Source organism: Micromonospora sp. NPDC050695, assembly GCF_040654415.1.
GTDB lineage: Bacteria > Actinomycetota > Actinomycetes > Mycobacteriales > Micromonosporaceae > Micromonospora.
Genome location: NZ_JBFAHZ010000003.1, coordinates 155413 through 212736, shown reverse-complemented (window position 1 = coordinate 212736; position 57324 = coordinate 155413). Strand labels below are relative to the sequence as shown.

Genomic DNA, 57324 nt, shown 5'->3' with positions numbered 1-57324 from the left:
CGTGCCGGCCGACCCCGGACTGGTCGAGCTGGCACCGGATCAGCGGCTGCGTCGCCTGGAGTTGACCGTCACCCGCCGGCTGAACGGCCTCCTGCACGGCCAGTACCGCGGTCTGCTGCCCGGCCCGGGCAGCGAACCGGCCGGCAGCCGGGAGTACCGGCCCGGCGAGGACGAGGTTCGCCGGATGGACTGGGCGGTGACCGCCCGGACCGCGGTGCCGCACGTCCGGCAGGTCGACGCCGACCGGGAACTGACCACCTGGCTGCTGGTCGACGCCAGCGCCAGCATGGAGTTCGGCACCGCCGAGCTGGACAAGCGCGAACTGGCCGTGGCCGCGGTCGCGGCGATCGGTTTCCTGACGGCCGGTGTCGGCAACCGCCTCGGCGCGCAGGTGTTGAGCGCCGACGGGGTACGCCGATTTCCGGCGCGCAGCGGGCGTACCCATCTGCTGGGCCTGCTGCGCGCGTTGCTGGCGGCCCCGCGTGCCACCGCGCCCGCCGACCGGTCGGGGCGCGGGCGGTCGGCGCAGCCGGAACTGGTGGACGGGCTCGACGCGCTGCACCGGACCGCCAACCGGCGGGGGCTGGTCGTGGTGGTCTCCGATTTCCTCGACGGTCTGCCCGACGACCCGGGCCAGCCGCCTCCGTGGGAGCGGACCCTGCGCCGGCTCGCCGTGCGGCACCAGGTGCTGGCGATCGAGGTGACCGACCCGCGCGAGTTGGAGCTGCCGGACGTCGGCATCATCACGCTGGTCGACCCGGAGACCGGCCGGCACCGCGAGGTGTGCACATCGGACCGTGGGCTGCGGGAACGGTACGCGGAGGCGGCCGTCGCCCAACGCGACCAGGTGCACCAGGCGCTGCGTCGCAGCGGGGCCGGCCACCTGGCGTTGCGCACCGACCGGGACTGGAGCGCGGACATCGTCCGGCACGTGCACGCCCAGCGCCGGATGGCCGCCGCGCCCGCCGGGGCGGCCCGGGGAGGTGCCGCGTGATCTGGCAGTCGCCGCTGCGTCTCTGGCTGCTCCTCGGGGTTCTCGCCCTGGTCGTCGCGTACCTGGTCGTGCAGCGGCGACGCGGCCGCTACGCGGTCCGCTTCACCAACCTGCGGCTGCTGGACCGGGTGGCGCCGCAGCGACCGGCCTGGCGCCGGCACGTCCCGGCCGGCCTGTTCCTGGCCATGCTGGCCCTTCTCGTGGTCGGCTTCGCCCGGCCCACCGCCGAGGTCCGGGTGCCCCGGGAACGTGCCACCGTGATGGTGGCCGTCGACGTGTCCACCTCCATGCTCGCCACCGATGTGGATCCGGACCGGCTGGCCGCGGCCAAGCAGGCGGCCCGCCGCTTCGTCGAGGGGCTGCCCGACGAGTTCAACGTGGGCCTTGTCGCGTTCGCCGGCAGCGCCGCGGTCCTGGTGCCCCCGGGGACCGACCGGGACGCCCTGGACGAGGGGATCGACCGGCTCGCCGAAGGGGTCACCGGGGTGCAGGGCACCGCGATCGGCGAGGCCATCAACACCTCGCTGGGCGCAGTGAAGGGGTTGGACAGCCAGGCGGCGAAGGAGCCGCCGCCGGCCCGGATCATCCTGCTCTCCGACGGGGCCAACACGTCCGGGATGGACCCGATGGAGGCGGCCGCGGACGCGGTCGCGGCGAAGGTGCCGGTGCACGCGATCTCCTTCGGCACCCCGTCCGGGTTCGTGGACCGGGGCGGGCGGCCGATCCAGGTGCCGGTCGACGGGCAGACCCTCAGGGCGGTCGCCGACGAGACCGGCGGGATGTTCCACGAGGCCAGCACCACCGACGAACTGCGCGCCGTCTACGACGACATCGGCAGCTCGGTCGGCTACCGCACCGAACGGCAGGACGTGTCGGCGCGGTTCATCGGCCTCGGACTGGTGTTCGCGATGGGTGCCGCCGCCGGCTCGATGCGGTGGTTCTCCCGACTGCCCTGACCGCCGCGCTCAACCGACGTCGACCGTGAGGAGTACGCATGGCAGTGCAGACCGGACTGGGCGAACCGCGCGGTCCCTGGTTCATCTCGCCGGAACTCGACCCGGACGGGCGCGGGTGGTGGGACGCGCCCGGGGCCGGTCGGGATCCGGGCGGGCGGCGACCGCGCCGACTCCTCGCCGCGCTGGCGGTGGTGGCGCTGTCCGCCGTGTCGGGTGCCGTGGCCGGTGGCGTGGTGGCCGGCCGGGACGGCGGCGCTGGCCCGGCCGCCGCATCCGCGGCACCGGTGCCGGCGGAACTGGTCACCGCCGCCGAGCGGACCGTGCCCGGCGTGGTGTCGGTGCTCGCCGGTGGTGGGAACGGCGCCTCCGCCACGGGTTCCGGGTTCGCCGTGGACGACCAGCAACACCTCATCACCAACGACCACATCCTGGCCAAGGGCGGTGGCGGGCCGGTGACGGTGGAGCTGCCCGACGGCCGCCGGTTCGCCGCCCAGGTCGTCGGCCGGGAACCGCGCAGCGACCTGGCGGTGCTGAAGGTGCCACCGTCGGCCGGGCTCAGCCCGCTGCCGCTGGCCAAGCCGGGCGCCACCCGCGTCGGTGAGCCGGTGCTGGCGGTGGGTTCGCCGCTCGGCCTGTCCGGGACGGTCACCGCCGGCATCGTCAGCGCGTTGGACCGCGAGGTGCGGCTGGGCAACAACCGGCACAGCGCCGTGCAGACCGACGCGTCCATCAACCCCGGCAACTCGGGCGGCCCGCTGGTGAACGCGCGCGGTGAGGTGGTCGGGGTGAACACCGCGATCGCCACGATCGACGGCAACGGCTCGATCGGCATCGGTTTCGCCATTCCCATCGAGCAGGTGCAGCAGACCGCCGACACGATCATCGGCAAGGGCGGCTGAGCTGCCCGGACGCCCGATGGGGCGGGCGCGACTGTCGGATATCCGGCCCGGCGGTATCGGGCCATGGAAATATTACGCTCGGTGTGAATACTGGCGGAGGTGGAGAGTCCCCTTCTTGCGGTCCTCCTGCTGGTGGGCCTGGTCATCGGATGTGCGGTGGGGTCGGCGTACGCCCGGGCGCGACGCGGGTGGGCCGATTACCAGACGGTGAAGAAGACGGTGCCCACGGCACGCCGTGGCGCCTGGTTGCTGATCCGTGGCGTCGCCGTGAAGGCGGCGGTGATCGGGCTGCTGCTCTTCGGTGCCGTGGCGTACGCCGCGGTGGGCGCCGACGACGAGACCGCCGGCCCGGCGCCCAGCCCGTCGACGACGCAGAGTGAGTCTGCGCACCGCTGACCTCCGGCGGGTCGTGGGGCGTTAGCCTCGGGGCGTGGACGACGGACTGCGGGTGACCGACCGGTGGGTCGTCCCCGCCGGCGAGCTGCGGGAGCGTTTCTCCCGCTCGTCCGGGCCGGGTGGGCAGGGTGTGAACACCGCCGACTCCCGGGTCGAGCTGAGCTACGACCTCGCCAACTCTCCGGCCGTGCCGGAGTCGGTCCGGTCACGGGCGCTGGCCCGACTGGCGAACCGTCTGGTGGACGGTGTGTTGACGATCGCTGCCAGCGAGCACCGGGCGCAGCTGGCCAACCGGGAGGCGGCCCGGGAGCGGATGGCCGCGCTGTTGCGGGAGGCCGCCGCGCCGCCACCGCCGCCTCGTCGGGCCACCCGCCCGTCGCGGGGCGCGAAGGAGCGCCGGCTGGCCGAGAAGAAGCGCCAGTCCCAGCGCAAGCGCGACCGTCGCGTCGACGGCGAGTAGCTCAATCGGTGCTCGGGCGGGGAGATCGCCATCTCACCGATGACAGAATCTGGAATCTGTCAGCCGAAGGATGTACGGTGAGTGGGTCACCCCAGGTGAGAGGAAGACCCATGGACATCCGCACCCTCGGCACGACCGGTCCCGCCGTCTCCGCGCTCGGGCTCGGCCTGATGGGCATGTCCGACCTCTACGGCGCCGCCGACGAGGCCGAGAGCATCGCCACCATCCACGCCGCCCTGGACGCCGGCATCACCCTGCTGGACACCGGCGACTTCTACGGCATGGGCCACAACGAGCTGCTGCTGCGCGACGCGCTCCGCGGCCGGGACCGGGACCGGGCCCTGATCAGCGTCAAGTTCGGCGCGCTGCGCGACGTCGACGGCGGGTGGAACGGCAACGACGTCCGACCCGTCGCGATCAAGAACTTCCTGGCGTACACCCTGCGTCGGCTCGGCACCGACCACGTCGACATCTACCGCCCCGCCCGCATCACCCCGGACGTCCCGGTGGAGGAGGTGGTGGGCACCCTGGCCGAGCTGGTCAAGGCCGGTCACGTCCGGCACATCGGCCTGTCCGAGGTGAACGCGGAGACGCTGCGCCGGGCACACGCGGTGCACCCGATCAGCGACCTCCAGATCGAATACTCGCTGATCTCCCGCGACCCGGAGGCCGAGATCCTGCCGACGGCCCGCGAGCTGGGCGTCGGGATCACCGCGTACGGGGTGCTCTCCCGCGGCCTGATCAGCGGCCACTGGACGCCCGGTCGGCAGACCGCGGGCACCGACTTCCGCAGCCACCTGCCCCGGTTCGCCGGCGCGAACCTGGACCGCAACCTCGCCCTGGTGGACGCGCTGCGCGCCATCGCCGAGGCGCGCGGCGTCACCGTGGCACAGATCGCCATCGCCTGGGTGCTCTCCCGCGGCGCGACCATCGTGCCGCTGATCGGCGCCCGCACCCGGGAGCGGCTCACCGAGGCGCTGGGCGCCTCGACGGTCACCCTGACCGAGGCGGACCTGGCCGCCATCGAGGCCGCCGTCCCCGTCGGTGCGGCTGCCGGCACCCGATACGACGAGGCGCACATGGCGCACCTGGACAGCGAGCGCGCATGACCACCCGGCCGGGGCACGACCACCGGCCGGGGGTCGTGCCACGGCCGTCCCGGCGGTCAGGGAGGCTGGGCTCATGAGCGACGCCACCGCGCTGACCGCCGACCGCATCCTCGACACCGCCGAGGAGGTGCTGCGCCGGTACGGGCCGGCCAAGGCCACCGTCCTGGACGTCGCCCGCGCGTTGGGCGTCAGCCACGGCAGCGTCTACCGGCACTTCGCCAGCAAGGCCGCGCTCCGCGAGGCGGTGGCCGAACGCTGGCTGGCCCGGGTCTCCACACCGCTGATCGAGGTGGCCACCAGCCCCGACGCCGCCCCGCAGCGGCTGCGTCGGTGGCTGGCCGAGCTGAGCGGCACCAAACGGAGGATGGCCCGGGAGGACCCGGAGCTGTTCGACAACTTCCACCAGCTCGCCACGCTCTCCGAGGGTGCGGTCGCGAACCACCTGGAGGTGCTCGCCGGTCAGCTCAGCATGATCGTCGCGGACGGGGTGGCGGCCGGTGACTTCGCCGTGCCCGACGCGGCGGTGGCCGGGCGGGCGCTGTTGCAGGCCACCGCTCGCTTCCACCATCCGTCGCACCGCAGCGAGTGGAGCGAACCCGGCCTCGACGACGATCTGGAGGCCGTGGTCGCGCTGCTCCTCGACGGGTTGCGGTCCCGCACCGCCTAGGCGCCGGCCACCCGTCGCAGCCCGGACCGGAGCCCGATCGCGACGGCTCTACGCCGGCAGGAGTCGTTCGCACTCCGCGATCAGGCGCGCTCGCAGGGGTTCGGCGCGTTCCGCGAAGGACCGCTGGGCCTGGACGTACTCGTGCCTGCCGTCGACGGTCTCCACCCGGACCGGCGGGTAGCCGAGGCCGGACAGGTCGTACGGGCTGGCCCGCATGTCCAGCGTGCGGATGTCCCGGGCCAGCTCGAAGCAGTCCGCGACCAGCTCGGACGGCACCAGCGGGGACATCTTGTACGCCCACTTGTAGAGATCCATGTTGGCGTGCAGACAGCCCGGCTGCTCGTGCGCGTGCTGCGTCTCCCGGGTCGGGGTGAGCAGGTTCAACGGCCGGGCCGGCGGAGTGAAGAACCGGTACGCGTCGAAGTGGCTGCACCGCACGCCCCGCTCCTCGACGATCGCGGCGGTCCGCTCCGGGGTCAGTCGCAGCGGCCACGCGTTGTGTCGCAGCTCCTCGCGGGTCTGCCGGTAGACCATCGCCCACTCGTGCATCCCGAAGCAGCCGAAGTGCGGCGTCCGCCCGGCGGTGGCCGACAGCAGGCCGCGGATCCAGGCGATCGACTCACCGCGCCGCGCGCGTACCCCATCGGTGTCGACGGTGACCCCGGCGGCGGTGGCGCGGTAGTCCCGGCCGAACTCGGCCGGATCGGCATCGTGCAGCTCGACCCCCGCGCCCGGATGCCACCGGCGCAGCTGGGCCGGGCGGTGCGAATAGTAGGTGAACAGGAAGTCGGCCACCGGATGCCGCTCACCCCGCCGACGGCGGGCCAGGTGTGGGGTCAGCCACACGTCGACCCGCTGCTCGTGGGCCCGGCGGCGGGCCTGCCAGGCCGCCACGTCGAGCACGGCGGGGGAGAGGGCGGCGGTCACGGACCCCAGGGTACGACCGCTGCCCACCCGCCGGTCAGGGCATGTCCACCCGCACGCCGGCGGAGAACACCCCGCTGCGCAGCTCCAGCTGCCGGGGCGGGTCGCGCCCGTCGACGGTGAAGACCAGCGGCAGCACCACCCTGCTGCCGGCGGCCACCGGATCGGCGAAGACGTCCCGACCCAGGTTCGCCGACCGGGTGGCCGACTCGTCGGTGCTCACCCAGCGCCCGCCCGGCAGGTAGGCCCGTTGCAGCTGGCCGTGCCAGGGCTGCTGGGCACCGGTGATGTTGCGCACCCCCACGGTGGCCTGACAACGCTGACCGGACGCGGGAGCCGCACCGCCGCCGTCGGCCGACCGGGCCGTGCCGGGCGCGCCGCAGGACATCCGGTACACGGTGAACTCGAACGCCGACTCCCGCAGCGGCACCCCCATCGGCCCGGAGACACCCGTGCCCCGCCACGCGCCGCTGGTCGGCTGCTTCTGGGTGTCGATCGCCGCGACCCGCCGGGTCGCCGTCCAGCCCGCCGTGCCGACCACACCGGCCAGCACCGCCACGGCCGCACCGACCAGCAACCAGACCGGCGGGGTACGCCGACGCCTCGGCGGGGTCGGGGTGGCCGGGCGCGGGTAGATCGTCCCGCGTCCGCCGTCAGATCCCGCACCACCGGCCAGGGCTGCGGCGGTCAGCCTGCGCCGCCCGCGGCGCCACCGCCACAACCCGACCGCGCCGGCGGCGATCAGCAGCAGGACGGCCAGCCCGGCGAGCAGCACCGGGTACCGCCGCCACGCCGGCGCCTCGGAGACCTCGGCCGGGGCCGCGGCGCCGTGCCAGGTGGCGGTGGCGCAGTCGTACGGGCGGCTGCCGTCGCTGGTGAACGCGCAGGCCGGCGCGGTGAGTGGTTGGCCGGGCGCGGTCGCGGCGAGCGCGGTGCCCAACGTCGTGCTGCTGTGCGCGGGCAGCCGCAACCGCCAGGTCACCTCGTTGGCGGAGCCGCCCCCGGTGGGCCGACCGCCGGCCGTGATCGCGGTGGCCGAGGCGCCGGGCGGCAGCTCCTGGCGGACGGTCGTGTCGATGGGTGAGTTACCCACGTTGCGGACGTGGATCCGGTATCTCGGCGCCGGACTGCTCTCCGGGGCGACCGCCACCGTGACCGGCTGCGGGAGCCTCGCCGCCGGCGTGGGCGAGGGCGGTGCCACCGCCGGCGGCGCCGAGGGTGGGGTGGGTTCCGCGCTCGCCCGTGCGGCCACCGCCACCGGTGACGCAGCGCCGGGGACCGGTGGCGTGGCCGCTGCCGGTGGTCGTGGCGTGGCCGCCGCCGGTCGTGGCGTGGCCGCCGGTGGTCGTGGTGCGGCTGCCGCCTCCTCCGGTGCCGCCGATGGCAGCGCCGGCAGTGCGGCGAGGATGCCGAGGCAGTGCACGAACACTGCGAGGGCTCTGTGGTGTCGTGTCGATGCAGGCATACGAACGAACCTCCGGAGCCGACGCTAGGGGCGCGTCACCTCCGTGCGGGTACGAAGTGCGGAAGTCGGCCCCGGTCGCCACCGCCTCGGGTAGGGTGCGCGCCCTGACGGGTTGCGCACACCCGGCGGCCCGTCCTGGCCGCTGAGCGGGTCGGCGGGGCTAGATTGGCCGGGTGCGTATCGCTCGTTTCGCTCATGCCAAGGGAATGTCGTTCGGTGCCGTCGAAGGCGAGCCGGAGGCCGGGCCGCAGGGCCTGACCATCGCCGAGATCGAGGGCCACCCGTTCGGCAATCTCTCCTTCAGCGGGGCCCGCTGGGCCCTCTCCGACGTCCGGCTGCTCTCGCCGATCCTGCCCAGCAAGGTGGTCTGCGTCGGTCGCAACTACGCCGACCACGCCGCCGAGCTCGGCAACGAGGTGCCCAAGGAGCCGTTGCTCTTCCTCAAGCCGTCCACCTCGGTGATCGGCCCCCGGGACGCCATCCGGCTGCCGATCTTCTCCAAGCAGGTCGAGCACGAGGCGGAGTTGGCGGTCGTGATCGGCGCGCCCGGCGCGCGCCGCGCCGACCGGGCCGCCGCCGAACGCGCCATCTTCGGCTACACCTGCGCCAACGACGTCACCGCTCGGGATCTCCAACGGTCCGACGGGCAGTGGACCCGGGCCAAGGGCTTCGACTCGTTCTGCCCGATCGGCCCGTGGATCACCACCGGGCTGGACGTCTCCGATCTGGAGATCCGCTGTGAGGTGGGTCGCAACCCGGAGGAGATGGAGGTACGCCAGCTCGGCCGGACGAAGGACATGGTCTTCGACGTGCCGGGTCTGGTGTCGTACATCTCGCACGTGATGACGCTGCTGCCCGGCGACGTGGTGCTCACCGGCACGCCAGCGGGGGTTAGCCCACTTGTTGAGGGGGATACGGTCACCGTGCGGATCGAGGGCATCGGGGAGCTCAGCAACCCGGTGGTCCCCGTCGCCTGATCCGTCGGATGCCCCTGTTTCCGCAGCTCAAGGGCGGTTCGGGGGGATCGGATTTGGCCTGTCGGCACCGGGAGGGTAAAGTTCACTCCCGGCGCCGCAAGGGGCCGATGGGGTATGGGGTAATTGGCAGCCCGACTGATTCTGGTTCAGTTAGTCTAGGTTCGAGTCCTGGTACCCCAGCGCAGCTGGAATTCGCGAGAATTCCGGACGCTGGATTCTGACGGAGTTCGACTCCGCCCCTCCGGGGGTGGAGAGCGGTCTCTGGTAGAGTGCAGCTCCTCCGCCCGCAAGGGTGGGGGAGCAGAAGTGGTTCTGGCCCCGTCGTCTAGCGGCCCAGGACGCCGCCCTCTCAAGGCGGTAGCGCCGGTTCGAATCCGGTCGGGGCTACATCGTGCACGGCCCGTCTCACCGGGTGAGGCGGGCTGTTTCGTGTCCGGGATCCGGCCCCCTGTGCGGCCCGCACCCCGTGCAAAGCACCCGACGATGGTGCCGCTAGACTACAGCGGCACCGCTCGTGAGGGCGGTGAACAGGAAGTTCTGGCCCCGTCGTCTAGCGGCCCAGGACGCCGCCCTCTCAAGGCGGTAGCGCCGGTTCGAATCCGGTCGGGGCTACAAACCAAAGGCTCACCTCGCTCCGCGAGGTGAGCCTTTCCCGTCCCATCCCCCGCCGACCCTCGGTGATCATGAGGTTAGCGGGCGCGACACTCCGTCGCTCGTCACGCTAACCCCATGATCACCGAGGGCCAGGGTGGGTCGGGGTCAGGGTGGGCAGGGTGGGGGTTAGAGGCCGGAGAGGCGTTGGCCGGCTCTTACCACCGCCATGGCGTGGCGTTCGCCGGGGCGGCGGCCCAGGCGTTCGATGGGGCCGGAGATGCTCACCGAGGCGATGACTCTGCCGGTGCGGTCGCGGATCGGAGCGGAGACGCTCGCCACACCGGCCTCTCGTTCGGCGACGCTCTGCGCCCAGCCCCGGCGGCGGACCTCGGCCAACGTGCGGCCGGTGAACTTGCTGCGCGGCAGCAGGGGCATGACCGCCTCCGGCGGCTCCCAGGCCAGCAGGATCTGGGCCGCGGAACCGGCGGTCATGGGCAGCACCGAGCCGACCGGGACGGTGTCCCGCAGGCCGCTGGCGCGTTCCGCCGCCGCCACGCAGATGCGCTCGTCGGCGCGGCGCAGGTAGAGCTGGGCGCTCTCCCCGGTGGCGTCGCGCAGCGCGGCGAGCAGCGGCTCGGCGGCGGTCAGCAGGACGTCCGGGGCGGCGTTGGCCAGCTCGCCGAGCCGGGGGCCGGGGCGCCATCGGCCCTGGGTGTCCCGGACCAGCATCCGGTGGATCTCCAGTGCCTGCGCGAGCCGGTGCGCGGTGGCCCGGGGCAGCTTCGTGCGCTCAACGAGTTCGGCCAGGCTGGCGCCGTCGACGCAGGCGGCCAGGATGACCACCGCCTTGTCGAGAACGCCGACACCGCTCATACTGTGTCCCACAAGCCGAAACTTACCTCCCAGAATTTAGGATGTCCAGATGGTGGGAGTCACTCAACCGAGGACCCTGGCCGAGAAGGTCTGGGACGCGCACGTCGTACGGTCCGCCGCCGGTGAGCCGGACCTGCTCTTCATCGACCTGCACCTGCTGCACGAGGTGACCAGCCCGCAGGCGTTCGACGGGCTGCGGCTCGCCGGGCGCCGAGTGCGCCGGACCGACCTGACCCTCGCGACCGAGGACCACAACACCCCGACCGGGTACGACGACCCGGCGTTCCGCCTCCGCCGTGGTGACCTGCTCACCATCGCGGACCCCACGTCCCGGACGCAGATCGAGACGTTGCGCCGCAACTGCGCCGAGTTCGGCGTGCGGCTGCACCCGCTCGGTGACGACAACCAGGGCATCGTGCACGTGATCGGCCCGCAGCTCGGGCTCACCCAGCCCGGCATGACGATCGTCTGCGGCGACTCGCACACCGCCACCCACGGCGCGTTCGGCGCGCTCGCCTTCGGCATCGGCACCAGCGAGGTGGAGCACGTGCTGGCCACCCAGACGCTGCCGCAGAGCCGGCCGAAGACCATGGCCGTGACCGTCACCGGCCAGCTCGCCCCCGGCGTCACCGCCAAGGATCTGGTGCTCGCGCTGATCGCGCAGGTCGGCACCGGCGGCGGTCGCGGACACATCGTCGAGTACCGCGGCGAGGCGATCCGCGCCCTCTCCATGGAGGGGCGGATGACGATCGCCAACATGTCCATCGAGTGGGGCGCCAAGGCCGGCATGATCGCGCCGGACGAGACCACCTTCGCGTACCTCAAGGGTCGGCCGAACGCGCCGCGGGGCGCGGACTGGGACGCGGCGCTCGCGTGGTGGCGGACGCTGCCCACCGACGAGGGCGCGCGCTTCGACGCCGAGGTGACCCTGGACGCCAGCCGGATCACGCCGTTCGTCACCTGGGGCACCAACCCGGGGCAGGGTGCGCCGCTGAGCGCGCCGGTGCCCGACCCGGAGGAGTTCACCACCGACTCGGAGCGCACCGCGGCCCGCCGCGCACTGGAGTACATGGATCTGCGCCCCGGCACGCCGCTGCGGGAGCTGCCCATCGACGTGGTCTTCGTGGGCTCCTGCACCAACGGGCGACTGGAGGACCTGCGGGCCGCCGCCGATGTGCTGCGGGGCCACCGGGTCGCCGACGGGGTCCGGATGCTCGTGGTGCCCGGCTCCGCCGCCGTACGTGAGGCGGCCGAGGCCGAGGGACTGGACAAGGTCTTCGCCGACGCGGGCGCCGAGTGGCGGTTCGCCGGCTGCTCCATGTGTCTGGGCATGAACCCCGACACGCTCAAGCCGGGCGAGCGTTCCGCCTCCACCTCCAACCGCAACTTCGAGGGCCGGCAGGGCCGGGGCGGGCGTACCCATCTGGTCTCCCCGCCGGTCGCCGCCGCCACCGCCGTGGTCGGCCGGCTGGCCGCCCCCGCCGACCTGTAGAAGGGACTCCAGGAGATGGACAGGTTCACCACCCACACCGGTACGGCCGTGCCACTGCGGCGATCCAACGTGGACACCGACCAGATCATCCCGGCCGTGTACCTCAAGAGGGTGACCCGGACCGGTTTCGCTGACGGGCTCTTCAGCGCGTGGCGGGAAGACCCGGCATTCGTGCTCAACGATGAATCCTATTCCGGGGCGTCGATCCTCATCGCCGGCCCGGAGTTCGGCACCGGCTCATCTCGGGAGCACGCCGTCTGGGCACTGCGGGACTGGGGCTTCCGTGCCGTCGTGGCTCCCCGCTTCGGCGACATCTTCCGCGGCAACGCCCTCAAGGAAGGTCTGCTGCCGGTCGAGTTGGAATTGAAAGCCGTCGAGGAGTTGTGGGACCTCGTGGAGGCCGATCCGACCACCCCGGTGACCGTCGACCTGACCGCCCGTCAGCTCCGGGCGGGCGACGCGAACTGGTCCTTCCCGCTGGACGACTTCAGCCGCTGGCGGCTGCTGGAGGGCCTGGACGACATTGGACTCACCCTCCGCAACGCCGCCGACATCGACTCGTACGAGGCGCGTCGACTGCCGTTCCTGCCCTCGGTGGCATAGCCGTACGTCCGACCGCACAGCCGATTTCACCCCTACCGGCCCGACCGGTAGGGGTGAATCCGTTACGACACAAGGGCTTTTTTCCACCGAATGTTTGTGTCCCGGCAGCACAGGGCATACCGTGCGCGCAGAATGGCTCGCGTCGAGTCAGTTGCACAATCGGGAGGAAGTCGTGAACAAGGCCGAGCTCATCGAGGCGCTCGCTGTTCGCCTGGGGGACCGGAAGATGGCGACGGCCGCGCTCGACGCGGTCCTCACCGAGGTCCAGGCGGCGGTCACCAAGGGCGAGAAGGTGGCGATCACCGGATTCGGAGCATTCGAAAAGCGTGTGCGTGGCGCGCGAACAGCGCGCAACCCGCGTACCGGCGAGGCGGTGAAGGTCAAGAAGACGTCCGTGCCGACCTTCCGCCCCGGCGCCGGCTTCAAGGAGATGGTGGCCAGCGGCAAGGTGCCGAAGGCCACGGCGGCGGTGAAGAAGACCGCCACCGCGACGGCCAAGACCACCGGCACGAAGGCGGCCGGCACGAAGGCCACCACCGCCAAGGCGGCCAGCAAGAAGACCGCCCCGGCCAAGGCGAGCAAGAGCACGACGGCGACCAAGACGGCCGCCAGCAAGAAGACCGCCCCGGCCAAGGCGAGCAAGAGCACGACGGCGACCAAGACGGCCGCCAGCAAGAAGACCACGGCGGCGAAGAAGACCACCGCGGCGACCAAGTCCACCACGGCGAAGAAGACCACCGCGGCGGCGAGCAAGAGCACGGCGGCCAAGAAGGCGCCCGCGAAGAAGGCTCCGGCCAAGAAGGCGGCCAGCAAGCGCTGACCAACCCTGTCGAAAGGGCGTCCACCCGTGCGGTGGGCGCCCTTTCGGCGTACCGGAACCGTTGACCGGGTCGGTCCGCGCGCGCAGAATCGCCGTGCCGGTCCCCCTCCGCCGGCCCGCCGACGGGAAATGGGGCGCCGGTGCGCTACCGCCAACTCGCCAGCGCGTCGCTCGCGCTGGGCGTACTCCTGCTCATCGACGTGCTGCGGGTATGGCTGCCCGGCATCATCACCATCTTCGGTCAGGCGGCGTCTACGCCCGCCGAGCTGATGGGCGCCTTCGCCCTCGGCTGGTTCGTCCTCGCGCTGGGAGCACCGGCGGTGGTCCGCCGGGTGGGCGCCCGTCCGGTCACCGTCGCCGCGGCCGTCGTGCTGGCCGGTGCCCGCCTCGCCCTCACCGCCACTCCCGGCGGACGTGCGCAGCTCTGGTTGGCCACTGCCGGCCTGCTGGCCGGGCTGGTGTGGCTGGTCGGTGTCGCCGCCGGCACCGACCGGCCGGTGCCGGGCCTGGCGCTGGGCCTGGCGGTCAACGCGGCCGTACACGCGGTGCTCGACACCGTCGACCTGGTCTGGCGGGGCGACTGGGTGGCCTGGCTGCTCAGCGCCGTCGCGGTGACGCTGTTCCTGCTCGCTACGACGGTGCCCGCCCCGCCGGCCAGCCGCAGCGGGGCGGGGGCCTGGCTGTTGGCCGGGCCGGCGTTGCTGCTGGCCGGCATGGTGGCGCTCGCGCCGGCGCTGGCCCAGACCGGGATGTCGTACCTGGTCGGCGGCGGCGGCGTGGCCCGCTCTCCGCTGTTCGGGATGGCACCGGTGCCGGTCGCCGTCGCCGGATTCCTGCTCGCCGCGTTGACCGCGCCACCCCGCCGGTGGGGTCGGGTGCTCGGCCCGGTGGCGATGCTGGCCGGCGCGGTGCTCTTCGCCCTCGACCGGGGTGACCTGCTGCTCCCGGCCGTCGGTCTGGCGGCCGTCGGTCTCGGTGCCTGCCTGGCCCTGACCGACGACGCCGGCGCCACGGGCACCAAGCCCGCGGGCGCGGCCGGCAGCGCCGACGTCGCGGGCACGGCCGCCGACGAGGCGGGCGGCGCGCGGTGGGCGGCCCGTCGGGGGTACGCGGCCGCCGCCGGGATGCTCGTCTTCGCGCTCGGAGCGGTCCCGCCTACGACCTCGGTTACCCCAACGCGGCGGTGCCGGTGCTGGTCGCCGCTCTGGTGGCCGTGGTGGCGTTCATTGCCCGCCCCGCCGTACCCCGGGTCGCCGGGCCGTTTTCGCCGTTGCGGGTCACCGCGTCGGTCACCGCGCTGGCCCTGCTGGCGCCGCTGCTCGCCGACGAACTGCCGGTGGCCAGCAACCGGGACGGCCCGCCGCAGCGGCTGACCGTGGTGGCGTACAACATCCGGATGGGTTTCGGGCTGGACGGCCGCTTCGACCTGGCCGGGCTGACCGGCGCGATCGAGCGGCAGCGGCCCGACGTGGTGCTGCTCAGCGAGGTGGACCGGGCCTGGCTGCTCAACGGCGGCCACGACACCCTGGACCTGCTGTCCGATCGGCTGGGCATGCCGTACGTCTTCGGGCCGGCTGCGGACCCGGTCTGGGGCGATGCGGTGCTCAGCCGGTGGCCGGTGCGCGATCCGCGGACGCTGCCGCTGGCCGCCGTCGGCGCGCCCACCGGAGCGCAGGCCCTCGCCGTCACCCTGGACCTCGGTGACGGCGTCCGTACCGCCGTGGTCAGCACCCACCTGCAACCGCCGCCCGGCCGGGGCCCGGTGGTCCAGGCCCGCGCGGTCGCCGACTTCGCCATCGGGTACGCCGACGGCCGGCCGCTGGTGGTGGCCGGTGACCTGAACACGCAGCCGGGCGACGAGGCGTTCGCCAAGTTCACCGGCGTCGGCCTGATCGACGCGTTGGCGGCGGCCCGACCGTTGGCGACGAGTCCCGCCGACGACCCGCGGGAGCAGATCGACCACGTGTTCGTCTCGCCCGGCCTGAGCGCGACCGGCCCGGTCGCGCCGCGCGGCACGGCCAGCGACCACCTGCCGGTCGCGGTGACCCTCACCCTGCCACCGCGCTGAGGTCGGCTACAGGCGGTCGGTGGCGAGCAGCCGGTCGGCGGTGAAGGCGAGCAGCCAGCCGCCGCCCTTGGGCGTGGTGAAGTCCTCGTCGGCGCGACCGGACAACCGCTCCAACGCGCCCGGCAGCACCTTGCCCTGGCTGCACACCGCCGCCTGCCCCCCGGCGCGGGCCAACTCCAGCACCCGGGCGGCGGTGGCGAGCACCTGTTCGTCGGCCTGCTGGCCCGGCTGGGGCTCGTCCAGGTCGCCGCAGATCTCGATGGGCAGGTCGAGCAGCGCGGCGGCCGGATCGAGGGTCTGCACGCAGCGCCGCGGTGACGCGGACACGAGTCGGTCCGGCCGGACCAGGGCGATCAGGCCGGCCAGGGCGGACGCCTGGGCCCAGCCCTCGGCGTCCAGGGGGCGCGCCGTGTCGGGGCCGGACCAGGTGGCGCGCTTGCCGGCATGGGCGTGCCGGACCAGCGCGACCGTCGCGGTCACCGGTGGCAGCGCCGCGAACGCGGCCAACACCTCGGCGTCGTGCGGGTAGCTGACCAGCCGGATCGCGTCGTCCACGGCGAGCCACCGCATGTCGTCCACCTCGGTGCCCGGCTGGAAGCCCCCGGTGGCCACGGCGAGCATCGACCAGTAGTCGACAAGCTTGGCCTGGCCCTCACTGCGGTAGCGCACCGAGGGCAGCCGTACCTGCGGCACGCCCCGTACGTCGGCCTCCTCGGCCACCTCGCGGACCGCCGCGGCCAGGGGGTGCTCGCCGGGCTCCAGCTTGCCCTTCGGCAGCGTCCAGTCGCCGTAGCGGGGGCGGTGCACGACGCAGACCCGTACGCCGTCGTCGGACGGCCGCCAGGCCACCCCGCCGGCCGCCCGGATGCCGGTCACGGCAGCCAACGGGTCCGCCGCCGTCGGGTCGCCCGGTGCCACGCGGCCGGGAAGCGGGCCCGCATCCGGCGCACCGACTCCCGTTCCCGTTCGGCCAGCCGCCCGGCGGTGACCGCCAGCTCGTGGTCGTCCGGCCGCTCGGCGGCGAGCTCCAACCAGGTCTCCGCCGCCACGGCGGCGTCCTGGTGTTCGCCGAGCACGTCCTGCACGCCGGCCAGCGCGCGGGACAGCTTCCGTGCGGCCGTGTCGACCGCCGGGGACACCGCGTTGACCGCGTACCGGGCCTGCTTGCCCTGCTTACGGACGGCGTGCCAGCGCTCGTCGGGCGAGGACGGGCCGAGCCCGTCGACGCCCCCCGGCCCGCTCAGCCGCCGCCAGGGGCGGGCCACCAGCTTGGGCAGCGCCCGCGCGGCCGGTTTCGCCGCCCGGCCGGTGAGCCGGGGCGCGCGTGCCGCCAGCACCAGCGCGTCGACCAGGGCCAGGTAACGCGGGGAGCGCAACGCCTCGTCGATCGCGGTGTGCGCCACCCGTTGTCGCGCGGCGAGCGCCTCGTCCAGCCGGTCCACGGCGGCCGGGTCGAGCGGGTCGGCGCCAGCGGTACGCCGTAACCGCGCCCGCAGGACCTCGGCGTCGCGGGCCGCGCCGAGCACCCCGGCGATCCAACGCAGCTCGTCGCGCAGCGGCCGGGCCCAGCTCCTGCGCACCAGCGGCTTGAAGGTGCGCAGGTCGCTGCGCAACCGCCGACAGGCCACCCGCATCTGGTGCACGGCGGTGTCGCCGCCGGCGGCGGGAGCGCGCAGCCGCACCAGCGGATCGTGCGCCAGCAGCCGGCGTACCTCCTTGCGAACCGCCTCGGTCACCACGTCGCCGGCGCTCGGGTCGGACGGCAGCCCGGCCGGCCCGACCAGGTCCGGTTCGGCCTGTGCCGCCGCGCCCAGTGCGCGGACGTGCTTCGGGACGAACGAACCGCCCCGGGCGCCGGCCTCCCGCAGCACCGCGCCGGCCCGGTCCAGCAGTTCCCGGTCACCGGCCTTGAGTTCCACCTCCAGCTCGCGGAAGCCGCCGGTGGTGGTGCCGGCGTCGTCGAGCACGGTCACCCGGTCGTCCACCACCTCGGCGAGCACCGTGCCGGCCCGGTCGCACACCTCGTGAGCGTGCCGCACGGTGCGGACGACCGTCACCGGTGCCAGCGGCGCGCCCCGGTGCAGGGCGGTGACCAGCTCCACCAGTTCCGGCGGCGGTTGCCCTTTCGGCCCGGGGCGGGACACCTCGTGCCGGACGCCGGGCGTGCCGGTGGGCAGCTTCACCGTCCAGGGCAGCTCGTCGCCCCTGCGGTGCCGCAACGACGCGCCCGCCCGGGCCAGCCGCAGGTCGACCGTGTCGAGTAAGCGGGCGACCAGCGTCACCGAGGGCAGCGACCGGACCCGACCGCTGGCGGGGGCCACTGCGGACAGGTCCGGCAGTACGAAGGTGTCGTCCACCTCGTACTTCTGCTCCTTCTCCACCATCAGCTCACCCTATGCCGCGATCGGTCAGCCGGCCGTGCCACCGACGCGGCGCAGCAGCAGTTCCTGCAGGTGCGCCCGGGCCGCCTCGTCGCCGCTGGTACGCCGGGTCCAGGTGCCGTCGCCGGCCAGCTCGAACGCGTCCACGTCGGGGCTCATCGCGGCGGTCAGCACGTGATCCAACTCGGCTCGGGCGATCGGGTCGCTCACCTGCACCAGCGCCTCCACCCGGCGGTCCAGGTTGCGGTGCATGAGATCCGCCGAGCCCATCCAGAACTCGGCCTCGCCGTTGTTGCCGAACCGGAAGATCCGGGAGTGCTCCAGGAACCGGCCCAGGATCGAGCGGACCCGGATGTTCTCCGACAGCCCCGGCACCCCCGGGCGCAGCGTGCACATGCCCCGGATGAGCAGGTCGACGTGCACACCGGCCTGGGACGCCCGGTACAGCGCGTCGGTCACGCCCTCGTCGACCAGCGAGTTGACCTTGAACTGGACCAGGCCGGGCATGCCGAGGCGGACGTGTGAGATCTCCCGCTCGATGCGCTCGATGAGGCCGCTGCGGATGCCCTGCGGCGCGACCAGCAGCCGACGGTACGCGGTCTGCCGGCTGTAGCCGGTGAGGACGTTGAACAGGTCGGTGAGGTCGGCGCCGATCTCCGGGTCGGCGGTGAGCATGCCGAAGTCCTCGTACAACCGGGCGGTCTTGGGGTGGTAGTTGCCGGTGCCGATGTGGCAGTACCGGCGGATCTGGTTGCCCTCCTGCCGCACCACCAGCGCGGTCTTGCAGTGCGTCTTGAGCCCCACCAGGCCGTACACCACGTGGCAGCCGGCGCGTTCCAACGTACGGGCCCAGCCGATGTTGGCCACCTCGTCGAAGCGGGCCTTCACCTCCACCAGCACCACCACCTGCTTGCCGGCGGCGGCCGCGTCGACGAGCGCGTCCACGATCGGCGAGTCACCGCTGGTCCGGTACAGGGTCTGCTTGATGGCCAGCACGTTCGGGTCGGCGGCGGCCTGCTCGATGAAGCGCTGCACGCTCGTCGCGAACGAGTGGTACGGGTGGTGCACCAGGATGTCCCCGTCGCGCAGCGTGGAGAAGACGCTGCGCGGCACCTCGCCCTCGGCGAGACGGGGATGGGTGGCCGGTACGAAGGGCGGGTCCTTGAGATCCGGCCGGTCGGCCTCGCCGTACACCTGCCACAGCGCGGAGAGGTCCAGCAGCCCGGGCACCCGCAGCACGTCCTGGTCGTCCATGTCCAACTCGCGGACGAGCAGCTCCAGCACGTGGTCGGAGATCGACGCGGCGACCTCGAGGCGGACCGGCGGGCCGAACCGGCGCCGGGCCAGCTCCCGCTCCAGGGCCTGGAGCAGGTCCTCGTCGCGGTCCTCGTCGACCTCCACCTCGGCGTTGCGGGTGACCCGGAACAGGTGGCACTCGACCACCTGCATGCCGCTGAACAGCTGCCCCAGGTGCACCGAGATCAGGTCCTCCACCGGCAGCATCCGGACGCCCGGCTGGTCCCGGTCCACCCGGACGAAGCGGGGGACGTTGTTCGGCACCTTCACCCGGGCGAACAGTTCGGAGCCGCCGTCCGGGTCACGGACCGCCACCGCCAGGTTCAGCGACCGCCCGGAGATGTACGGGAACGGGTGCGCCGGGTCGACCGCGAGGGGCGTCAGCACCGGGAAGATGTGCTCCCGGAAGTAGGTGCGCAGCCGCTCCCGCTCGGGATCGCCCAGCTCGGCCCAGCGCAGAATGCGGATGCTCTCGTCGGCCAGCTTGGGCAGCACGTCGTCGCCGAAGCAGGCGGCGTGCCGGGCGCCCAGTTCGGCGGTCTTCTCGGCGATCAGCTCCAGCTGGGTACGCAGGGGCAGCCGGTCCCCGCCGCGTACCGGCAGGCCGGCGGAGAGCCGCCGCTTCAGCCCGGCGATGCGCACCATGTAGAACTCGTCGAGGTTGCTGGCGAAGATGGCGAGGAACTTGGCCCGTTCCAGCAGCGGCGTGCGCGGGTCCTCGGCGAGCGCGAGCACCCGCGCGTTGAAGTCGAGCCAGGAGAGCTCCCGGTTGAGGAACCGGTCCTCCGGCAGCGGCGGGGGCGCCGACGCCTCGTCGTTCTCCTCGACGCCACCGGTCGGGGTGGCCTGGACTCCACCGGCGGCCGGACCGTCCGTCTCGGTCGGCGTGCCGGCGGAGTCGAGGACCTCGTCCAGCCCGGAGGAGGCCGCGCCCGGGTCGTCGCCGAGCGTGTCGGCGCGGGCGGCGCCGGCGCGTTCAGCTCGGGACGGGCGGAAGCGGCCGTCGGCACCGCGGATGCGGGTGCCGTTCAGGGGGTCGGTGGCGGGAGGGGTGGCCGGGTGCTCGCGAGGGGTGCTCACCCGCTCATAATCACCCGATTCGGGTTAACGCAAAATGAACTTGGCCCCGCCAGCTCAGATCATCGTCGGCAATGTCACCCGGACGACCTCGCCGTCGGGGTCGGTGTCGATGTGCAGCCGCTGGCCGAGCCGCAGTAGCCGCAGCCCGGACGCATCGAACGCCCGCGCGGGGAAACGCAGCTCGGTGCCGTCGTCGAGCAGCAGGACACCGCTGCGCGTCGCCGCGTCGTAGCTGGCCACCGTGCCTTGCATGCTGGCACCGTACACCGGTGGGTCAGCTCGCGGAGGCGGCCGGGCAGCCGGCGTCGAGTAGCGCCGCCGTGCGCGGCCCGAGCCCGAGCCGGGCGGCGGCGCTCAGGTCCGCCGCCGTGTCCACGTCGCGGCGCAGGCTGGGCCAGTCGCCGGTCAGCGGCAGCGCCCCGCTCGCCGCGTGCGCCGCCGCCGAGCCCACCCCGAAGCGCGGATCCAGCGCGACGCCGGGCGCCGCGGTGAGCAGCACGGTCCCGCCGCCGGGCGCGTCCGGCACGAACCGGCGTACCCCGTCCCAACCGGTCTGCGCCGCGAGCCGCGGCCCGGGCGATTCCGCCGCGAGCAGCGGCCCGGGCGATTCCGCCGCGAGCAGCGGCCCGGGCGATTCCGCCGCGAGCAGCCGCCCGGGCGATTCCGCCGCGGGCTTTTCCGCCGCGAGCAGCGCCGCGGCCAGTTCGGCCGGGCGCAGCGCCGGCAGGTCGGCGGTGAGCCCCGCCACCCAGCCGGCGGGCCCGGCCGCCGCGCCGTGCCGGAACGCGGCGTTCAGGCCGGAGTCCGGCTCGTCGGCCAGCACCCGAGCACCGGTGGCCCGGGCCACCGCGGCCACCCGGGCGTCGTCGGTGACCACCCGGACCTCGGCGACCGCCGGGCAGGCCAGCACCGCGCGTAGCGTGTCGGCCGCCAGCGCCAGTGCCAGCTCCTCGTGCGGTACGCCCGGCAGCGCGCCCCGCAGCCGGCTCTTCGCGGCGGCGAGACGCTTCACCGGCACCACCACGGCCCACCTCGGCTGACTCACGTCCGCAATCCTGCCAGCTGGACGGTGGGACCCTCGCTGGCCGTACCGGGGGCGAGCAGGCATGATTTCCGCTGCGGGTGTCGCGGGCGGTGCTCGCGGCGGGTCGGGGCGCGATGAGGAGGCACAGTGGCACGCCGGAGGCTGGGGTTCTGGCAACGGTTCGCCGTGGGGCTGGTGAAGCCGGTGATGACCGTGTGGACCCGGCGTACCTGGCGCGGCCAGGAGCACCTCGCCACCGACCGGGGCGTGATCGTCGTCGCGAACCACATCTCGCACGCCGACCCGCTGGTCTCCGCGCACTTCGTCTACGACTCCGGGCGCTGGCCGCAGTACCTGGGCAAGGCCAGCGTGTTCCGGGTGCCGGTGGTCGGCTGGATCCTGCACCGCTGCCTGCAGATCCCGGTCGAGCGCGGCAGCGTGGACGCGGTCCGCTCGCTGGGCAGGTCGGTCGCCGCGCTCAACGAGGGCGGCGCCGTGGTGATCTACCCGGAGGGCACCACCACCCGGCAGCCGGAGCTGTGGCCGATGAAGGCCAAGACCGGCGCGGCCCGGCTGGCGCTGGCCACCGGCGCGCCGGTGGTGCCGTTGGTGATGTGGGGGCCGGAGCGGATCTTCGACCCGCGGACCAGCCGGTTGAACCTGCGCCCCCGGATCCCGGTGACGGTGGTCGCCGGGGAACCCGTCGACCTGAGCCGGTGGGCGGACGCCCCGCCGACCCGGGCGACCCTTGAGGAGATGACGGACGCCATCATGCTGCGTTTGCGGGACATGCTCGCCGAGATCCGTGGCGGCACCCCGCCGCCGCTGTGGGAACGACCGGCCCGACCGTCCGCCCAGCCCCAGCAGGGCGAAGCCGCATGAGCGGCCACGTCGCGGTGCTCGGTGCCGGCTCCTGGGGCACCGCGTTCGCCAAGATCCTCGCCGATGCCGGGCGGGACGTGACCGTGTGGGCCCGCCGCGCGCCGGTGGCCGAGAGCATCCGCGCCGAGCGCCGCAACCCGGAGTACCTGCCGGACCTGCTGCTGCCGGCCCGGGTCACCGCCACCGCCGACGCCGTCGAGGCGATCACCGGCGCCGAGCTGGTGGTGCTGGCCGTGCCGTCGCAGACCCTGCGGGGCAACCTCGCCGAGTGGGCCGGGCACCTGCACCCCGAGGCGACCCTGGTGTCGCTGATGAAGGGCATCGAGCTCGGCACCACCAAGCGGATGAGCGAGGTCATCGTCGAGACCGCCGGCGTGGCCGCCGATCGGGTGGTGGTCGTCTCCGGTCCGAACCTGGCCCCGGAGATCGCCGCCGAGCAGCCGGCCGCCACCGTGGTCGCCGGAACGAACAGCGACCGCACCGTGCTCGTGCAGTCCTCGATCCGGACGCCCTACCTGCGCCCCTACACCAACGACGACGTGATCGGCTGCGAGCTGGGCGGCGCGGTCAAGAACGTGATCGCCCTGTCGTACGGCATCGCCACCGCGATGGGTTTCGGCGACAACACCCGGGCCATGCTGATGACCCGGGGCCTGGCCGAGACGGCCCGCCTCGGTGTGGCGCTCGGTGCCGACCCGATCACCTTCGCCGGCCTGGCCGGCATGGGTGATTTGGTCGCCTCCTGCTCGTCCCCGCTGGCCCGCAACCGCACCTTCGGTGAGCACCTGGGTCGGGGCGAGACGTTGGGGCAGGCCCAGGCCGCCACCCGGCAGACCGCCGAGGGCGTGAAGAGCTGCCTGGCGATCCGCGACCTGGCCCGCGCGCACGGCGTGGAGATGCCGATCACCGAGCACGTCGAGCGGATCTGCCACGAGGGGATGGACCCTCGCCTGGCCGTGGAGACCCTGATGAGCCGGACCGCCAAACCCGAGTCGTACGAATGAGGACCCGATGACCGAGCTGGGCGACGGCACCCGCTGCGTACGCGCCGGACTGCCCGAACCGGCGCCGGGGGATCCGTTCCTGCCGGGGCCGGTCTTCGCCGCGCCGTACCACCTCGACCCGTGGCAGGGCCCCGCCGGCTCGCCGAACGGCTACGGCCGACCCGACAACCCGACCCGACGTCTCCTGGAGGCGGCCGTGGGCGAGCTGGAGGGCGGTGACTGCCGGGTCTTCGCCACCGGCCAGGCGGCCATCACCGGCATGCTGTTCACCCTGCTCCGCCCGGGGGACACCGTGCTGCTGCCCAGCGACGGCTACTTCCCGGTCCGGGCGTTCGCCACCGCGGTGCTGGAGACGATCGGCGTCCGGGTGGTCTTCGTGCCGACCGTCGGGCCGTACCCGTCTCTGGAGGGCGTCCGGCTGGTGCTGGTGGAGACGCCGGCCAACCCGGGCCTGGACGTGGTCGACGTGGCGGCCCTGGCGGAGCGGGCGCACGCCGCCGGCGCGCTGCTCGCGGTGGACAACACCACCGCCACCCCGCTCGGGCAGCGACCACTGGACCTCGGCGCCGACCTGGTGGTCGCCTCCGGCACCAAGGCGCTCACCGGCCACTCCGATGTGCTGCTGGGTTACCTGGCCAGCCGGTCCGCCGATCTGATCGAGGCGGTGACGCTCTGGCGTACCACCACCGGGGCCGTGCCCGGCGCGTTCGACGCCTGGCTGGCACACCGGTCGCTGGCGACCCTCGACCTGCGGCTGGCCCGGCAGAGCGCGAACGCCGCCGCCGTCGCCGACCTGCTCGCCGGCCGGCCGGACGTGACCGGCGTGCGCTGGCCGGGGCGGCCGGACGACCCCGCGTACGCGGTGGCGTCGGCGCAGATGCGCCGGATGCCCGGGGTGCTGTCGTTCGACCTGGGTGACGCCGACCGGGTGAGCCGTTTCGTGGAGGCCGCCCGGTTGGTGGCGGCGGCCACCTCGTTCGGTGGCCTGCACACCACCGCCGACCGGCGGGCCCAGTGGGGCGACGACACGGCCCCCGGCTTCGTGCGGCTCTCCTGCGGCGTGGAGGACACCGCCGACCTGGTGGCCGACATCGCGGCCGCGCTGGACACCGCCGGGCCGGTCTCCGGGGTCTGATGACAATCACCGATCGACCCGCCCTCGTGGGCCGGCTGCGCGCCGCCGGCTGCGTCTACGCCGAGGACGAGGCGGACCTGCTGCTGGCGGCCACCGATGATCCGGCGACGCTGGCCGACCTGACCGATCGTCGGGTGGCCGGCGAACCGCTGGAGTACCTGCTCGGCTGGGCGGAGTTCTGCGGGCTGCGGATCGCCGTCGACGCGGGCGTGTTCGTGCCGCGCGGTCGGACGGCCCTGCTGGTCGACGCGGCGGCCGCGCTGACCGGTCCAGCCCCGGCCGTGGTCGACCTCTGCTGCGGCTCCGGGGCCACCACGGTCGCGCTGGCGCACCGGCTCGCTCCGCGCTGGCTGGCCGCCGCCGACATCGACCCGGCGGCGGTGGCGTGCGCCCGCCGCAACCTCGCCGGGCTGGCCGCCGAGGTGTTCGAGGGGGACCTGTTCGCCCCGTTGCCGCCGCGCTGGCGCGGTCAGTTGGACCTGGTGGTTGCCAACGCCCCGTACGTGCCGACCGACGCGGTGGCCCTGATGCCGCCGGAGGCACGGCTGCACGAGGCCCCCGTGGCGCTCGACGGCGGCCCGGACGGGCTCACCGTGCTGCGCCGGGTGGGCGTCGACGCGGCCGTCTGGCTGGCCCCCGGTGGACACCTGGCGGTCGAGGCCGGCGAATCGCAGGTGGACGCGCTCTGCGCCGTGTTCAGCGCCGCCGGGCTGGTGCCGAACGTGCGGCACGACGAAGACCTGGACGCCACCGTGGTGACCGCCCGCCGCCCCGGCTGAACCGGTCCACCAGCGCTCTGGGGCTCTGGGGCTCTGGGGACAGCACTTCAGGGGTGTCACCGCCGCAGGGCCGGTACCCCCGGCCGGGCTGCGGTGGGCGGCGTGGCGGGGGAGAGGGCGTGGCACTAGCCTCGGCTCACACTCATGAGGGCGGGAGGCGGTTTCGGTGGGCAGCGCAGGGGTGCCGGTGGTCGTCGGGCTGGACAACGGCGGCACCAGCAACAACGCCACCGTGCTGACGGTGGACGGCCGGTTCCTGGTGGACGGGCTGTTGGAGATCCCCAGCGAGGTGCGCGAGGGGCCGGAGGCGGCGATCGAGGCGCTCGCCCGGGCACTGGACGGCGCCCTGGCGCACACCGGGGTGCCGCGGGAGCTGGTCCAGGCGGTGGGGCTGGACACGCCCGGCCCGGCCAGCGCCGCCGGCGTCATCTCGTCGCGTGGCTCCACCAACTTTTCCCAGCCGGCCTGGCGCGGTTTCGACGTGCGGGGCGCGCTGGAGCGGCGTCTCGGCCTACCGGTGATCTACCACAACGACGGCAACGCGGCGGCGCTCTACGCCCACCACGTGTTCTTCGGCGCCGACGCGATGAACCGGTCGTCGGTCGCCGCGATCGTCGGCACCGGGCTGGGCGGCGGGGTGGTCGAGAGCGGCCGGGTGATCGCCGGCGCCGCCGGGATGGCCGGGGAACTCGGCCACGTGCACATCCCTCTGAACGGACTGCTCGGCCCGGGGCAGCCGGAGCCCGACTGTGCCTGCGGCTTCACCGGCGACGTGGAGAGCGTCGCCTCGCTGACCGGTATCGAGCACAACCTGCTGCCGTACTGGCTGACCCGCTACCCCGACCATCCGCTGGCCGCCGAGCCGGTGGCCCGGGCGGCGAAGCTGGTCCGGGGGTACGGCGAGCGCGGGGACGCGCTGGCCCGGGACCTCTTCACCCAGCAGGCCATGGCGTTGGGCCGGCTGTTCACCGTGGCGGCCAACTTCACCGATCCGCACGCGTACTTCGTCGGGGGCGGGGTGGTGGAGGCGGCACCGGAGTTCCGCGACTGGTTCCTGGCGACGGTCCGCGAGCACACCGTGCTCCGGGAGGAGCAGGCGGCGGTGGCCACCTTCGCCCTGGTGCCGGAGCGGGACATGGCCGGCGCCCGGGGCGTGGCGATCGCCGCCCTGGAGGCGCTGCGCACCGTGCCGGAGTCCCGTCCGCTGGTCGCCTGAGCCGGCGGCCGTCGAGCGCCCGCGGTGCGCCGGTCGACGGCCCGTGCGGTGGCCCGGACGGCCAGCGCGGCGTCGACCGGCGCGCGCCGGGGGACCGGTCAGCCGAGGGGCGGCGCCTGGGCGAAGGCCGCCCAGGCGGCCGGGGCGAACAGCAGGGCCGGGCCGGCGGGGTCCTTGGAGTCGCGGACGGCCACCAGCCGCGGGATCGCGGCCACCTCCACGCAGGCACCCTCGTCGCCGCTGCGGCTGCTCTTGCGCCACGCCGCCGCGGCCAAGGCCGCTGTGATCGTCGGTGTCATCGGTCCTACCGTCCCTTCAGGACTGACAGGAGCATCGCCCGGCTGTCCGCCGGGCTGAGCGCCACGCTGCGCAGGTGCTCCATGATCTTGGTGCAGGTACGCGTCTCGCCGGCCCGGTCGAGGATCATCTGGCCGGCGACGGTCTCCACCGAGGCGATGATCGGGTCCTCCGGGTCGGCGAACTCCAGGATGTGCAGTGAACCCCGGGTGCCCCGGTGGTAGCCGGCGGAGAGCGGGATCACCTGGACGGTGATGTTCGGCAGCTCGGCCATCTTGACGAGGTGGCGTAGCTGCCCGTCCATCACCGACTGGTCGCCGACCGGGCGCAGCAGTGCGCCCTCGTCGATGATCGCGTCGAGGATCGGCGGATCGTCACCGGTGAGCCGCTGCTGGCGGTCGAGCCGGACCTTGACCCGTTGCTCCACGAGGTCGTCGCCGAGGGTGTGTGGGCCGCCGCGCATGACCCCGCGGATGTAGTCGGCGGTCTGCAACAGGCCGGGCACCACCGAGGGCTCGAAGTTGGCGATGGCGGTCGCCTCCGCCTCCAGGGCGATGAAGTCGATGGTGCGGGGGTCCAGCAGGTACGAGTACGACACCCACCAGCCCGGTTTGCGGGCGTCCTTGGCGAGCTGCACCGCCGATGCCACCTCCTCGGCGGCCACCCCGTACGAGGTCAGCAGGGCGCGGACGGTGGCCGGGGTGATCAGCGTCTGGGCGTTCTCGTACCGGGAGAGGGTGCTGCGGGTGCTGTTGATCTCATCCGCGGCGGTCTCCAACGTCAGCCCGGCGGCTTCCCGGTGGTGGCGCAGGGCGATACCGAGCCGGCGGGCACGGGCGGTCTTCGGGGCCATGCATCGATGGTCGCACACATTTGTGGGAACGTCTGCATGAGAGAACGTCGATGAGAGTTGCATTCACGGCTGTACACGTGTCAATCTGTTATGGCGTCCTCACCGCCGGTTGTCGTGGCGACGGTGGTGGTGAGCGACCGGAGGGGATGGGGCGCGCGGTGATCGGGTTTCTCCCCCGTGCCCGATCGCCGCGTGCCGCAGCCATCCCCGCCCACCGGAAGGAGACGACGTGCGTGACGGTCCGCAGCCCCCCGCCGTGCGGCCGGGCGGCCGGGGATGACCCGCTTCCTGGTGGTGCTCACCGACGTCCGTGCCGTCGACGGCATCGAGCGCAACGAGCGGACCGCCCCCGAGCGGCGTCGGCAGGTCGTGGGCGCCAGCAGTCGGGAGGCCGCCGACCGGATCGCCGGAGCCTTCATGGCGCTGGGCATGGTCCGCGCCGGCCGACAGCGGGTCAAGGTGATAGCGGTCGGCCGCCGGCACTCCCGGGACTGAGCAGACCCGCGCGGAGGATCTACCGTCACGCACCGTATATGCTCTGTTGACCGATTGCCGTGTCTTGCCGTGGCTCGCCGGGTATCGCCTCGGCCTATCGCCACGCACAGTAAGGTCAACCGGGTGAGCGCCACCGGCGAGCACGACCAGCCGCAGTCGCGTACGAAGAGGTGACCGGAGTGACCACCCCAGGCAAGACCCGTGTGGCGATCGTCTTCGGCGGCCGCAGCCCGGAGCACGGCATCTCCTGCGTCAGCGCCGGCAGCGTGTTCGGCGCACTCGACCCGGACGAGTACGAGGTGGTGCCGGTGGGCATCACCCGGGCCGGCCAGTGGGTGCTGACCAGCGGCGATCCCGCCCAGCTCGCGATCAACGCCCGCCAGTTGCCGGAGATCACCTCCGACTCCGGCGACGACGTCGTGCTGCGCGCCGACCCCACCGGCAACGGGCTGATGGTGCTCGACCCGACCGAGGGCCCCCGGGTGCTCGCCGACGTGGACGTGGTCTTCCCGGTGCTGCACGGCACGTACGGCGAGGACGGCACCATCCAGGGAATGCTGGAGATGGCCGGCATCCCCTACGTGGGCGCGAACGTGTTCGCCTCCGCCGCCGCCATGGACAAGGAGTTCACCAAGAAGCTCTGCGCGGTGGAGGGCATCCCGGTCGGCCCGTACGCGGTGCTGCGCAACGGGATGACGCTCAGCGAGCAGGACAAGGACCGGCTCGGCCTGCCGGTCTTCGTGAAGCCGTCCCGGGCCGGTTCGTCGTTCGGCATCACCCGGGTCACCGACTGGGCGCAGCTCGACGCGGCGGTCGCCACCGCGCGACAGTTCGACCCCAAGGTCATCATCGAGGCGGCCATCGTCGGCCGCGAGGTCGAGTGCGGTGTGCTGGAGGGCGAGGCCGGCGGCGCGCCCGAGGCGTCCGTCCTGGCCGAGGTGCGCGTCGTCGCCGACCACGACTTCTACGACTTCGAGGCGAAGTACCTCGACGACTCGTGCGAGTACGACATCCCGGCCGGGCTGCCGGACAAGGTGACCCGCCAGGTGCAGGAGTACGCCGTCCGCGCGTTCACCGCCCTGGACTGCGCCGGTCTGGCGCGGGCCGACTTCTTCGTCACCCCCGAGCTGGACGTCTACCTCAACGAGATCAACACGATGCCCGGGTTCACCCCGACGTCGATGTTCCCGCGGATGTGGGCGGCCTCCGGCCTGGAGTATCCGAAGCTGGTCAACCGCCTGATCCGTACCGCCCAGCGGCGCGGCGTCGGCCTGCACTGAGGCCGCCAGGCCCCCGCCCGCGCCGAGCCGGCGCGGGCCGGGTCAGGTCAGCCCTGGCAGCCGGCGGGGATGGTGCCGCCGGAGGGCACCGAGGCCACGATCGTGCTGGAGATCGGCGCCACCCACTGCAACGGCTGTTCGTAGGAGCGCGGGATGCGGACCGTGACCGGCGTCTCCCGGTCGACCGTGGTGAGCACCGTCGCGTCGCCCTGTTCGACCGGGTGCCAGCAGACCGAGTTCACCCGCCAGACCTCGTCGGTGGCCGGCACGGTCGGTTCGGTGCCGCCGCAGGCCAGCGTGAGGGCCGGGTCGCCGTACGCCGCGTTCTGCTCCGGGCCGGCGGTGACCGGGCGTTGGGCCAGGTCGCGGATGGTCTGCGGCAGCTGGGAGACCAACGCGCGGCAGACCGTGGCCGGGCGGGCGGCCAGCGCCGGGGCGGCCATCTCCACCGGGGCGGAGGACTGCGCCCGGGACGCGCTCGCGGACGGGCTCGGCGCGGCGGCCGGCGTGTCCGGAGAGAGCTTCGCGAAGGCCAGCACCGCGATCAGCAGGGTGACCGGCAGGGCGATCAACGTGGCCAGCAGCGCGGCACCGCGAATCGTCCGGTCCCGGCCGCCCGGCGCGTCGACGTCCGGGTCGCCCGGCTCGCGGATACCGTCAGCCGGCTCGGCCGCGCCGCCGGCCGCGCCGCGCGTCTCGTCGTCGTCCAGAGCAGCGGAGGAGGTCGTCATCTCGTCCACTTACAACCGCACCACCGAACACGTGAGGGTGCGGGTGATGCCGGGCACCATCTGCACGTTGCTGACGATGAGTTTGCCGAGCTCGTCGACGGTGTTCGCCTCGGTGAGCACGACCACGTCGTACGGCCCGGTGACGGCGTCGACGCGTACCACGCCGGCAAGGTCCGCGATGAGACCGGCCACGTCACGTGCCCGGCCGACCTCGGTCTGGATGAGGATGTACGCCTGTACCACGACTCGACCTCCGTCCGTCGCCGCCGCGGGGCGGCCCGAAGGGTGAAACTACCTTACGGAGCAGGTCTGATCCCTATCGGTGGTCAAGGAGCAGCGGTGAGCGAGCGCGGCGGTGCCGGGCGGAACGGACGGGACGCCGGCGGTGCCGCCAGCGTGGCCGGGATCGGCGAGTTCGGGCTGATCGGGCGGATCACCGCCCGGCTCCCGGTCGGGCCGACGACCCTGCTCGGCCCGGGTGACGACGGGGCGGTGGTGGCCGCGCCGGACGGTCGGGTGGTGGCCTCCACCGATGTGCTGGTCGACGGGCGGCACTTCCGGCGCGACTGGTCGTCGGGGCGTGACGTGGGCCACCGCGCGGCGGCCGCCAACCTGGCCGACATCGCGGCGATGGGCGCCACCCCGACCGCCCTGCTGGTCGCTCTCTGTATGCCGGCGGATCTGCCCACCGGCTGGGCGGAGGAGTTGGCGGACGGGCTGGCCGCGGAGGCGGGCACGGTCGGTGCGAGCGTCGTCGGCGGGGACATGTCGGCCAGCCCCACCCTGACCGTGGCGGTCACCGCGCTCGGTGACCTGGACGGCCGGCCGCCGGTGGTGCGCTCGGGAGCCCGTCCGGGGGACGTGCTCGCCCTGGCCGGGCGCACCGGGTACGCGGCGGCCGGGTTGACCGTGCTCACCCGCGGCTTCCGTACGCCCCGGCTGCTGGTCGAGGCGTACCGGCGGCCGGTCGTGCCGTACCGAGCCGGGCCGCAGGCCGCCGGGCTGGGCGCCACGTCGATGATCGACGTGTCGGACGGTCTGCTCGCGGACCTGGGGCACGTGTCGGCGGCCAGTCGGGTGGCGATCGACGTACGGCGCGACGCGTTCGAGGTCCCCCGGCAGATGGCCGACGCGGCGCAGGCGCTCGGCGTCGACCCGTACACCTGGATCCTGGCCGGTGGCGACGACCACGCGCTGGCCGCGACCTTCCCCCCGGCGGTGGCGTTGCCGCCGGAGTGGCGGCCGATCGGTCTGGTGACGGACGGTGCCGGGGTGACGGTCGACGGCGCGCCCTACGACGGCCCGACCGGCTGGGACCACTTTCGGTGAGGCCCGGCACCCGCCGTACCCTGGACACCGTGAGTGATATCGAGATCCGGCTGGTGCGGTTCGACGCACCGGTGGCGCAGCAGTTGATCCGTGACGCGCTGGCCGACCTCGGTGCCCGCTACGGCGGCACCGGCGACGACACCCCGTTGGCCGCCGCCGAGTTCCAACCGCCGCACGGCGCGTTCCTCGTCGCCTACCTGGCCGGCGAGCCGGTCGGCTGTGGGGGCTGGCGCAGCCACGGCGCGGACAGCGCGGAGCTGAAGCGGGTGTACACCGCTCCGGCGGCCCGTGGGCGGGGTGTGGCCCGCCGCGTCCTCGCGGCGGTCGAGCGTTCGGCCCGTGAGCAGGGCCGCAAGCGGATCGTCCTGGAGTGCGGCGACAAGCAGCCCGAGGCGATCGCCATGTACACGGCCGCCGGCTACGAGCGGATCCCGAACTTCGGCTTCTACAAGGACGCGGAGGGCTGCGTCTCCTTCGGCCGCACGCTCTGACCGGCCGGGCTCAGCCGGTCGTGATCCGGATCTGCGCGACGGCCCGGGTCGCCGCTTCGGTCGCCTCCGCCGGATCGGCACCCCAGGCGAGCACCTGGCCGCTGCGCCGGGCCGACGAGGTGACCTCCGCCACCTCATCACCCACCGTCACGGCCACCCCGACGTCCAGCACGCCGGGCACCCGACGGGCCGCGCGCACCCCGTCGACCGCGGTCACCGTGCCGGGAGCGGCGAGCAGAAACTCGATGGCCGCCGCGCCACTGGGCCGCGCCGGCAGCGCGGGGCGCTCACCCCGCAGCGTCCGCAGGTACGCGAGGACGAACCCGCACTCGTAGGCCAACGAGATCAACCCGGCGATCAGGTCACCGGGCAGCCGCGCGGCGCACTCCACCAGGGCCGGGCCATCGGCGGTACGGATCCACTCGCTGTGCAGCACACCGGTGCGGAGGCCGGCCGCCGCGGCCAGCCGGCAGGCCACCTCGATCAGGTCCCGGCGGGCGTCGTCGGGCAGCACGGACGGGACCGTGTGCCCGGTCTCCACCGGCCACCGGCCGGCCAGCACCCGCTTGTCGGTGACGTTGGCGAAGCGCACCTCGCCGTCGGCCAGCAGCAGTTCCACGCTGTGCTCGGTGCCGATCAGCACCTGCTCGGCGAGGACGGCGGTGGGCAGGCCACGGGCGGTGGCGTCGGTGGGCGTCTCCGGGTCGGCGGTGGCGGCCCAGGCGGCGGCGATCAGCGTCGCGTCGGGGACGATCTGCACGCCGAGGCTGCCGGCGCGGCGGGTCGGCTTCAGCACGCACGGCCCACTCTGCCGCTCGGCGAAGGCGACCGCCTCGGCGGCGGTGCCGACCAGCGCGTACGCCGGGTTGAGCAGGCCCGCCGTCGCGGCGAGCAGCCGCATCCGGTGCTTGTCGGTGAAGGTCTCGGCGGCGTCGACGCCGGCACCGGGCAGGCCGAGCGCGTCGGCGAGCTGGGCGGCGGCGAGCACCCCGTACTCCTGGCCGGGCGCGACCAGGCGCGCGGCGGCCAGCGTCGGTTCGCGGGCGAGCAGGCACCGCGCGTCCAGGCCGGTCTGGTACTCCGCCGCCACCACCCGGGAGACGTACGGCAGTGCCGCGCAGTGTCGTTCGAGATCGCGGCTGCGGATCAGATCGGGCTCCTCGACCACGACCACGCTGCCGTCGGGCAGCACCTCGCCGAGCCCGCGCAGCAGGTCCAGCGCGGCGCCGATCATGACCAGCTCGTCCCGGCCCAGGTCCAGCCGCACCCGTCACCCCTCCACCGGCCCGGACCGGACGCCGGGCGCAGCGCGACACTAACCGGGCGGCGCCGTGCGGTGATCGCCTCGTCGTCTACTCGTCAGCGAGCCGTACGCACATACGACAGAGCCGGCGGACCGTAGAGGTCCGCCGGCTGAGCCGTATGTCAGAGGTTGGTGCCGCGCGTCAGGCGCGGGTGACCTTGCCGGCCTTGATGCACGAGGTGCAGACCTGCAACTTCTTGGTGTTGCCGCCACCGGCCGGGGTACGCACCGACTGGATGTTCGGGTTCCAGCGGCGGTTGGTCCGCCGGTGCGAGTGGGACACGTTGTGGCCGAAGCCCGGTCCCTTGCCACAGACGTCGCACACGCTAGCCACGGGATACTCCTGGGATTGATACGTTCATGAGGTCGCCGGCAGGTGCTGCCCGGGCAACCTGGTCAGGTTACCCGATGACCCACCGACCCGGCCAACCGGCCCGGTCCAGCGGACACGCCGGACGAGTCCGACGGGTGTCAGCCCGCGCCAGTAGGCTTCTGGCCGTGCTGGACACCCTCGACGCCACCGCGGTTCGCCGCTGGTGTGCGGGTGGCCTGGCCGCGCTGAAGCGCCACCAGGGCGAGATCGACCAGCTCAACGTCTATCCGGTGCCCGACGGCGACACCGGCACCAATCTGGTGCTCACTCTCACATCGGCGCAGCAGGCTCTCGCGATGGACCTGGACACTCTGCCCGACAGCGGGTCGACCGCGCACGGGCACGCGTCGCGGCTGATGGCCCAGGGCGCGCTGCTCGGGGCACGAGGCAACTCCGGGGTGATCCTGTCGCAGATCCTGCGCGGCTTCGCCGATGCCGTCGCCGCCGTGCCGGCGGTGCGCGGCCGGGAGTTGGCCGTCGCGCTGCGGGCCGCGACCACCGCCGCGTACACCGCGGTGAGCCGGCCGGTGGAGGGCACCCTGCTCACGGTGGTCGGCGCCGCGGCTGGCGCGGCCGAGCGGGCGGACACCGACGACCTGTGCGTGGTGGCCCGCGCCGCGGCGCGAGCGGCGGCCGAGGCGCTCGCCCGGACTCCGCAGCAACTGCCGGCCCTGGCCCGTGCCGGCGTCGTCGACGCGGGCGGCAAGGGTTTGTGCGTGTTGCTCGACGCCCTGGTCGAGGTGCTCACGGGCGAGAGCGCCGTGCGGGCCGCGCCGGCCCCGCGCGCCGCGCGACCGGCGGCCACCGCCGCCCGCGAGACCGGTTCCGAGGAGTACGCCTACGAGGTCCAGTTCCTGCTCGACGCCCCGGCCGAGGCGGTCGCCGCGATGCGACGGACGCTGGACGCGCTGGGCGACTCCCTGGTCGTCGTCGGCGACGGGCGTGAGCCGGACGGCACCTGGAACGTGCACGTGCACGTCAACGACGTGGGCGCGGCGGTCGAGGCGGGCGTCGCTGCGGGCCGCCCGTACCGGATCTCGGTGACCCGCTTCGCCGACCAGCCGGAGCCGTCGCCCGGCCCGGCGGCGGAGGGCCGGGCTGCCGTGGTGGTCGCCACCGGCGTCGGGATCGCCGAGCTGTTCGCCGCGGAGGGTGCCACGGTGGTGCCGGGCAACCCGTCCATCGGGGAACTGCTGGACGCGGTGCGCAGCGCCGACGCCGCCCGGGTGGTGGTGCTGCCCAACGACCCCGACACGGAGGCCGTGGCGAGTGCGGCGGCCCGCGAGGCACACCGGTACGGCATCAAGGTGAGCGTGGTGCCGACCCGTTCGCCGGTGCAGGCACTCGCCGCCCTCGCGGTGCGCGACGACACCCGCCGTTTCGAGGACGACGTGATCGCGATGGCCGAGGCGGCCGGCGCCTGCCGCTACGCCGAGGTCTGCCACGCCAGCCGGGAGGCGCTGACCGTCGCCGGTCCGTGCCAGCCCGGCGACGTGCTGGCGCTGGTCGAGGGCGAGGTGAACCTGATCGGCACCGACCTCACCGACATCTGCGCCGCCGTGGTCGACCGGATGCTCGGCGGCGGTGGGGAACTGGTCACCCTGCTGGCCGGGGTGGACGCCCCGGCCGGGCTCACCGACGCCGTCCGCGCGCACGTCGCGCGGCGCTGGCCGTTCGTCGAGGTGCACGCGTACCCGGGCGGTCAACCGTTCTATCCACTGCTGGTGGGGGTCGAATGAGCGAGCCGTCCACCGTGGACACACCGCTGAAGAAGCTCGTCGGGGACAAGACGGCCAAGGCGTTGGCCTCGTACCTCGACCTGCACACGGCGGGTGACCTGGTCTACCACTTCCCACGCCGCTACGACGAGCGCGGCGAACACACCGACATCCGCTCCCTGGACGTGGGCGAGCAGGTCACCGTGCTGGCCCAGGTGCAGCGCACGGCGGTTCGCCCGATGCGGCAACGCCGGGGCAACCTGCTGGAAGTGACCGTCGGCGACGGCTCCGGCGGCCTGCTCACGTTGACCTTCTTCGGCAACCAGGCATGGCGCGAACGGGAGCTGCGCCCCGGCCGGTGGGGGTTGTTCGCCGGCAAGGTCACCGAGTTCCGGGGCAAACGTCAGCTCAACGGCCCGGAGTACGTCCTGCTCGGCGAGGGCGGCGACGGTGAGGCAGCGGTCAGCGACGAGATCGAGGAGTTCGCCGGCGCCTTGATCCCCGTGTATCCGGCCGCCGCGGCCGTGCCGACCTGGGTGATCGCCCGTTGCGTCCGGGTCGTCCTGGACACGTTCACCCCGCCGGAGGACCCGCTGCCGGCCACCGTGCGGGCCAGCCGCAACCTGGTCGACCTGGGTGCCGCACTGCGGGAGATCCATCGGCCGTCCGCCAAGGAGGCGCTCTACCGGGCGCGGCGGCGGCTCAAGTGGGACGAGGCGTTCGCCGTGCAGCTGACCCTGGTGCAGCGCAAGCACCGGGCCGCCGACTGGCCGGCCCGGCCCCGCCCGGCGCGCCCCGGCGGGCTGCTGGACGCCTTCGATGCCCGGCTGCCGTACGAGCTGACCTCCGGTCAACGCGAGGTGGGCGAGGAGATCGCCGCTGATCTGGCCACCCCGCACCCCATGCACCGTCTGCTGCAGGGCGAGGTGGGCTCCGGCAAGACGGTGGTGGCGCTGCGGGCGATGCTCCAGGTGGTCGACGCGGGCGGGCAGGCGGCGCTGCTGGCACCCACCGAGGTGCTGGCCGCACAGCACTACCGGGGCATGCTCGACCTGCTCGGGCCACTCGGGCGCGCCGGTGAACTGGATTCCGCCGAGCACGCGACCCGGGTGGAGCTGGTCACCGGCTCGCTGGGCGCGGCCGCCCGCCGGCGGGCGCTCGGCGAGGTGGCCAGCGGCGCCGCCGGCATCGTGCTCGGCACCCACGCCCTGCTCTACGAGGGCGTCGACTTCGCCGACCTCGGCCTCGTGGTCGTCGACGAGCAGCACCGCTTCGGGGTGGAGCAACGCGACGCGCTGCGCGCCAAGGCCGACCAGCCGCCGCACACGCTGGTGATGACGGCCACCCCGATCCCGCGCACGGTGGCGATGACCGTTTACGGCGACCTGGAGGTGTCCACCCTCTCCCAGCTGCCTCGGGGCCGTTCACCGATCGCCTCGCACGTGGTGCCGGCCGCCGAGAAGCCGGCCTTCCTCGACCGGGCCTGGCGCCGGCTGCGCGAGGAGGTGGCCGCCGGGCATCAGGCGTACGTCGTCTGTCCGCGAATCGGTGACGGGCCGGTGTCCGACGAGGAGCCGCCACCCGAGGACGACAACGGTCGCCGCCCGCCGGTGGCGGTGACCGAGGTGGCCCCGTTGCTGGCCGAGGGGCCGTTGCACGGGCTGCGGATCGGGGTGCTGCACGGCCGCCTGCCGGCCGACGAGAAGGACGCGGTGATGCGGTCCTTCGCCGCCGGTGACCTGGACGTGCTGGTGGCGACCACCGTCATCGAGGTCGGCGTGGACGTACCCAACGCGACCGTGATGATCGTGCTGGACGCCGACCGGTTCGGTGTCTCCCAACTGCACCAGCTGCGGGGCCGGGTGGGCCGGGGTGCCGCCGCCGGGCTCTGCCTGCTGGTCAGCGAGGCGGCCGAGGGGTCGTCGGCGCGGGAACGGCTGGACGCCGTGGCGTCCACCAGCGACGGCTTCAAACTCGCCGAACTCGACCTGGAGCAGCGCCGCGAGGGCGACGTGCTGGGCGCCACCCAGTCCGGGCATCGCTCGCACCTGCGGCTGCTGTCCCTGAAACGCGACACCGAGCTGATCCGCGACGCCCGCGCCGAGGCGATCACCGTGATCGAGGAGGACCCGGAGCTGACCGCCAATCCGGCGCTGGCCGCGTCGGTCGCTGCCCTGGTCGACGAGGACCGCGCGGAGTACCTGGAGAAGGGCTGACGTCGGCCACCGTGCTGCGAATGATCGCGCACCCCGAGCCGGCCAAGCCGCAACCGCGGGTGGTCGGCTCGGGATGCGCTGTGGTCAACTGACGTCAGTTACTCCTAATCGTACACGCAGGCACTTGAAATTCCGTCGTCCCCATCCGGGATTTCGGCCAACTTGCTATGGGCCAGAACTTGCCTTTCCCCGCCCTTCTCCAATGCGTCGAGGTGAAGATGAGCGGTATGGTCGGTGTTGTTGATAACGGATGACGTTTGGTTGTCCAGGGTATGCCCATTGTCGAATTCATCCCTCTTGCCGAACCCATCGAATGCGGCAAGGTCCACGTCGCAAGGCAGTTTTACATTTTTGTTGGGATTAAGCGCGACAGGGTGGACGCCGCCGCGGAAGTTCGCCTCCTCGTACAAGCACAACTCGCCCTCGCCGCACGGACCTGCGTCGCCGGGGTTGGGGTCCGCGTCGCCGGGGTTGGGGTCTGCGTCGCCCGGGTTGGGGTCCGCGTCGCCGGGGTTGGGGTCTGGGTCGCCCGGGTTGGGGTCCGCGTCGCCCGGGTCGCTATTGTTCGATTTGAGCGAGAACGACTGGGCGTTGGTCTGCTTGCAGCTGAGCACGACCAGCCGGATCCCGTTGCCCAGTGCCGAATCGGGGACGCTCAGGCACTTGCGGCTGTTGCGGCTGATGAAGTGGTAATAGCCACCGCCCTCTTCAACGGGCCGCCATTCCTGGTTGGTCCCACCGACGTACGACCAGGTTTGGATCTTGGCATTGTCCTTGGTTGACCTGTCGGTAACGTCGAGCACCTGCTTCTTCGTGTCCCGCCGCAGGATTCTGACGTAACCGTCGTCGACTCCCAGGAACTTGAACTGCTGCGCCATCGAGTCGGTGCAGTCGCTCTGTTGAATGGCGGTGCCACTGCTGGTGCCGGCGCCGCGCGCTTCCACGCACTTGCCACTGTTCTTGTTGACCAACGAATACCAGGTCTCGGGGTCGATGCGATTCCCGGTGGGCGGGCTCTCGCTGCCGGGACGGCCGCCGAGCCAACGCAGGCCGTTGATCATCCACTGGTTCTGCTCATCGCTGTCGAACGTGGACGACTTCTGGATATTCTTGTTGTAGGGCCTCGCGTTGTGGCCGAAATTCGCGTACAGCATCTTGTAATTCTTGTTCGTCCACATCACCGGAATGGAGCCGGTCAACTTTTGTCTGGTGCCAACCGGAGGGCCGGATTCGTCGATCGACGCGATTACGTCAATGTCCGGATTTTGCCCCAGGTTGTTGCTCCATGTGTACCACTCGCTCACCGACGACTTGATGGTCGCCGGTAGTCCGGCGGTGGAGGGATGGTTCCGGTCGTTTATCCGCAAAACTGCCGTGGTCGGATCCCAGGAGTTGTTCCTGAAGTTCCCTGACCCCAGGAACGTGTTGTAGTACCAGTCCCAGGAATCCGCGTGCTGAGTAAACGCACTGACGTGGAAGCCCATCCAGGCTCCACCGTTGTCCATGTACCGCTTGAATCCGGCCTGCTGTCCGCGATCGTGCGGGGCGTCGTTGAGGAACATCACCACCTTGTAGTTCGACAGATCACCGGAGAGGCGGCCCCAGTCGGTGGTGCTTTCCCAGGTGAAACCATTCTCCTCGCCGAGTCGGGGGAACCCCGTCTTCGCATCCTTGACGAAGTCGTCGTGAGCGGCGTCGCCGCTCTGGGCGTTGTAGAACGCGAGAACCCTGAAGTTCGCCGGCGCCGCATCCGCGGTTGGATGCACCGCGATGCCGATCGCAACGGCGACGGCCAGGCCGAGGCCGGCGGCGATCCCGCGGTCGACGAGCCTTCCAGGTAGAGAAAACGCCAACGTGTTACCTCTCAATCGGGCGAGCGGTCCGAAATGGTGGGCGTCCATACAACGGAGGTTTCCGGATCCGGTTCAGAGGTAATTTCCATGATCGACCTGGCTGGCCCGTCGAGCGGGACGTCTCGCATGGCTCGCGCGGTGCGCTGGCTGTGGCTCAGGTGCCGCCGACAGAAATGCCCGAGGGCGCGCCGACCGGATGGTCGACGCGCCCTCGGGCTTCAGCGCAGGTCAGGTCAGGCGGTGAAGGTCACCCGACGCCGACGGGCGATGATGAAGAGCACCGCGCCCGCGATCAGCAGGGCGACCGCGCCGGCGGCGATGCCGCCCGCCGCCGCACCGGTGAGCGGGAGGCTCGGCTCCTCGCCGCCGCCACCGGCGCCGCCGCAGTTGCCCTCCGGCGTGTAGATGGCTTCCATCTCAAGGTCCATGTCGGGCAGGGCGACGATCGCCGTCTTGTCCTTGCCGGCCTTGAAGGTCACCGTCTCCGACGCGCCGGCCGCGACCGTACGGGTCTCGGTCTTGCCCTCGTAGGTGAACGTCGACTTGACCGGGAGCCCACCCTCGGGGTTGGTCACGGTGAGGGCGAAGGTCTTGCAGTCGGCCTTGGTGGTGACGGCCGGCAGCGGGCAGTCCTCGGGACGCTGCCACGAGTACGTGCCGTTCTCGATGACCTTGCCGTCGACCAGCACCTCGATCTTGCCGGCGTCGGCGGCGGGCACCACGATGCTCGTGTCGGCCTTGCCGGGCGCGACGGAGACCTTCTTGGTGAAGCCGTTCTCGCCCTTGACCTCGAACTCGACGGCGTACTTGCTGATCTTGCCGTCGTTGCTCAGCGAGACGGCGACCGAACCGTCGCACGTGGACGCGAAGGTCGAGGCCGGGGTGGTGCAGTTCTTGCTGCCGCCGTTGTACCAGCCCTGCGGGCCCTTGGACCGGTTGCCCGGGGCACCCGGCGAGCCGAGCTTCTTGTTGTCGTAGCGCTTGCCACCGTCGACCAGCTCGTCGATGACCTCGTCCTTGCCGCCCCAGATCAGGTCGACCTGGGTGTGGCAGTCCGGGATCTCCACGTTCAGCGTGATCTCGGTCTGGGTGCCACCGATCCAGTCGCTGTCCGGCGTCCCGTAGACGTACTGCGGGGTGGCGAACTGCGGCCGCGGCGCGAAGTACGAGACCAGCGTGAACCACTGCTTGCCCTCGCCGCAGAGCGGCAGGTCGCCGTCGAGCTTGACGGTGGCCGTCCCCTTCGGCCCGTCGAAGGTGTGGCTGTACTTGGCCTTGTCGACCTCGACGCACTTCGGAGCCGGGGTGCAGGACTTGTCGGCCGCGAGGTTGATCTCGCCGTTGGCGGTGTTGTTCGCCGTGACCTTGTCGCCCTTGATCCACTCAGCGTAGACCTGGAGGTGTGCCACGGTGGTGTTGCCGGGCACGCGCTGGGTGGCCAGCTTGTAGGAGGCCTGCGGGATGACCAACCCCTGCAGCGGCTTCGCTTCCTTCACGCCCTCGACCAGAGAGGTCACCGGGGTGTTCGGGTCAGCGGTCACCCTCTGGACGGTCGCGTCCTTCTTGTCTTCGCTGTTCACCACCTTCCAGGTGATCACGCGCTCGCCGGTGAGCCGGTCACATTCGGCGGTGGCGGTGATCGTGGTGTGGTGTGCGCTGGCTGGGGTGGCGACCGCGACGACCCCGGTGAGGCCGATGAGGGCGGCTCCCAGGATGGCCAGCGGTCGCCGGAGCGACAGCTTGGGATGGATCACGGGTACTCCTGGAGTGCTGAAGCGTCAGGGGTGTGGCACGGGAGTGACAGTGGACGGTCACTGCACGTCCGATCGGAGAGGCGCCCTCCCGAGCCGTGGGTCGGTGGGTTGCCGCCGACACCCGGCAGACCCTAGCGAGATCGCCGCGCGTGATACAGCGCTCAGGATTAGCTAAGACGGATGTTATGAACTTGAGATCATTGATATACGAAAAGTGATCACATGATCCACGTGGCGGTACCGACCGTGTCGGCTGGCGGGTCCGACGGGTCGCGTAGCGTCGGGGTCATGAACAGGAGGAGGCGGTGACCCGGATCGTGGCCGGGACGCTTGGTGGTCGGCGGATCGCCGCGCCCCCCGGCGCCGGCACCCGACCGACGTCCGATCGGGTCCGGGAGGCGCTGTTCAGCGCCGTCGAGTCCGAGGTCGATCTCGACGGCGCGCGCTTCGCCGACCTGTACGCGGGCTCCGGCGCGGTCGGTCTGGAGGCGCTGTCCCGGGGTGCCCGGCACGTGTTGTTGGTGGAGTCGGACCCGAAGGCGGCCCGGGTGATCCGGGAGAACGTGACGACCCTGCGGGCCGGCTCCGCCGTACGACTGGTCACCGGCAGGGTGGCGACGGTGCTGGCGGCCGGTCCGGACGGCGGCCCGTACGACGTGGTCTTCGCCGACCCGCCCTACGCGGTGCCGGACGCGGAGATCACCGCGCTGTTGACCACGCTGGTCGACGGCGGCTGGCTGGTGCCCGACGCGTTGGTGGTGGTCGAGCGGTCCCGCCGGACCAGGGAGTTCGACTGGGTGGACGGGATTACCCCGCAGCGCAGTCGCCGCTACGGCGAGACCACCCTTTGGTACGGTCGCCGATCATGAGACGTGCGGTGTGTCCCGGCTCCTTCGACCCGGTCACCAACGGACACCTCGACATCATCGGTCGGGCCAGCCGGCTGTTCGACGAGGTGATCGTCGGCGTGCTGGTGAACCAGTCGAAGAGTGGCCTGTTCACCGTCGAGGAGCGGATCGACATGCTCCGCGAGGTGACCGCCTCGTACGGCAACGTGCGGGTCGAGTCGTTCCGGGGGTTGCTGGTCGACTTCTGTCGGGCCCAGCAGGCGAGCGTGCTGATCAAGGGTCTGCGGGCGGTCAGCGACTTCGACTACGAGTTGCAGATGGCGCAGATGAACATCGGTCTGGCCGGCGTCGAGACGTTGTTCATGCCGACCAACCCGCTCTACTCGTTCCTCTCCTCCAGCCTGGTCAAGGACGTGGCCAAGTGGGGTGGCGACATCTCCGCCCACGTCCCCGACCCGGTCCGCGAGGCCCTCCAGGCCCGCCTGGGCCCCCGCCGCTGACGCGCTGACCCCTCCCCGCTCTCCGCGATCGTGCGCTTTGTGTCGCTCGATTGCCCCCTTCGCGACGATTTGGCCCGACCGAAAGTGCAAGATCGGCGGGGAGTGACGGCGTCGCGACGCGCCGGGTTGGGGTGGATGGGGCACGTGTGGGGCGGGCACGACATGATTGACAGAGCGGGGAACCGGCCGTAGCCCGCATCATGGAGGTCGGCCGACGAACGACAGGAGTGAGGTACCGGTGGACCCGCTCGATCGCATCGACGAACTGATCGCCCTGGTGGAGCAGGCCCGCTCCGTCCCGATGTCGCGGAACAACTGCATGGTCGACCGAGGCGAGATGATCGCGGCCCTGGACGAGATGCGCGTGGATCTCCCCGCCGACCTGCGTCGGGCCGCCGCGCTCCTGGACGAGCGGGACAAGATCATGGAGGCCGGCAAGCGCGAGGCGGACCGGATCATCAGCGAGGGTGAGGCAGAACACGCCCGCCTCGTGTCAGTGAACGAGATCACCGTGTCCGCCGAGCACGAGGGCGCCCGGATCATCGCCGAGGCCCGCGCCGAGGCGCAGCGCCTACGTGAGGAGGTCGACGACTACGTCGACACGGCGTTGGCCAACTTCGAGCAGTTCCTCACCCGGGCCCTCGCCTCGATAGAGCGTGGCCGCGACAAGATGCACGCGCTACGGGAGATCGGCACCTTCGGTGGGGATGAGGCCGAACGCCCGCTACCCTTCTGAGCGGCACCTCACCAGCCGACATTCTCGGGCGGGCGTCGCCCCCGGTTCGACGGTCCGGCGGTCGCCCAGGTAACCTTTTTTGTCGGCCTCTCACCGGCCGGAGTCTGACTATGCCCAAGCACTCGCCATCGACACTCGACCCCAGGTCGCCGCTGGTCCTCGACACGAGGGACCTGCCGCGCCGCCCTGGTGCGTTGCGTGAGGTCCAGCGGGTCGTGCCGGCACCGGCGGACCTCGGTGTGGAGTTGATCGGTGTGCCGGAGGGCGCGGACCTCAACCTCGATCTGAGGTTGCAGTCGGTGTCCGAGGGTGTGCTCGTCTCCGGGACCATCACCGGTCCCGTCCGGGGCGAGTGTGGGCGCTGCCTACGCGAGATCAACGAATCGATGGCCGTGACGATCCAGGAGCTGTACGCGTACGAGAACAGCACCACGGACGCCACGACCGACGAGGACGAGGTGGGCCGGATGCAGGGCGATCTGATCGACCTGGAGCCGGCGCTGCGGGACGCGTTGGTGCTCACGCTGCCGACCAACCCGCTCTGCCGGGAGGACTGCCCAGGACTGTGCCCCGAATGCGGGGCGCACTGGGACGATCTGCCGGCCGACCACAGTCACCAGCAGATCGACCCGCGTTGGGCGGGCCTGTCGCAACTGACCCGTACAGAGGAGTAAGAACCGTGGCCGTCCCGAAGCGCAAGATGTCGCGCAGCAACACCCGGTCCCGCCGGGCGAACTGGAAGGCGACCGTGGTCGCGACCGTCGCGTGCCCGCAGTGCAAGTCCCCGAAGCTGCCGCACGCCGCCTGCTCCGTCTGCGGCACCTACAACGGCCGCCAGGTTCTCGAGGTCTGACCTGGACGCCGAGTGACGCCCCCGACCCCAGGTCGGGCGGCGCGCGCACCCTGGCATTCGCCCGGTGCCCCGGCTCCCGCCGACGCCCGCCGGCCCAACCCGGTCGGCGTTCCAGTGGAGCCGGGCACCGCGCGGATCGCCGTTGACCTCCTCGGCGGGGACGATGCTCCCGCCGTCGTGGTTGACGGCGCTCTGCGAGCTGTGCGCGCCGACCCGGACCTGCACCTGCTGCTCGTCGGCCCGACCGAGGTCGCCGACGAGCTGATCGCTGCCCTTGATCCCGCCCAACGGGCCCGGATCACGGTCCGGCCGGTCCGTGACGTCGTGGGCATGGCCGACCATCCCAGTGCCGCCCGCGCCGAGAGCACCGTGCGGGCCGCGGTCACCGCCGTGCGCGACGGGACCGCCGACGCCCTCGTCTCGGCCGGCTCCACCGGCGCCACCGTCACCGCTGCCGTCCTCGGCCTCGGCCGCTGGCCGGAGATCCGCCAGCCCGCCCTGGTCGCCACCCTGCCCGCGGTCGCCGGTCCGGTCGTCCTGCTCGACGTCGGCGGCTCGCTGGAGCCCCGCCCCGCCACCCTCGCCCGACACGCCGTGATGGGCGCCGCGTACGCCGCGGTGGCCCACTCGGTCGCCGAGCCCCGGGTCGGCCTGCTCTCGGTCGGCACCGAGGCCGGCAAGGGCGACCGGGTCCGCCGGGCCACCGACCCGCTGCTGGCCGTCGAGCCGCTGCCCGGTGGGGCGCGCTACGTCGGCCTCGTCGAGGGGTACGACGTGGCGCTCGGCGCGCGCGCCGATGTGGTGGTCACCGACGGCTTCACCGGTAACGTGCTGCTCAAGGCCATCGAGGGCGCGTACGCCATGGCCGGCGGTCCACCTGTCGGGGGCGGCGCCCCCCGCGCCGCCGCACTGCTGGGCGTGGCGGGAACGGTGGTCGTCTGCCACGGTTCCGCTCGCGCCGACGATGTCGCCTCCGGCATCGCCCTCGCCGCCCACCTGTGGCGGCGGCGCGCCACCGACCTGGTCTCCGCCCTGCTCGACGGCGACGTCGCGACGGAGAACACCGACCGCTCCACCGACACCGAGGTACGCACATGAGCAACGACAAGCGGCGGCGGGCGTCCGTCGGTCACCTGGAAGCCGCGTTCGGCGTGAGCCTGGAACCGGAGCTTCTGCAACGCGCGCTGACCCACCGCTCGTACGCGTACGAGAACGGCGGTCTGCCCACCAACGAGCGGCTGGAGTTTCTCGGCGACTCGGTGCTCGGCGTGGTGATCACCACGGCGCTCTTCCACAACCACCCGGACCTGCCCGAGGGGCAGCTCGCCAAGCTGCGCGCCAGCGTGGTCAACATGCGGGCGCTCGCCGACGTGGCCCGTGGACTGGGCCCGGACGGCCTCGGCGCGTACCTGCTGCTCGGCAAGGGCGAGGAGACCACCGGCGGCCGGGACAAGGCGAGCATCCTCGCCGACACCCTGGAGGCCCTGCTCGGGGCGATCTACCTGCAGTACGGGCTGGACACCGCGGGGATCGTCATCCACCGGCTCTTCGACCCGCTGATGGCCGAGTCGGCCGGGCGGGGCGCCGCGCTGGACTGGAAGACCAGCCTCCAGGAGTTGACGGCGGCGCTCGGGCTCGGGGTGCCGGAGTACCGGATCGAGGGCACCGGCCCGGACCACCTCAAGACGTTCACCGCGTGGGTGGTGGTGGCCGGCAACCGGTACGGCGGCGCCGAGGGGCGCAGCAAGAAGGAGGCCGAGCAGCGGGCCGCGGAGGCGGCCTGGCGGACCCTCGCCGACCAGAACGACCAGGACGGTTCGAACGGCCAGGACGGTCGGGCCGACCAGGACGGCTCGGCCGATCGGGAGTCGGTGGGGCCGCTGGAGCGGGCGGAGCGGGCGGCCCGCACCGAGCAGGCCGACCACCTGGCGCAGGTGATGCCGGCCGACGTCGCGGCACAGGAGCCGTCGACCAGCGGCGCGGCCCAGACTTCGGTCGGTGCTACCGAGGACCACGAGGCGGGATCACGGCGTGCCTGAGCTGCCCGAGGTGGAGACCGTCCGGCTGGGGCTGGCCCAGTGGGTCACCGGCCGCCGGATCGACTCGGTGGAGGTGCGCCACCCGCGTGCGGTCCGCCGGCACGTCCCCGGTGGCGCCCACTTCGCCGACGTGCTCGCCGGCCGTACGGTGCTGGACGTCCGACGGCGCGGCAAGTACCTGTGGCTCCCCCTGGACAGCGGCGACGCGGTCATCGGGCACCTGGGCATGTCCGGGCAGCTGCTGCTCCAGCGGCCCGGCACCCCGGACGAGACGCACCTGCGGGTGCGGTTCCGGTTCGCCGACGACGGCCCGGAGTTGCGTTTCGTCGACCAGCGCACGTTCGGCGGGCTGTCGGTCAGCGAGGGTGGCGCGGAGCTGCCCGCGGAGATCGCGCACATCGCCCGCGACCCGATGGACCCGGAGTTCTCCGACGCGGCGTTCGTCGCCGCGCTGCGCCGGCGACGCACCGAGGTGAAACGGGCACTGCTCGACCAGACCCTGATCTCCGGGGTGGGCAACATCTACGCCGACGAGGCGCTCTGGCGCGCCCGGCTGCACGGTGCCCGACCCACCGACGCGTTGACCGGCCCGGCCGCGCAGCGCCTGCTCGGTCATGTCCGGGACGTGCTCGCCGAGGCGATCAAGGAGGGCGGCACCAGCTTCGACGCCCTCTACGTGAACGTCAACGGTGAGAGCGGCTACTTCGACCGGGAGCTGAACGTCTACGGGCGCGAGGGTGAGCCGTGCCGGCGGTGTGGCACACCGATCCGCCGCGAGGCGTTCATGAACCGATCCTCGTACAGCTGCCCGCGCTGCCAGCCGCGGCCCCGGGGTTCCCTTCGGGGTTGACCCGGAGCCGGCTCCGGGTCGGTACCGGCGGGTCGCGGCCGGACGCTCCGGGGTGCACCCCCCAGCCCGCCCGAATCGCCGGTCCACGCCCGCCGACCGACCCGCCGGCACGGTGGACCGGTTCCGGGACGGGCCAGGGCCGATCCCCGATGTGACCGCCTCGTCACGTCCCTAACGTCAGCACCGTTGACAGGGGGTTGACGGGACAGGGGGACGCGAGATGGGCAGCAGACCGGTGACAGTGCGGATGGCGCGGTGGAGCGCCGAGCACCCGTGGCGGGCCATCGCACTGTGGGTCGTGTTCGTGGCGGTGTGCTTCGTCGGTGGCAACGCCGCCGGTCTCAACGAGGCCACCAGCGGCGACCAGGCGATCGGCGAGGCGGGACGGGCCGGCCTCATCGTGGACTCCGGCGCCTTCGCCGACCCGGCCGTGGACAACGTCCTCATCACCTCCCGGGGCGGTGCGCTGGACCAGGCGGCGGCGAAGGCCGCCGCCGACGACGCGACGGCCCGGCTGCGCTCGGTCACCGGGGTCGCCGAGGTCGGTCAGCCCGTCTCCGCCCGGGACGGTTCGGCGCTGCTGCTGCCGATCACCATGTCCGGCGACCCGGAGACGGCGTCGGACCGGGTGCAGCCGCTGCGTGACGCGACCGCAGCCGTGCAGGGCGCGCATCCGCAGGTACGCGTCGAACAGGTCGGCGGGCCGTCGATCGGCCAAGCCCTCGACGACACCCTGGGCAAGGACTTCAAACGTGCCGAGCTGCTCAGCCTGCCGGTCACCCTGGCCATCCTGATCATCGCGTTCGGCGCGCTCATCGCGGCGAGCGTGCCGGTGCTGCTGGCGCTCTCCTCGGTCGCCGCCGCGATGGGTCTGTCCACCCTCGCCTCCCACCTGGTGCCGGCCACCGACACCACGTCCCCGGTGATCCTGCTGATCGGCATGGCGGTCGGGGTCGACTACTCGCTGTTCTACATCCGTCGGGAGCGTGAGGAACGCGCCAAGGGCCGGTCCGGCCTGGACGCCGTGGAGATCGCCGCGGAGACCTCCGGGCACGCCGTCGTGGTCTCCGGCTTCGCCGTGATCATCGCGATGGCCGGGCTGCTGCTCGCCGGCGACGTCGTCTTCTCGTCCCTCGCCGTCGGTTCGATCCTGGTGGTCGCCGTCGCGGTCACCGGGTCGCTGACGGTGCTGCCCGCCCTGCTGGCCAGGCTCGGCCGCTGGGTCGACCGGCCCCGGGTGCCGCTGCTCTGGCGGTTGACCGCCCCGCGTACCGGCCGGCACGGGCAGCCCCGCGCGCCCCGGCTCTGGCCCGCCGTGCTCCGGCCCGCGCTACGCGCGCCGGTCGCGACCCTGGTGATCTCGGTCGGGCTACTGCTCGCGCTGGCCGCGCCGGCGCTCGGCATGAAGCTGAAGTTCCCCGGCATGGAGGACCTGCCGCGCACCACGCCGGCCATGCAGGCGTACGACCGGCTCACCGCCGCCTTCCCGAGCACCGGCACCGACCACGTGGTGGCCGTCCGGGCGCCCGCCGAGCAGGCCGACCGGGTCCGCGCCGCGCTCACCGACCTGGCCGGCCGGGCCGCCGGTGACCCGCTGTTCGCCCCGACCGAGACGGACGGCCCGAAGATCCAGGTGTCGGCCGACCGGCGGGTGTCGGTGCTGGACGTCGCCACCCCGTACTCCAGTCGGGACGACCGGTCGGTGCGGTCGCTGGAGAGGCTGCGCGCGGACCTGGTCCCGGCCGAACTGCGCAGCATCCCCGGCATCGAGTACGCGGTCGGCGGCAGCGTGGCCGACAGCGAGGACTACGCGGCGCACGTCCGGAGCACGTTGCCGCTGGTGATGGGCTTCGTGCTGGTGCTCACCTTCCTGGTCATGGTGCTCACCTTCCGATCGGTGGTGGTGGCGGCCAGCTCGATCGTGCTGAACCTGCTGTCCGCCGGAGCCGCGTACGGGCTGCTGGTGCTGGTCTTCCAGGGTGACTGGGCCGAGGGGCTGCTCGGCTTCACCTCGATGGGCGCCATCGTGTCCTGGCTGCCGCTGTTCCTCTTCGTGGTGCTCTTCGGACTCTCGATGGACTACCACGTGTTCGTGGTCAGCCGGATCCGCGAGGGGGTCCGGGCCGGCATGCCCAACCGCGACGCGATCTCGTACGGGATCACCTCGTCGGCCGGCGTGGTGACCAGCGCGGCGATCGTGATGGTCGGCGTGTTCTCGATCTTCGCCACGTTGAGCACGATCGACATGAAGCAGCTCGGCATCGGCCTCGCGGCGGCCATCCTGCTGGACGCCACGATCATCCGGGGAGTGGTGCTGCCGGCGCTGATGACCATGCTGGGCGACGCCAACTGGTGGGCACCACGCTTCCTGCGCGAGCGTCCGGCATCCGCCCCCGCCGACCCGCCGGCCCCCGCCCCGGAGTTGGTGCCGGTGCCCTGAACGAGGTGCTGACGGCCGGGCCGCGACCGCGGCCCGGTCGGCCCTCTCAGGGCAGCGGGCAGGGTGCCCGCCAGGCGTCCAGCGTGCGTTCCTTGCGGATCGAGGCGAAGCCGTAGCCGATGGTCGTGACGCAGAAGTCGTCGGTCGAGCCGGTGTACTCGACGTGGAAGACGGGCTTGCCCGCGTCGGCGAACGGCAGCAGCTTGGCGCACTGGGCCAGCCGGACGCACTCCTCGTTGACCGCGAAGTCGAAGTCGGGCGCGAGCGCGGCGAGCTGCGGCACGTCGTTGACCAGGCCGGGGGAGAGGCTCAGTTTCCGGGCCAGCTCGGCCAGCCGGCGGTTGAACAGCAGCTGGTCGTCGAAGTCGAGGGGAAAGCCGGTGCGCGACGCGTACCCGTCGGCGTCGGCGAACGCCACCGCGCCGAAGCCCTTGCCCCGGCAGAGCCGGAACCGGTCGGCCAGGACCGGCTCCAGCGCGTCCCACGCCCGGACGTCCAACCACCGGCTGCCGGCCCGACGCCCGGCCGAGCCCTGCACGGCGTCCGGGAGGCGGCTGGCGTCCGGGTCGGTCGCGCGGGCCGACCCGACGTACACCTGGCAGATGAGCCGGCGGTTGCGGGAGCGCAGCTCGGCGGTCTGTGCGGCGGTGGTGTCCACCGGGTCGAGCAGGAAGACGTCCGCGTCCACCGCCGGGTCGAGGGGGCCACTGAGCTGCCACTGCCACTGCCACTGGCGGGACTGGTCGGACGGCCACGCGGTGGGCGCGCCGGGCGGGGTCAGCTCGGCGCGGCAGCCGTACGCCGGCACCACCAGGACCGCCGCGAGGCCGGCGGCCAAGACGCGGCGCAGTGGGCGCGTCGCGGCGCGACGCCGCGGCCGGATCCGCATCGGCAGCTCCCGGGTCGCGGGCGGCCCGTCGCCGCCCTCGGCCGGTACGCCGGCCCCACACTCGGCCCGACGTACCTCACCGGGTCAAACGAGCGCGGGGGCGCGGACGACGCGCGGTCAGCGCGGCGCCGCGAAGACCTGCGTCCAGTACGGGCCGTTGCTGCTGGCGATGCCGACGCCGATCTCGGTGAACGCGCAGTTCAGGATGTTCGCCCGGTGACCGGAGCTGTTCATCCAGGCGTCCATCACGGCGGCCGGGGTCTTCTGGTTCCAGGCCACGTTCTCGCCGTAGGTGCGCCACGCGTAACCGACGCGGTCCAGCCGGACGCCGGCGTTGCTGCCGTCGCTGCCGGTGTGCGACATGTTCTGGTGGTCGGCCTGGTCCTGGCTGTGCTTCTGGGCGGCGGTCATCAGCTTGTCGTCGATGCTCAGCGCCTTGCAGCCGGCCTTGGCCCGCTCGGCGTTGACCAGGTCCACCACCTCGCGCGCCTGGCTGCTCACGGTGCCGCTGGAGCCGCCGGAGCCGTTGGCGGTGCTCGGCGCGCTGCTGCGCGGGGCGCTGCGCCGCGACGCCGCGGTGGTCCGCGACGACGCCGGGGTGGGCTGCACGGTCTTGCTGGGCGACGGGCTCGGCTGGGCCGCCGTGGGCGTGCCGCTCGGGGAGGGCGCGGCGAGCGTGTCCAGGGTCGGCTGGTCGGTCGGCGCCGCCGACGCGGCGTACGTGTCGTCGACGGCCGTCGGGTCGCCGGCCGGGTCGTCACCGGGCATCGCGAGCGCCCCGACGCCGAAGCTCACCACGAGGGTGGCCGCCGCGGCGGCACCGCCGATCATCAGCGGTCGACGCCAGCTGCGCGGGGAACGGTGCCGGCCCTGGCCGGACCGCTCGGTGGTGGCATCGGCGCGCCAGCCGTCGGTCGTCCCCGTGTCGGCGCGCCAGTCGCCGGTGGTGTCGGCGCTGCCGTGCCAGCCGGCGGTCGGGTCGTCGGCCGGTTGGTGGGCCGTCCAGGCGGGGGTGTGCGCGTCCCGCGGCCCGGCGGGGACGTCCGGTTCGTGGTTCCAGCGGGCGGTGGGCTGCTCGCGCTGCCACTCGTCGCCGGGCCGGTCCGGGTCGTCGCCGAACAGGTACGCCGAGCGGGGTTCCGGGCGGTCGGTCAGCCAGTCCGGCTCGTCTGTCTGCCGCTCGGCGCGCCGGGGTGCGCCGTTCGGGTCCATCGGGTCGGTCCAGCCGTACACGCCTCTGCCTCCACGGGGTCGGTTGTTGGCCGGGGTGACGCTACGACTCGCCCGCGACCTGCGGCAACGTGGCTAAGGAAGAGTTAAGGGGAAGTCGGACGCCAAGGTGCTGACTTCCCCGGATCCGGGCGTACAGTAAAGGCGTCCGGACAGAGAGTGTCCGTGCCGAGAAGGCAGCCCCCCGACAAGTGGACAGGTCGACGTGGAGATGATCTACGGCCTGCGAGAACTTGACGAAGGAGGGGTTTGCGGCTCAATATATAGGTGTCGCCAGTCGCGCCCGGTCATGCCCAGATACAGCCTGGAATGACAGCCGCGTACAAATGGGCGCGCGTTGGCCGGCCTTTCCGGCAGCGCATATCAAGGAGTCAGCATGGCGAAGGCCCTCTACGGCCACGTAGGTGCAGCGCCCGACCGGCGTCTGCTCGACGAGGTCACCCGACTGCGTGCCAGGGTTCAGGCACTGGAGTTCGAGATCACGCGTCTGCGTGCCGACAATGATCGGCTCGCGGCGGCTGCGGCGGAGGCGGACGACCTGCTCCGTCTGGCCGAACCGGCGTTGACCTGATCTTCGGGTCGGAAAACTGAATCGCACCATCGCAGAAAAGCGCGCCGACACGTCACGTGCCGGCGCGCAACGCTGTCCGGCTCTGTTTCGCGGCCGACGATTTCTGATCTTGCACTGGGTCGCATCGGAAACGCGTCGGCACTTTCCGAGAAACGGGCCGACCGACAATCCGATCATGAAAGAGGCTTGCCTTTCCGCGTGACCGTCGGAACGCATCCCGTGCCCTCGACCGACGCCCTCCGGGGCGGGTCGCGTGCCGGCCCACTCGCGCCACCGGGTTAGTCTGCGGGTTCACCCAGGTCCGCGCAGCCGGCGACGGTACGGCGGCCACCGGACGAGGATCGAGAAGGTGTATCTCAAGAGCCTGACGGTGAAGGGCTTCAAGTCCTTCGCCTCCGCCACGACGTTGAAGCTGGAGCCCGGGATCACCTGCGTGGTAGGCCCGAACGGCTCCGGCAAGTCCAACGTCGTCGACGCCATCGCCTGGGTGCTCGGCGAGCAGGGCGCCAAGGCGCTGCGCGGCGGCAAGATGGAGGACGTCATCTTCGCCGGCACCGCCGGCCGCGCGCCGCTGGGCCGCGCCGAGGTCACCCTCACCATCGACAACACCGACGGCGCGCTGCCCATCGAGTACACCGAGGTCTCCATCACCCGCCGGATGTTCCGCTCCGGCGAGAGCGAGTACGAGATCAACGGAAACTCGTGCCGGCTGCTCGACATCCAGGAGCTGCTGTCCGACTCCGGCATCGGCCGGGAGATGCACATCATCGTCGGTCAGGGCCGCCTTGACGGCATGCTGCACGCCAAGCCGGAGGACCGCCGCTCGTTCATCGAGGAGGCGGCCGGCGTCCTCAAGCACCGCAAGCGCAAGGAAAAGGCGCTGCGCAAGCTCGACGCGATGCAGACCAACCTCAACCGGCTCACCGACCTCACCGCGGAGCTGCGCCGCCAGCTCAAGCCCTTGGGCCGGCAGGCGGAGGTGGCCCGCCGGGCGGCCGCCATCCAGGCGAACCTGCGCGACGCCCGCCTGCGACTGCTCGCCGACGACCTGGCGACCCTGCGGACCACCCTGGACCGGGAGATCGCCGACGAGACCGCGCTGCGGGAGCGGCGCGAGCAGATCGAGGGTGAACACGTCGAGGTGCAGGGCCGGCTCGGTGAGCTGGAGGCGGCCCTCGCCGAGGACGCCCCGCTGCTCGCCGCCGCCCAGGACACCTGGTACAAGCTGTCCGCGCTGCAGGAACGCTTCCGCTCCATCGAGCAGTTGGCCCGGGAGCGGCTGCGGCACCTCAGCGCCAGCGGCGACGACGAGCGGCCCGGCCGCGACCCGGAGCAGCTGGAGGCCGAGGCGGAGCGGGTCCGCGAGCAGGAGGAGGACCTGCGCGCGGCGCTCACCGACGACCAGATCCGGCTGGCCGAGGCGGTGGAGCACCGCCAGGAGCTGGAACGGCAGCTCGCCGCCGCCGAACGGGAACTGGTCGCCGCCGCCAAGGCCATCGCCGACCGGCGCGAGGGGATGGCCCGGCTCACCGGCCAGGTCAACTCGGCCCGGGCGCGGACCACCAGCGCCGGCGAGGAGATCGAACGGCTCGCCGTCGCGCACGCCGACGCGTTGACCCGTGCCGAGCAGGCGCAGGCCGACCTGGACGCGGTGGCCGCACAGTCCACCGAGGCGGACCGGGACAACGCCGACCTGGACGCGCGGCACGCCGAGGCCGTCGCCGAGCAGGAACGGGCGCAGGCAGGCGTCCGATCGCTGGCCGACGCCGAGCGGGCGGCGGAGAAGGACGCCGCCACCTGGAAGGCCCGCGAGGAGGCACTCGCCCTGGGCCTGCGCCGCAAGGACGGGGCGGGCGCGCTGCTCGCCCGCGCCGGCGACGTACCCGGCCTGCTCGGCAGCCTCGCCGGGCTGCTCACCGTCGCTCCGGGCAACGAGGCCGCGCTGGCCGCCGCGCTCGGCGGCCTCGCCGACGCGGTCGCCGTCAGCGGGGTGGACGAGGCCGTCGAGGCGATGCGGCTACTGAAGATCTCCGACGCCGGCCGGGCCGGTCTGCTGGTCGGCAGCCCGGCCGGGCCCGGCATGACCGGCTCCGCCGACGCGCTGCGTCCGAAGCTGCCCGACGGCGCCCGCTGGGCACCCGACCTCGTGGAGTGCTCGGCCGAGTTGCGTCCGGCCGTGCACCGGGCGTTGCGCGACGTGGCACTCGTCGACGATCTGGCCGCCGCGGCGGAGCTGGTCGCCGGGAACCCCGAGCTGCGCGCGGTCACCCCCGACGGTGACGTGGTCGGGGCGTACGCGGCGGCCGGCGGGTCGGCCAAGGCGCCCAGCTACATCGAGGTGCAGGCGGCCGTCGAGGAGGCCCGCACCAACCGCCTGGCCGCCGAGCGGGCCGGCGCGGACCTGCGCGACCAGCTCGTCGAGGCGCGCGCCGAGGTGGCCGCCGCCAAGGAGACCGTGCAGCACGCCGCCGCCGAGACGCGCGAGGCCGAGAGCCACCGCAACGCCGCTGCCCGCCGGCTCGCCGAGTTGGGCGCGGCGGCCCGATCGGCGAAGGCCGAGACCGACCGGCTCGGCGAGTCCCGCTCCCGCGCCGAGGCGGCCCGGCAACGGGACCTCAGCACGCTCGACGAGCTGGAGGAGCGGCTGCGGCTGGCCGAGGAGACCCCGGTCGATGCCGAGCCCTCCACCGAGGAACGGGACCAGCTCGCCGCCATGGTGCCGCAGGCCCGGCAGAACGAGATGGAGGTCCGGCTCGCCGTGCGTACCGCCGAGGAGCGTGTCTCCTCGATCGCCGGCCGGGCCGACTCGCTGGCCCGGCAGGCCACCGCCGAGCGGGCCGCGCGCGAGCGCGCCGCGGCCCGGCGGGCGGCGCGCACCCGGGGTGCGGGCATCGCCCGGGCCGTCGCGGGCGGCGCCCGGGAGGCCCTCACCCGGCTCACCACGTCGATCGCGGCGGCCGAGGAGCACCGCGACGCGGTCGCCCGGGAACGCGCCGGCCGCGAGGCCGAGCTTCAGGAGGTACGCGGGGCAGCCAAGCGACTCGGCGCGGAGCTGGAGCGGCTGACCAGCCAGGTACACCGCGACGAGGTGGCCCGTGCCGAGCAGCGCCTGCGCATCGAGCAGCTGGAGGCGAAGGCCGCCGAGGACTTCGGGCTGGACGTGGAGACGCTGGTCGCCGAGTACGGCCCCAACCAGCTGGTCCCGCCCACCCAGGTCGACGTCGCGGCGGCCGAACGCGACGGGCTGCCGGTGCCCGAGCCGGTCCGCTACGAGCGGCCGGTGCAGGAGAAGCGGGCCGCCAAGGCCGAACGTGAACTGGCCCTGCTCGGCAAGGTGAACCCGCTCGCGTTGGAGGAGTTCGCCGCGCTGGAGGAGCGCTTCAAGTTCCTCTCCGAGCAGTTGGAAGACCTGAAGGCCACCCGGCGGGACCTGCTCACCGTCGTCAAGGACGTCGACGAGCGGATCCTGGAGGTGTTCGCCAGCGCGTTCGCCGACACCGCCCGGGAGTTCGAGCAGGTGTTCACCGTGCTGTTCCCCGGCGGCGAGGGCCGGCTGATCCTCACCGACCCCGACGACCTGCTCACCACCGGCGTCGAGGTGGAGGCCCGACCGCCGGGCAAGAGGATCAAGCGGCTGTCGCTGCTCTCCGGCGGCGAGCGGTCGCTGACCGCGGTGGCCATGCTGGTGGCGATCTTCCGCGCCCGACCCAGCCCGTTCTACATCATGGACGAGGTGGAGGCGGCCCTGGACGACGTGAACCTGGGCCGGCTGATCACGTTGCTGGCACAGTTGCGGGAGAAGAGTCAGCTGATCGTCATCACGCACCAGAAGCGGACGATGGAGATCGCTGACGCGCTCTACGGGGTGACCATGCGCAGCGGGGTCACCCAGGTGATCAGCCAACGGCTCAACCGGGCCGACGAGGACGACCAGCGGCGCGGCCGCGGCGAGGAGAACGGGTAGTGGCTCGGGAACGCGCGACGGCGCTCCTGCTGGATCTGGACGGCGTCCTGCGCCGGTTCGACCCGGCAGTCGCCGCCGGGGTGGAGCGGGAGTACGGCCTCGCCGACGGGGTGCTCACCGAGATCGCCATGCAGTGGGGCCGGCTCCAGCCGGTGCTCACCGGCCAGGTCAGCCACGCCGACTGGGTGAGCAGCGTGGCCGACGCCCTCGCTGAGCCGGCGGGCGGCCCGGACCGGGCCCGGGCGGCGGTCGAGCAGTGGCAGCGCTACCGGGGCGAGGTGGACACCGAGGTGCTCGACTTCGTCCGGGAGGTACGCGCCGCCGGGATCAGGGTCGGCCTGGCCACCAACGCCACCGACCTGCTCGACGCCGACCTGGCCGCACTCGGCCTCGCCGACGAGGTGGACGTGGTGGTCAACTCCTCGACGCTGGGGGTGCACAAGCCGGCCCCGGAGTACTTCCAGGCCGCCTGCCAGGCGCTGACCACCCCGCCGGCGCGGGTGCTCTTCGTCGACGACGAGGACTGGGCCGTGCGGGGCGCCCGCTCCGCAGGCCTGTCGGCGCACCGCTGGGGCGGCCACGCCGACCTGCGCTACCTGCGGGCCGCCCTCAGCTACTGAGCGCCGGTCAGTCGCCGGTGACGCCGTCGACGCGTTCCCGGATCAGGTCGGCGTGGCCGTTGTGTCGGGCGTACTCCTCGATCATGTGCACGTACACCCAGCGCAGGCTGAAGGTGCGGGCGGCGCCGTCGCCGCGGGTCAGCGTGAACGTCTCGTCCAGGGATCGCCCCTCGGTCGCCGCGCGGGCCGCGTCGACCTCGGCCCGGAAGGTGGCGAAGGCGGCCTCCGCGTCCGCCTCGGCCGCGGCGTGGAATTCGGCGTCGTTGTCGGTGTCGTAGTCGAAGAGGTCGGGCAGGTCCTGGCCGGCGAAGCGCTGGCGGAACCAGGACCGCTCGACCTCGGTCATGTGCAGGACGAGCCCGAGAAGGCTCAGGTCGGACGGCTCGACGCTCGCCGTCCGCAGTTGCTCGGCGGTCAGGCCGGCGCACTTGTGCAGCAGGGTGTCGCGGTGGTAGTCGAGCCAGCCCTCCAGCATCGCGCGCTCGTCGGCGACCAGGGGCTCGTCTCTGCGGTCGATCTCAGGTGCTCTCCACGTCGTCATCGGGCCATCCTGCGACCCGGGTACGACAAACGCGACCGAGATTCTTGTCAGGGCACCACCACGACGGGCCAGCGGCCGGTGCGGACCAGGCGGGTCGCCACCGAGCCGACCAGCCGGTGACCGGCCTGCTCGGAGGCGCCCACCACCACCATGTCGGCCTGGAACTCGTCGGCCGCCGCGCACAACTCGCCGTACGCGTCGCCGCGCCGGACCAGCAGGGTCACCGGAATGCCCCACTGCTCGGCCCCACGGCGGCACTCCCGACGCAGCTCGTCGGCCAACTCGTCGTGGGTGCGCTGGACCGCGCCGGCGTCCATCCCGGGCACCAGGGCGGTGAGCCCGCTCGCCGAACTGACGAAGACGACCACCAGGGCGGCTCCCTGCCGGCGAGCCATCCCGGCGGCGTAGGAGCCGGCCCGCTCGGAGGTACGGGTGCCGTCCACGCCCACCATGATC

At 72.9% G+C, this 57324-nt stretch carries 55 protein-coding genes, 3 tRNA genes and 1 pseudogene (1 of these 59 only partly in view); 39 read left to right on the top strand and 20 right to left on the bottom strand.

The genetic code is table 11. From position 1 onward, the window contains the following. The first annotated feature begins 1 nt into the window (after position 1). The 7 genes from AB0H52_RS03780 to AB0H52_RS03750 all read left to right on the top strand — a co-directional run bounded on the left by AB0H52_RS03780 (position 2) and on the right by AB0H52_RS03750 (position 5481). Complete coding sequence (locus AB0H52_RS03780; protein WP_192580465.1) at positions 2–994, top strand: DUF58 domain-containing protein; 993 nt, start codon at positions 2–4, stop codon at positions 992–994. Continuing rightward, complete coding sequence (locus AB0H52_RS03775) at positions 991–1950, top strand: VWA domain-containing protein (protein ID WP_151492554.1); 960 nt, start codon at positions 991–993, stop codon at positions 1948–1950. Before AB0H52_RS03780 ends, AB0H52_RS03775 begins: the two co-directional genes overlap by 4 nt. A gap of 38 nt (positions 1951–1988) precedes the next feature. Then, a complete protein-coding gene (locus AB0H52_RS03770) occupies positions 1989–2849 on the top strand; it encodes a trypsin-like peptidase domain-containing protein (protein ID WP_151492552.1) in 861 nt (286 codons plus the stop codon). 99 nt (positions 2850–2948) lie between these two features. Continuing rightward, on the top strand, positions 2949–3245 hold the full coding sequence (locus AB0H52_RS03765) for a hypothetical protein (RefSeq protein ID WP_151492551.1): 297 nt from the start codon (positions 2949–2951) through the stop codon (positions 3243–3245). A gap of 34 nt (positions 3246–3279) precedes the next feature. After that, complete coding sequence (gene arfB, locus AB0H52_RS03760; RefSeq protein WP_121654221.1) at positions 3280–3705, top strand: alternative ribosome rescue aminoacyl-tRNA hydrolase ArfB; 426 nt, start codon at positions 3280–3282, stop codon at positions 3703–3705. Positions 3706–3815: 110 nt separating this feature from the next. Continuing rightward, the gene (locus AB0H52_RS03755; protein WP_278123786.1) at positions 3816–4814 is read left to right on the top strand and encodes an aldo/keto reductase; all 999 of its coding nucleotides are present in this window, start codon (positions 3816–3818) and stop codon (positions 4812–4814) included. 73 nt (positions 4815–4887) lie between these two features. Beyond that, positions 4888–5481 carry a TetR family transcriptional regulator gene (locus AB0H52_RS03750; protein WP_151492548.1) on the top strand — a complete coding sequence of 198 codons (594 nt, stop codon included), beginning with the start codon at positions 4888–4890 and terminating at the stop codon, positions 5479–5481. Between the two features lie 48 nt (positions 5482–5529). Here AB0H52_RS03750 and AB0H52_RS03745 read toward each other — a convergent pair whose 3' ends face one another. Then, a complete protein-coding gene (locus tag AB0H52_RS03745) occupies positions 5530–6408 on the bottom strand; it encodes a 3-methyladenine DNA glycosylase (RefSeq protein ID WP_278123784.1) in 879 nt (292 codons plus the stop codon). Between the two features lie 34 nt (positions 6409–6442). Then, complete coding sequence (locus AB0H52_RS03740; protein WP_151492545.1) at positions 6443–7870, bottom strand: hypothetical protein; 1428 nt, start codon at positions 7868–7870, stop codon at positions 6443–6445. A gap of 173 nt (positions 7871–8043) precedes the next feature. Here AB0H52_RS03740 and AB0H52_RS03735 point away from each other — a divergent pair, with 173 nt between their 5' ends. The 4 genes from AB0H52_RS03735 (at position 8044) to AB0H52_RS03720 (ending at position 9459) form a co-directional block, all read left to right on the top strand. After that, complete coding sequence (locus AB0H52_RS03735; protein ID WP_151492543.1) at positions 8044–8847, top strand: fumarylacetoacetate hydrolase family protein; 804 nt, start codon at positions 8044–8046, stop codon at positions 8845–8847. Between the two features lie 108 nt (positions 8848–8955). After that, a tRNA-Gln gene (locus AB0H52_RS03730) sits at positions 8956–9027 on the top strand. Between the two features lie 134 nt (positions 9028–9161). After that, positions 9162–9234 (top strand) — tRNA-Glu (locus AB0H52_RS03725). A 152-nt stretch (positions 9235–9386) separates the two neighbouring features. Beyond that, positions 9387–9459: transfer RNA gene (locus AB0H52_RS03720), tRNA-Glu, on the top strand. A gap of 168 nt (positions 9460–9627) precedes the next feature. On the opposite strand, the gene AB0H52_RS03715 is transcribed toward AB0H52_RS03720, so the two are convergent. Next, on the bottom strand, positions 9628–10314 hold the full coding sequence (locus tag AB0H52_RS03715) for an IclR family transcriptional regulator (protein ID WP_007456408.1): 687 nt from the start codon (positions 10312–10314) through the stop codon (positions 9628–9630). Positions 10315–10363: 49 nt separating this feature from the next. Between AB0H52_RS03715 and leuC the strand changes: the two genes are divergently transcribed. From leuC to AB0H52_RS03690, 5 genes are all read left to right on the top strand, one after another. Beyond that, positions 10364–11806, top strand: coding sequence for a 3-isopropylmalate dehydratase large subunit (leuC, locus tag AB0H52_RS03710; protein ID WP_357945037.1), 1443 nt, complete (start codon positions 10364–10366; stop codon positions 11804–11806). A gap of 15 nt (positions 11807–11821) precedes the next feature. Continuing rightward, positions 11822–12409 carry a 3-isopropylmalate dehydratase small subunit gene (gene leuD / locus AB0H52_RS03705; protein WP_151489795.1) on the top strand — a complete coding sequence of 196 codons (588 nt, stop codon included), beginning with the start codon at positions 11822–11824 and terminating at the stop codon, positions 12407–12409. Positions 12410–12581: 172 nt separating this feature from the next. Next, positions 12582–13229 carry an HU family DNA-binding protein gene (locus AB0H52_RS03700; protein WP_192580256.1) on the top strand — a complete coding sequence of 216 codons (648 nt, stop codon included), beginning with the start codon at positions 12582–12584 and terminating at the stop codon, positions 13227–13229. Between the two features lie 140 nt (positions 13230–13369). After that, complete coding sequence (locus AB0H52_RS03695; RefSeq protein WP_357945033.1) at positions 13370–14602, top strand: hypothetical protein; 1233 nt, start codon at positions 13370–13372, stop codon at positions 14600–14602. Continuing rightward, positions 14500–15297 carry an endonuclease/exonuclease/phosphatase family protein gene (locus AB0H52_RS03690; RefSeq protein WP_357945030.1) on the top strand — a complete coding sequence of 266 codons (798 nt, stop codon included), beginning with the start codon at positions 14500–14502 and terminating at the stop codon, positions 15295–15297. The genes AB0H52_RS03695 and AB0H52_RS03690 overlap by 103 nt, the downstream gene beginning before the upstream one ends. A 6-nt stretch (positions 15298–15303) precedes the next feature. On the opposite strand, the gene AB0H52_RS03685 is transcribed toward AB0H52_RS03690, so the two are convergent. From AB0H52_RS03685 to AB0H52_RS03665, 5 genes are read right to left on the bottom strand one after another with little or no spacing between them, the layout of a single operon-like run. Next, positions 15304–16182 carry an NUDIX hydrolase gene (locus AB0H52_RS03685; RefSeq protein ID WP_151489792.1) on the bottom strand — a complete coding sequence of 293 codons (879 nt, stop codon included), beginning with the start codon at positions 16180–16182 and terminating at the stop codon, positions 15304–15306. Next, the gene (locus tag AB0H52_RS03680; RefSeq protein ID WP_357945027.1) at positions 16170–17681 is read right to left on the bottom strand and encodes a CYTH and CHAD domain-containing protein; all 1512 of its coding nucleotides are present in this window, start codon (positions 17679–17681) and stop codon (positions 16170–16172) included. Before AB0H52_RS03680 ends, AB0H52_RS03685 begins: the two co-directional genes overlap by 13 nt. Positions 17682–17705: 24 nt before the next feature. Then, positions 17706–20054: an RNA degradosome polyphosphate kinase gene (locus tag AB0H52_RS03675; RefSeq protein ID WP_151489790.1), complete on the bottom strand. Its 2349-nt coding sequence runs from the start codon at positions 20052–20054 to the stop codon at positions 17706–17708. Between the two features lie 54 nt (positions 20055–20108). After that, positions 20109–20306, bottom strand: coding sequence for a cold-shock protein (locus AB0H52_RS03670; protein WP_151489789.1), 198 nt, complete (start codon positions 20304–20306; stop codon positions 20109–20111). Positions 20307–20328: 22 nt separating this feature from the next. Beyond that, positions 20329–21099, bottom strand: coding sequence for an NTP transferase domain-containing protein (locus AB0H52_RS03665; RefSeq protein WP_357945023.1), 771 nt, complete (start codon positions 21097–21099; stop codon positions 20329–20331). Positions 21100–21225: 126 nt separating this feature from the next. On the opposite strand from AB0H52_RS03665, the gene AB0H52_RS03660 reads away from it, so the two are divergent. The 5 genes from AB0H52_RS03660 (at position 21226) to AB0H52_RS03640 (ending at position 26094) form a co-directional block, all read left to right on the top strand. Beyond that, positions 21226–21960 carry a lysophospholipid acyltransferase family protein gene (locus tag AB0H52_RS03660; RefSeq protein ID WP_151489787.1) on the top strand — a complete coding sequence of 245 codons (735 nt, stop codon included), beginning with the start codon at positions 21226–21228 and terminating at the stop codon, positions 21958–21960. Further along, positions 21957–22964, top strand: coding sequence for an NAD(P)H-dependent glycerol-3-phosphate dehydrogenase (locus tag AB0H52_RS03655; RefSeq protein ID WP_151489786.1), 1008 nt, complete (start codon positions 21957–21959; stop codon positions 22962–22964). Before AB0H52_RS03660 ends, AB0H52_RS03655 begins: the two co-directional genes overlap by 4 nt. Before the next feature lie 7 nt (positions 22965–22971). Then, on the top strand, positions 22972–24099 hold the full coding sequence (locus AB0H52_RS03650) for a cystathionine gamma-lyase (protein ID WP_151489785.1): 1128 nt from the start codon (positions 22972–22974) through the stop codon (positions 24097–24099). Continuing rightward, complete coding sequence (locus AB0H52_RS03645) at positions 24099–24878, top strand: putative protein N(5)-glutamine methyltransferase (RefSeq protein WP_151489784.1); 780 nt, start codon at positions 24099–24101, stop codon at positions 24876–24878. Before AB0H52_RS03650 ends, AB0H52_RS03645 begins: the two co-directional genes overlap by 1 nt. Before the next feature lie 166 nt (positions 24879–25044). Continuing rightward, positions 25045–26094: an ROK family protein gene (locus tag AB0H52_RS03640; RefSeq protein ID WP_151489783.1), complete on the top strand. Its 1050-nt coding sequence runs from the start codon at positions 25045–25047 to the stop codon at positions 26092–26094. Between the two features lie 98 nt (positions 26095–26192). Here the strand turns inward: AB0H52_RS03640 and AB0H52_RS03635 are convergent, their stop codons facing one another. Continuing rightward, the gene (locus tag AB0H52_RS03635) at positions 26193–26393 is read right to left on the bottom strand and encodes a DUF397 domain-containing protein (protein ID WP_151489782.1); all 201 of its coding nucleotides are present in this window, start codon (positions 26391–26393) and stop codon (positions 26193–26195) included. A 5-nt stretch (positions 26394–26398) separates the two neighbouring features. Continuing rightward, the gene (locus AB0H52_RS03630) at positions 26399–27244 is read right to left on the bottom strand and encodes a helix-turn-helix transcriptional regulator (protein ID WP_151489781.1); all 846 of its coding nucleotides are present in this window, start codon (positions 27242–27244) and stop codon (positions 26399–26401) included. Positions 27245–27520: 276 nt separating this feature from the next. Between AB0H52_RS03630 and AB0H52_RS03625 the strand changes: the two genes are divergently transcribed. Further along, positions 27521–27739, top strand: coding sequence for a hypothetical protein (locus AB0H52_RS03625; RefSeq protein WP_151489780.1), 219 nt, complete (start codon positions 27521–27523; stop codon positions 27737–27739). Positions 27740–27918: 179 nt separating this feature from the next. Then, the gene (locus AB0H52_RS03620; RefSeq protein WP_151489779.1) at positions 27919–29019 is read left to right on the top strand and encodes a D-alanine--D-alanine ligase family protein; all 1101 of its coding nucleotides are present in this window, start codon (positions 27919–27921) and stop codon (positions 29017–29019) included. Positions 29020–29066: 47 nt separating this feature from the next. On the opposite strand, the gene AB0H52_RS03615 is transcribed toward AB0H52_RS03620, so the two are convergent. After that, positions 29067–29759, bottom strand: a complete 693-nt coding sequence (locus AB0H52_RS03615) for a DUF3515 family protein (RefSeq protein ID WP_357945014.1) — start codon at positions 29757–29759, stop codon at positions 29067–29069. Next, positions 29760–29993, bottom strand: a complete 234-nt coding sequence (locus AB0H52_RS03610; protein WP_088646044.1) for an Lrp/AsnC ligand binding domain-containing protein — start codon at positions 29991–29993, stop codon at positions 29760–29762. A 96-nt stretch (positions 29994–30089) separates the two neighbouring features. Between AB0H52_RS03610 and AB0H52_RS03605 the strand changes: the two genes are divergently transcribed. Together AB0H52_RS03605 and AB0H52_RS03600 are read left to right on the top strand one after the other, a co-directional pair. After that, positions 30090–31079, top strand: a complete 990-nt coding sequence (locus AB0H52_RS03605) for a thiamine-phosphate kinase (RefSeq protein WP_151489777.1) — start codon at positions 30090–30092, stop codon at positions 31077–31079. Positions 31080–31108: 29 nt separating this feature from the next. Then, the gene (locus AB0H52_RS03600) at positions 31109–31570 is read left to right on the top strand and encodes a GNAT family N-acetyltransferase (RefSeq protein ID WP_151489776.1); all 462 of its coding nucleotides are present in this window, start codon (positions 31109–31111) and stop codon (positions 31568–31570) included. A gap of 10 nt (positions 31571–31580) precedes the next feature. On the opposite strand, the gene AB0H52_RS03595 is transcribed toward AB0H52_RS03600, so the two are convergent. Continuing rightward, entirely contained in the window at positions 31581–32837 is a 1257-nt protein-coding gene (locus tag AB0H52_RS03595) for an ATP-grasp domain-containing protein (protein WP_357945010.1), read from the bottom strand. Between the two features lie 178 nt (positions 32838–33015). Beyond that, entirely contained in the window at positions 33016–33207 is a 192-nt protein-coding gene (gene rpmB / locus AB0H52_RS03590) for a 50S ribosomal protein L28 (RefSeq protein ID WP_007456456.1), read from the bottom strand. A 164-nt stretch (positions 33208–33371) separates the two neighbouring features. Between rpmB and AB0H52_RS03585 the strand changes: the two genes are divergently transcribed. Then, positions 33372–34985, top strand: coding sequence for a DAK2 domain-containing protein (locus AB0H52_RS03585; protein WP_278123764.1), 1614 nt, complete (start codon positions 33372–33374; stop codon positions 34983–34985). Beyond that, positions 34982–37180, top strand: a complete 2199-nt coding sequence (recG, locus tag AB0H52_RS03580) for an ATP-dependent DNA helicase RecG (protein WP_151489773.1) — start codon at positions 34982–34984, stop codon at positions 37178–37180. Before AB0H52_RS03585 ends, recG begins: the two co-directional genes overlap by 4 nt. 104 nt (positions 37181–37284) lie before the next feature. Here recG and AB0H52_RS03575 read toward each other — a convergent pair whose 3' ends face one another. Further along, positions 37285–39081 (bottom strand): RICIN domain-containing protein, encoded by a 1797-nt coding sequence (locus tag AB0H52_RS03575; RefSeq protein ID WP_357945006.1) that lies wholly within the window; start codon positions 39079–39081, stop codon positions 37285–37287. A 185-nt stretch (positions 39082–39266) separates the two neighbouring features. Continuing rightward, a complete protein-coding gene (locus tag AB0H52_RS03570) occupies positions 39267–40787 on the bottom strand; it encodes a cell wall anchor protein (protein WP_357945003.1) in 1521 nt (506 codons plus the stop codon). Between the two features lie 305 nt (positions 40788–41092). On the opposite strand from AB0H52_RS03570, the gene rsmD reads away from it, so the two are divergent. The 9 genes and pseudogenes from rsmD (at position 41093) to AB0H52_RS03525 (ending at position 49053) form a co-directional block, all read left to right on the top strand. Beyond that, entirely contained in the window at positions 41093–41656 is a 564-nt protein-coding gene (rsmD, locus tag AB0H52_RS03565; RefSeq protein ID WP_151489771.1) for a 16S rRNA (guanine(966)-N(2))-methyltransferase RsmD, read from the top strand. Next, entirely contained in the window at positions 41653–42135 is a 483-nt protein-coding gene (gene coaD / locus AB0H52_RS03560; protein ID WP_151489770.1) for a pantetheine-phosphate adenylyltransferase, read from the top strand. The genes rsmD and coaD overlap by 4 nt, the downstream gene beginning before the upstream one ends. A gap of 238 nt (positions 42136–42373) precedes the next feature. Further along, on the top strand, positions 42374–42871 hold the full coding sequence (locus AB0H52_RS03555; RefSeq protein WP_357944999.1) for a hypothetical protein: 498 nt from the start codon (positions 42374–42376) through the stop codon (positions 42869–42871). A gap of 110 nt (positions 42872–42981) precedes the next feature. Continuing rightward, on the top strand, positions 42982–43545 hold the full coding sequence (locus AB0H52_RS03550) for a YceD family protein (protein WP_357944996.1): 564 nt from the start codon (positions 42982–42984) through the stop codon (positions 43543–43545). A gap of 5 nt (positions 43546–43550) precedes the next feature. After that, complete coding sequence (rpmF, locus tag AB0H52_RS03545; RefSeq protein WP_030335284.1) at positions 43551–43724, top strand: 50S ribosomal protein L32; 174 nt, start codon at positions 43551–43553, stop codon at positions 43722–43724. A gap of 114 nt (positions 43725–43838) precedes the next feature. Next, entirely contained in the window at positions 43839–44822 is a 984-nt protein-coding gene (locus AB0H52_RS03540; RefSeq protein ID WP_151490825.1) for a phosphate acyltransferase PlsX, read from the top strand. After that, positions 44819–45538: pseudogene (rnc, locus tag AB0H52_RS03535) on the top strand (ribonuclease III); the annotation flags it as partial. The gene AB0H52_RS03540 and the pseudogene rnc, both read left to right, overlap by 4 nt. Positions 45539–45755: 217 nt before the next feature. Further along, positions 45756–46613 (top strand): bifunctional DNA-formamidopyrimidine glycosylase/DNA-(apurinic or apyrimidinic site) lyase, encoded by an 858-nt coding sequence (mutM, locus tag AB0H52_RS03530; protein WP_357944993.1) that lies wholly within the window; start codon positions 45756–45758, stop codon positions 46611–46613. Between the two features lie 220 nt (positions 46614–46833). Beyond that, a complete protein-coding gene (locus tag AB0H52_RS03525; RefSeq protein WP_151490823.1) occupies positions 46834–49053 on the top strand; it encodes an MMPL family transporter in 2220 nt (739 codons plus the stop codon). Between the two features lie 46 nt (positions 49054–49099). Here AB0H52_RS03525 and AB0H52_RS03520 read toward each other — a convergent pair whose 3' ends face one another. Next, positions 49100–49942 carry an endo alpha-1,4 polygalactosaminidase gene (locus AB0H52_RS03520; RefSeq protein ID WP_151490822.1) on the bottom strand — a complete coding sequence of 281 codons (843 nt, stop codon included), beginning with the start codon at positions 49940–49942 and terminating at the stop codon, positions 49100–49102. Between the two features lie 117 nt (positions 49943–50059). Next, positions 50060–51175 carry a CAP domain-containing protein gene (locus tag AB0H52_RS03515; RefSeq protein WP_357944990.1) on the bottom strand — a complete coding sequence of 372 codons (1116 nt, stop codon included), beginning with the start codon at positions 51173–51175 and terminating at the stop codon, positions 50060–50062. A gap of 373 nt (positions 51176–51548) precedes the next feature. Here AB0H52_RS03515 and AB0H52_RS03510 point away from each other — a divergent pair, with 373 nt between their 5' ends. The 3 genes from AB0H52_RS03510 to AB0H52_RS03500 all read left to right on the top strand — a co-directional run bounded on the left by AB0H52_RS03510 (position 51549) and on the right by AB0H52_RS03500 (position 56327). Then, positions 51549–51743, top strand: coding sequence for a hypothetical protein (locus AB0H52_RS03510; protein ID WP_007456482.1), 195 nt, complete (start codon positions 51549–51551; stop codon positions 51741–51743). A 349-nt stretch (positions 51744–52092) separates the two neighbouring features. Continuing rightward, positions 52093–55707, top strand: coding sequence for a chromosome segregation protein SMC (smc, locus tag AB0H52_RS03505; protein ID WP_151490820.1), 3615 nt, complete (start codon positions 52093–52095; stop codon positions 55705–55707). Next, the gene (locus AB0H52_RS03500) at positions 55707–56327 is read left to right on the top strand and encodes an HAD-IA family hydrolase (RefSeq protein WP_357944987.1); all 621 of its coding nucleotides are present in this window, start codon (positions 55707–55709) and stop codon (positions 56325–56327) included. The genes smc and AB0H52_RS03500 overlap by 1 nt, the downstream gene beginning before the upstream one ends. 7 nt (positions 56328–56334) lie before the next feature. Here AB0H52_RS03500 and AB0H52_RS03495 read toward each other — a convergent pair whose 3' ends face one another. Beyond that, a complete protein-coding gene (locus AB0H52_RS03495; protein ID WP_151490818.1) occupies positions 56335–56868 on the bottom strand; it encodes a DinB family protein in 534 nt (177 codons plus the stop codon). Between the two features lie 47 nt (positions 56869–56915). Further along, on the bottom strand, positions 56916–57324 hold the 3' portion of the coding sequence (locus AB0H52_RS03490) for a universal stress protein (RefSeq protein WP_192580335.1). It continues 86 nt past the right edge of the window; the window shows 409 of its 495 coding nt (coding positions 87–495); its start codon lies beyond the right edge, outside the window; it ends in the stop codon at positions 56916–56918.

Bases quoted from the DNA above. Each gene is read 5' to 3' on its own strand.
- AB0H52_RS03655 (WP_151489786.1), top strand. From the start codon at position 21,957: ATGAGCGGCCACGTCGCGGTGCTCGGTGCCGGCTCCTGGGGCACCGCG.
- AB0H52_RS03630 (WP_151489781.1), bottom strand. From the start codon at position 27,244: ATGGCCCCGAAGACCGCCCGTGCCCGCCGGCTCGGTATCGCCCTGCGC.
- AB0H52_RS03625 (WP_151489780.1), top strand. From the start codon at position 27,521: ATGACCCGCTTCCTGGTGGTGCTCACCGACGTCCGTGCCGTCGACGGC.
- coaD (WP_151489770.1), top strand. From the start codon at position 41,653: ATGAGACGTGCGGTGTGTCCCGGCTCCTTCGACCCGGTCACCAACGGA.
- AB0H52_RS03715 (WP_007456408.1), bottom strand. From the start codon at position 10,314: ATGAGCGGTGTCGGCGTTCTCGACAAGGCGGTGGTCATCCTGGCCGCC.
- AB0H52_RS03550 (WP_357944996.1), top strand. From the start codon at position 42,982: ATGCCCAAGCACTCGCCATCGACACTCGACCCCAGGTCGCCGCTGGTC.
- AB0H52_RS03525 (WP_151490823.1), top strand. From the start codon at position 46,834: ATGGGCAGCAGACCGGTGACAGTGCGGATGGCGCGGTGGAGCGCCGAG.
- AB0H52_RS03495 (WP_151490818.1), bottom strand. From the start codon at position 56,868: ATGACGACGTGGAGAGCACCTGAGATCGACCGCAGAGACGAGCCCCTG.
- AB0H52_RS03650 (WP_151489785.1), top strand. From the start codon at position 22,972: ATGACCGAGCTGGGCGACGGCACCCGCTGCGTACGCGCCGGACTGCCC.
- AB0H52_RS03740 (WP_151492545.1), bottom strand. From the start codon at position 7,870: ATGCCTGCATCGACACGACACCACAGAGCCCTCGCAGTGTTCGTGCAC.
- leuD (WP_151489795.1), top strand. From the start codon at position 11,822: ATGGACAGGTTCACCACCCACACCGGTACGGCCGTGCCACTGCGGCGA.
- AB0H52_RS03510 (WP_007456482.1), top strand. From the start codon at position 51,549: ATGGCGAAGGCCCTCTACGGCCACGTAGGTGCAGCGCCCGACCGGCGT.
- AB0H52_RS03635 (WP_151489782.1), bottom strand. From the start codon at position 26,393: ATGACACCGACGATCACAGCGGCCTTGGCCGCGGCGGCGTGGCGCAAG.
- AB0H52_RS03770 (WP_151492552.1), top strand. From the start codon at position 1,989: ATGGCAGTGCAGACCGGACTGGGCGAACCGCGCGGTCCCTGGTTCATC.
- AB0H52_RS03750 (WP_151492548.1), top strand. From the start codon at position 4,888: ATGAGCGACGCCACCGCGCTGACCGCCGACCGCATCCTCGACACCGCC.
- leuC (WP_357945037.1), top strand. From the start codon at position 10,364: ATGGTGGGAGTCACTCAACCGAGGACCCTGGCCGAGAAGGTCTGGGAC.
- AB0H52_RS03520 (WP_151490822.1), bottom strand. From the start codon at position 49,942: ATGCGGATCCGGCCGCGGCGTCGCGCCGCGACGCGCCCACTGCGCCGC.
- AB0H52_RS03645 (WP_151489784.1), top strand. From the start codon at position 24,099: ATGACAATCACCGATCGACCCGCCCTCGTGGGCCGGCTGCGCGCCGCC.
- AB0H52_RS03680 (WP_357945027.1), bottom strand. From the start codon at position 17,681: ATGGTGGAGAAGGAGCAGAAGTACGAGGTGGACGACACCTTCGTACTG.
- AB0H52_RS03670 (WP_151489789.1), bottom strand. From the start codon at position 20,306: ATGCAAGGCACGGTGGCCAGCTACGACGCGGCGACGCGCAGCGGTGTC.
- recG (WP_151489773.1), top strand. From the start codon at position 34,982: ATGAGCGAGCCGTCCACCGTGGACACACCGCTGAAGAAGCTCGTCGGG.
- AB0H52_RS03755 (WP_278123786.1), top strand. From the start codon at position 3,816: ATGGACATCCGCACCCTCGGCACGACCGGTCCCGCCGTCTCCGCGCTC.
- AB0H52_RS03575 (WP_357945006.1), bottom strand. From the start codon at position 39,081: ATGGACGCCCACCATTTCGGACCGCTCGCCCGATTGAGAGGTAACACG.